A 41,313-nucleotide genomic window follows, 5' to 3' on the forward strand; every position below is an offset into this window, starting at 1 on the left:
GGGTGGAACGGGGCCGTACGGGTCAGGCGATCGAGAAGGTGACGACCGACTGGTAGCTGTCCGCGAACATGAACGGCGGGAGCTGGATCATTCCGGCTCCGCCGATCTCGAACTCGCCACCGGTCAGGTTGTCGCCGCCCGCGGCCGCCGAGGCGACCTTCAGCGGGACGTCGGAGATCGCACCGGGCGTACCCGTGGAGCAGGTGCTCGGGCTGGCCGGGTTGGTCACCTTGCAGGTCGGCTGGATGCCGATCTGCGCGGTGGCCATCGAGTGGCCGGTGACCGTGTTCAGGAACGGCGTCCGGGTCGCGGAGACGTCCCAGCCGAGGGTCCCGCCGCGGAAGTCCTGGACGGCCATCGCGGTGAACTGGCCGACGACCGACTGGGACTTGCCGTTGATGGTGACCGAACCGAAGCTGACGGCGGGGTTGCCCGCCTGCGGGCCGATGGCCAGCGGGCCGGGCAGGACCTCGACGTCGACCGGGTTCTGCACGCCGGGCTGCTCGACGATGAAGGCGAAGTCCTTGTACGGGAGGACCGCGCCGTCGATCCGGATCTTGTCGGCGGGCTGGTTGACGGTGATGTCGCAGGTCGCGACGCCGGCCGCGGTGGCCGTGCCGGTACCGGTGTCACCCGTGGCCGTACCGTTCTTGAGCGCGGAGCAGGTGACCGCGCCCGCCGGGAAGTTGGCGCCCGTGACGACGACGGGCGTGCCCGCCTTGCCGCTGTTGGGCGTCAGCTTGGTGGTGATCGGGTCCTTGGGCAGGGCCTCCACGGCCACGGAGCCGAGCGAGGCGCTCGGACGGGGGGTCGGGGTGCAGGTGGTGGTGAAGACCGAGCCCATGAGGCTCGCGTCGGTCACCGCCAGGTCCAGGGCCACGCCCACCGTGGTGCCCTCGGAACCGTCCGGGATCTTGACGGTGCCGGAGAATCCGGCCGGGTCGAGCGGCACGCCGGGCGTCACGTTGACGGTCTCGGGCGGGCTGACCACCGTCTGGAGGGTCGAACCGACCTTGAGGGTGATCTTGGAGACGTTGGTGGTCGTCACCGCGAAGCCGGGGATGACCGGACTCGGACCCGGGTCGATGGTGACCGGGACCACGTCGCCGGCCTTCGCGCCGTCGGGCAGCGTGATCGTGTAGTTCTGCGTGCCCGAACCACCCGGCTGGGGCGCGGGGGCGATGCAGTCCATCGGGACGGGCGTCGTCTTGGTCGCGGCCTGCGCGGTGCCCGACAGACCCACCACGGCGCCCGTCAGGGCCAGGGACAGAGCGCCAGCCCCGGCCAGAATTCTTCGGCGAAACGTTGTACTCACTGGGTCGCGACTCCTTCGTCATACGAACCCTCCCCCCACCCGCTGTGTGGGGGAGGTCGAGCCGGTGCGGTGGCCGACATTGACGCGTCGCGGTGATGAGAAGTCAATGACTTGCTTTCGCCCGAAGCACACAGAAATTGATGTGCCATCAGGCCGGGTGGGGCGGTGCCCCGTGCGGGTGGGGCGGATGGGATCTTCGGACGGTCCTCGGGGCGTTCTTCCGGGTGGGGTCCCGGGCGTTCCGCAGGGCGATCTTTGGGGTGCTCTTCAGGGCGGTCCTCCGGCCGGGGTCCGGGGTGGACGGGCCGGGGTCCGGGGGTGGACCGGTCGGGGTCCGCCGGGGCGGGGAGGCGCCGCCGGCGGAGGGTCCCGTACGGGCTACTTGTCGGTCGGGACGTGCAGCAACCGGTTCGGCGTCCCGGCCGGCAGGGCGGTGATCCGGTCGCGCACGGAGTCCCGTACGAGCACGTCGGCCACCTGGGCGGGCGTCTGGCGCGGGCCGCCGGCCGCCAGGCCCCGCGCGAGCACCAGCGCGGCGGCGCCCGCCACGTGCGGAGCCGCCATCGAGGTGCCGGAGGCGCGGGCGGTGGCCGTGGCGGAGCCCTTCCAGGCGGAGGTGACGGCCACGCCGGGGGCGGAAAGATCCACGCAGGCGCCGTAATTGGAGAAGGCGGGCCGCTGGTCCAGGGCGTCGGTCGCGCCCACCGTGAGCGCCTGCGGGACCCCGGCGGGGGAGCCGGTGCAGGCGTTCTCGCCGGAGTTGCCCGCCGCCACGGCGAAGGTGATCCCGGACGCGATCGCCCGCGTCACCGCCCGGTTGAGCGCGAAGCTGTAGCCGCCGCCCAGGCTCATGTTGGCCACGGCCGGGGTGGCGGGCGACTTGAGGGCGTCCTTCACCATCCAGTCGAGACCCCGCGTGATGGCCGACAGGGTGGCGTCCCCGCGGCAGTCCGCCACCTTCACGGCGACGAGCGAAACCCCCTTGGCCACCCCGTAGGTGGCTCCGCCGACGGTCCCCGCGACGTGCGTGCCGTGGCCGTTGCAGTCCGTGGCCCCCTCCATGAACACCGCGTTGGCCCCCCAGCGGGCCCGGCCGCCGAACTCCTGGTGCAGGGTGTTGATCCCGGTGTCCACGATGTACGCCGTGACCCCCTCGGCCTTACCCGGGTACGCGTACGACCCGTCGAGCGGCAACTCCCCCTGATCAAGCCGGTCCAGCGCCCAGGGCGCGGGGGCCTGGACGAGAGGGGCGCGGCCGGCGGGTGCGGCGGGGGCGGTCCCGGCAGGGGTGGCAGGGGTGGTGGGGGTGGTCCCCGGCGGGGTGGCCCCGGTTGGGGTTCCGCCGGGCGGGGTGGTCCCGGGCGGGGTGTTTCCGGTGGGGGTGTTGCCGACTGGAGTGCTTCCGGTCGGGGCACTTCCGGTGGGGTTGTCGCCGGTCGGAGCGCTCCCGACGGGGGTGCTTCCTGCGGGGTTGTCGCCGGTCGGAGCGCTTCCTGTAGGGGTGTTGCCGGCCGGAGTGGTCCCGGTCGGCGTGCTTCCTGCAGGGGTGTTGCCGACTGGGGTGCTTCCGGTCGGTGTGCTTCCTGCGGGGGTGTCACCGGGCGGGGTACTTCCGGTGGGGGTGTCGCCGGCCGGGGCGCTTCCGACGGGGGTGCTTCCTGCGGGGTTGTCGCCGGTCGGAGCGCTTCCTGTAGGGGTGTTGCCGGCCGGAGTGGTCCCGGGCGGGGTGCTTCCGGTGGGGGTGTCGCCGGGCAGGGCGTTTGCGGTCGGTGCGCTCCTGGTGGGGGTGCCGTCGATCCGGAAGACCGCATCGGGCTCCACGGAGGCGACCCGGGGATCGGCGGCGAGTTCGGCGGCGCGGGCTGCGGTGGTGCGGACGGCGAAACCGCTCAGGACGGTGTCGTAGACGGCCCCGACGGTGTCGCCGGAGGCCTCGGCTTCGGCAGCGAGGGCCCGGGTGGCGGCGGCCGCGGAGGCACGGGTGGCGCCGTCCTTGAGGACGACGACGTAGGGGGCGATGGGGGCGTCGGAGGAGGCGGCTGCGGCGTGTGCGGCGTGCGGCGGCAGGGCGGTGGCCGCCGCCAGCAGGGCGGCGGCCGGGAGGAGCGCGGTGAATGCGGTCATGCCGCCGATGCTCGGCGAGGCACGGGCCGCCCGCGCGGAGGGTGCGCCGACTGGCCCCACGACACGCCGCCCCAGGGGCGTCGGCCAGCGTCGACGCCCCATCGCCCCATCGCCCCATCGCCCCACCAGGGCCAGGGCCAGGGCCCGGGCTCGCGCTGGCCCGGGCTCGCGCTGGCACGGGCCGCTCCGGCTCGGGCTCGCCCTGGCACGGGCCGGCCTAGGCGCAGGCGCGGGCCAACGCCCGGCCCTGCTCCATGCTCCCTTGCCCGTGCTGCCCGGGCCCGTGCTGCCTGGGCGAGCCTTGGCGCGGGCCCGCCCAACGGCCAGCGCAGCCCAACCCCCGGTGCGGGCCGAGTTCCGGCCCGGGCCAAGCCCGGTGCTGCCCCCCGTGCTTTGCCGGCTCGGCATTGCTCAGTGCCGGTGCCGGTGCCGGTGCTGGGCCCGGGGCCGGGCTCGAGTCGGCAGGGCCGGGCTAGCGGGTGAAGGGCCAGCCGAGCATTTTGAAGACGCCCTCGTCGCGGGCGTTGGCCGAGCCGTATGTGGCCAGCGCGGCTTCGTTGTCGGTGTCGACGCCCACCCACATGCCGTAGCAGCCGCGCGATTCGGCCTCGGTGGCGAGCGCTTCGGTCAGGGCCCGGCCGAGGCCGCGCCGGCGGTGGGCCTCGTCCACGGAGAGCTCGTAGAGGCACATTTCGGTGCCCTTGTCGGGGTGGATCATCTCGATGCCGGAGACCATGCCGACGGGACGGCCGTCCACGTAGGCGATCAGCATCAGATGACCGGGAGCGGCGAGGAACCGCTCCGACCAGTCCGCACGGGCTGGCCCGTCGAAGAGGGGTTCCGCGGCCTGGAGTTCGGCGACGGTACGGGCGGGTCGGATGTCCATGGCGGTGACGATAATGGCCGGATGGCCAATGAGCAGCTCGGTTTCGACGTGGAGTGGCGCGCTGCGCCCGAACCCCTGCGCAGGGCGCTCGCCCTCGCCTACGAGGCCCTTGCCGCCGGAGGCCTGGCGGTCGGAGCGGTCCTGACGGACACCGACGGGAAGCCGGTCGCCGAAGGGCGCAACGAGGCGTACGAGGACGGCACCGGCACCGGGCCGCTGCGCGGCACACCCCTCGCCCACGCCGAGATGAACGCGCTGGGCGCTGCCCGCACGGGCTGGGACCTGGCCACGGCGACGCTGTGGAGCACCCAGGAACCGTGCTCGATGTGCGTGGCGGCGGCCGAGTTCACCGGCGTGGGGCAGGTCCGGTACCTCGCTCCGGACCCGTGGGCGCTGTCGAGCGGAACCGGCGCCGGATCCGCGGCCGACCCGGGCCGGCCGCACTGGCTGCTGGTGGCCAATGCGATGTTCCTGCGGAGCGTGGTCGTGGCCTCGGAGGGCTCCGGGCAATCCCGGATCCTGACCCACCACAGGGTCGTCGAACCGGAGACGACCGCCTTCCACGACAGCCTGCCGCCGGGCCTGCCCACGGCCGCCTCACCGGAGGACTGGCTGCGCCCCCACTGGGCCGCACTCGCGGACCTCGCGACGGCCCGCGAGCTGCGCACGCGCCGCTGAACCCACCGCCAAACCCGCCACCCAACCCGCCGCTGAACCCGCCGTGCGTCCCCGGCTCAGGGGGCCGTGGCCGACACCTGCCGGACCGTGCCGCCGTCCTGCGCTCCCGCTCCCGCCCCGGGGGACGGGGTGCCGTCGGTCCAGGCGTAGACCTCCTTGCCGCGCACCGTGACCTGGTACTGATGGGCACCACGGCACTCGGGCCGCTCCTCGGCGCTGGTGCCCGCCGGCCACCACTTGGCTTCCAGCGCCGTCCCCACGTGCTTGCTCGGCGTGCCCGCCGGGCACTGCGGGCCGTCCAGCGGGGTCGCGCCCAGCGTGAAGCGGATCAGCCGTGCCTTGCCGTCGGTGCGCGCCATTATTCGCACGTCGGTCGCGTCCTTCGGCACCCAGCGCGGCAGGACCCACGTCGCCTCCCCGCGCGCCGGCTTCCGCGGCCCCGGCTCGCCGCGCCCCTGCTCCCCGCGCGTCGCCTCCTCGCCCGTCGGAGCGTCGGCGGCCGTCGCGAAGCGCATGCCCTTCTCCTTGAACACCCGGTCGTTGATCGTGTCGGTCAGGGGGTTGGGCGGGAGGTTGGGCAGCGCGATGGCGGCGGTGGCGAGGACTCCCACGGTGGCGGCGGCGATGACGAGAGGGCGGCGGTTCATGTCTACGAGTATTCGGGGCGCCGGCCGTAGTCCGCGTCCCTCCCGAGGCTGAACCGAATCTCTGCCGGAAGGGTGACATCGACTCATACCTGAGTCCCGGTCGGGTCCCGGTGGGGTCCCGGTCGGGCCCGCCCGCAGCGGTCCGGATCCCCCGCAGGACGGATGCCGGGCGGATGCAGGACGGATGCCGGTCGCCCGCGCGGGCCACCCCGACACCCGTGACGGCACCCCTCGTTAGAGGACGCGTGCCCCACCACCCCAGCCCCGCCCCGGCCCCCGCCCCCGCCCGGACCGGAGCCCGCCTGTCCGTGCTCGTTTCCGGCGCCCTGGCCGCCGTACTGGCCCTCGTACCACCCGCGTTCGCGGCCCGGCAGGCCCCGGCGGTTCCGCAGGACAAGCCGCAGGTGCTGAGCGGCTGGACGCAGCCGGGCGAGGCCAGCCAGGGAGCCTGGGCCGCGGCGCGCGAGAACCGGGCCGAGTGGGAGCCGTACGCCTTCGACTGGTCCACGGACTACTGCACCACGTCCCCGGACAACCCCTTCGGCTTCCCCTTCCGGACGGCCTGCGCCCGGCACGACTTCGGCTACCGCAACTACAAGGCGGCGGGGGAGTTCCAGGCGGCCAAGCCGCGGCTGGACGAGATGTTCCACGCGGACCTGAAGCGGGTCTGCGCCCGCTACTCGGGCGCCCGCAGGGCCTCGTGCGAGGGCACCGCGTGGACCTACTACCAGGCCGTCAAGGCCTTCGAGTAGTCCTGCGGCCCCGTGCCGCCGATCCGGACTTACGCCACCGCTACGGAAGCCGGGTTAGGGTGCCGCTCACCTGCGGTTCCTGCGGAAAAGCCCTCCGCGGGGGAGGGCTTCGGGGTGGGACGGGCGGAGTGCCCCCGGCAGGACTCGAACCTGCGGCCAAGTGCTTAGAAGGCACCTGCTCTATCCACTGAGCTACGGGGGCCGGAAGGTGGCCGTGATGGCCTGGAGCCCCTGGACGGGGGTGGGGCTGTGGTCCGTGCCGGGTCAAGGATAGGGCTCCGGTTGCCTTGTCCCGGTTGCTTCACTCGCGTGCCACGATGTGGAGGTTCGGTGAAGCGGTCCCGATAATCGCAGGCAGGTGCGATTCTCGCACCGCTTTTGCGCCGTGGCGCCCTGGGTGTTGTGCACTCGTTATGCCTGCGCCCCACTCGTCCGCTGTGTCCGGGATGTGCCGGTGGAGTAGCGCTCGGCGCGCAGAGGACGTATAAGCTTCAAAAATGCTCCTAAATTGGGCATTCTTCGCATGTGGTGACCTTGGATGTTCGGCCTCAGCTGCTCGATGCCCTGTCCGCCCTGCGCGACCGGGTCGCGTCCGTGCGTCTGCCGCTGCCCCTGCCCGGCGCCCCCCGCGCCCGCCAGACCAGAGCGGAGCTGCTCGCGCAGCTCGACGACTATCTCGTACCCCGGCTGAAGGCGCCGGAGGCGCCGCTGCTCGCCGTCGTCGGCGGGTCCACCGGGGCCGGTAAGTCCACCCTCGTCAACTCCCTCGTGGGGCGCCAAGTGAGTGAAGCCGGGGTACTCCGGCCCACCACGCGCACCCCCGTCCTCGTCTGCCATCCGGATGACCACCACTGGTTCGCCGGGGTGCGGGTGCTGCCCGATCTGATGCGGGTCTGGGCGCCCCAGGACGACGAGGACACCCCCCAGTCCGCCCGCAAGACCCCCCACCGGCCGGGCGCCAAGCACGGGCACGGGCACCCGCCCACCACCCGCGAGGTGCGGATCGAGACCGTCTCGACCCTGCCCCGCGGCCTCGCCATCCTCGACGCCCCCGACATCGACTCCCTCGTGGTCGACAACCGCACGCTCGCCGCGCAGCTCATCTGCGCCGCGGACGTCTGGGTCATGGTCACCACCGCCTCGCGGTACGCCGACGCCGTCCCCTGGCACCTCCTGCGCACCGCCAAGCAGTACAAGGCCACCCTCGTCACCGTCCTCGACCGGGTCCCGCACCAGGTGCTCACCGAGGTCTCCCGGCAGTACGGGGCCCTGCTCACGCGGGCCGGGCTCGGCGACGTACCCCGCTTCACCGTCCCCGAGCTGCCCGAATCGGCCGGCGGCGGCGGGCTGCTGCCCGCCAGCGCCGTGGCCCCGCTGTTCGCCTGGCTCGCGCACCACGCGCAGGACCCGGCCGCCCGCCAGTACGCCGTCGGACGCACCGCGCTCGGCGCGCTCGACTCCCTCGGGCGCCGGATGCCGGAGCTCGCCTCGGCCGTCGCGGCCCAGCACGCCGCCGCCGTACGGCTGACGTTTGCCGTCGAGGACGCCTACAAGCGGGAGGGCAAGCGGGTCCGGGGCCGCCTGGACCGGGGCGCCGTACTCGCCGGGGACGCACTGACCCGCTGGCGCGGCTACCCGCTCGACACCAGCGCCGACGAACTGCTCGACTCCCTCGCGGAATCCCTCGCGGCGCTGCTCCAGTGCGCCGTCGCCGCCGCCGACGAACGCATCGCGGACGCCTGGCGGCGCGAGCCCGCCGCCGGCGCGGTGTCCCTGCCCGCCCCCGACCGGGAGGCGGCGGAACGCATCGGCATGGCCGTACGCCGCTGGCGGCGCGTGCTGGAGGAACTCGCCGAGGAAGAGGTCGCCCGGCTCGACAAGCAGCCCGCGCCCGACCCCGACGGAGTCGCCGCCCTGCTGGTCGCGGCCCTCCTCGGCGGCAAGCGGGCCCGGCCGGCCGGGGAGAAGCTCGCCGAGCGGATCGGCGTACAGGCCGCCGTACGCCTGCGCGACCGGGGCGGCGAACTCGTCGCCGAGCACCTCGACCAGGTACTGCGCGCCGAACGCGACCGCCGCCTCGCCCCGATCGAAGCGCTCGAAGTGAGTCCCGAACCCCAGGCCGAGCTGATCGCCGCGCTGTCCGTACTGCAGAAGGAGAGGTGACGCGGTGACCGCCCTGACCGACCGCACCGACGACCGCTGGGACGACGGACTGATCGCCCGCTCGCGCCCCCGGGCCGGCGAAGACGACTGGCCCGCGAGCGGAGACGAGGAGGGCGACGAAGCACTCGTACGGGCGGTTTCCGGCGCCGGAAGCGACGGCGGCAAGGCCCCCACGCCCCCGCTCAGCCCCGAGGCGCAGGCGCTGCGCGTCCGCCTCGACGCGCTGCGCCAGCTCATCGGGCTGTCCCGGACCAGGATCCTCGACGGAAAGACCCTCGCCGAAGCCGGACGGGTCCTGGACGAGGCGGCCGCGCGCCGCGGACTGTCGGCGCAGCACACCGTCGTCGCCATCGCCGGAGCCACCGGAAGCGGCAAGTCCACGCTCTTCAACTCACTCGCCGGAGTGCAGATCTCCGAGACCGGACTGCGCAGGCCGACGACCGCCGCACCCATCGCGTGCAGCTGGTCCGACGGCGCCGCGGGCCTGCTGGACCGACTCGAGATCCCCGGACGGCTGCGCCGCCGCCCCCGCGAGACCTCCGAGGCCGAGGTGCTGCGCGGCATGGTCCTCGTCGACCTGCCCGACCTGGACTCGGCCGTCGGCGCCCACCGCGACCACGTCGACCGGGTACTGGCACTGGTCGACGCGGTGGTGTGGGTGGTGGATCCGGAGAAGTACGCGGACGCCGTCCTGCACGAGCGGTACCTGCGCCCGCTGGCCGGGCACGCCGAGGTGACCTTCGTCGTGCTGAACCAGGTGGACCGGCTGCCGGGAGAATCCGCCGACCTCGTACTGGACGACCTGCGCAGGCTCCTCGACGACGACGGGATCGCACTCGGCGAACACGGCGAACCGGGCGCCACCGTCATCGGACTTTCCGCCCTTACGGGTGAAGGCGTCGGGGAACTGCGCGAAATGCTCGGACAGTTCACCCAGGAGAAGGGCGCCGCGACCCGCCGCATCTCCGCCGATGTAGACAAGGCCGCGGCCCGCCTGCGCCCGCTCTACGTGGCCGACGGCCACGCCGGCCCGGAAATCGGGGAGACCGCGCGCGCCGAGTTCGAGGACCGGCTCGCGGAGGCCGTCGGGGCGTACGCCGCCGGCCTCGCCGCCGAGCGGGCCTGGCGGCGCAACGCCGGAAAGGCCTGCGGCACCCCGTGGCTGCGCCTGTGGCGGTGGTACGAGAGCCGGCGTGCCCCGCGCTCGCTGGGCGGCCTCGCAGCCCTGGCGGCCATGGGGCGCTCCACGGCGGCCCCCGAACAGCCGGTCGAGGAAGAGGTGACGGCCCGCCAGCGGGTGGAACAGGCCGTACGGACCGTCGCCGACGAGGCGGTCCGCGGCCTCCCCGACCCCTGGGCGCAGGCCGTACGGGAGACCGCCGTCCGCGGCGCCGAAGGGCTGCCCCAGGCGCTGGACGAGATCGCGGTCACCCTCGGCCCGGCGGTCGTGATGCCCAGCGCCCGTCCGCCGCGGCCCTCGTGGTGGCCGGCCGCGGTCCTGGCGCAGGCGGCCATGACCCTGCTCCAGATCTACGGCGGGCTGTGGCTGGTCGGGCAGATCGCCGGGGTGCTGGAGCCGAGCCTGATGCCGCCGGTCCTGCTGATGGTGGCCGGCATCATCGGCGGACCGCTCGTCGAGTGGGCCTGTTCGATCGGGGCCAGGGGTCCGGCACGGCGCTACGGGCAGGACGCGGAGCGACGGCTGCGCGAGGCCGCGGCCGGCTGCGGACGGGCCCGGGTGCTGGAGCCGGTGGCGGCGGAGCTGCTGCGCTACCGGGAGGTGCGCGAGCAGTACGCGACGGTGGCGAAGTTGTCCACAAGCCGTCAGTAGTCCACAGCCTCCGGCAGGCTCCGGCAGCCCGGGCCAGCATGGTCGTACCCCGCGCGGATGGTCCGGGCGGGTACGGAATGCGGGTCGGGGCGGCGCGTGGTCGAGCGCGCCGCCGGACCCCGGGAAGGCGGCCGGGATGAACGACACCCAGGTGACGCTGGTGGGCTACGTGGCCACGCAGATCGACTACAAGGAGACGGCGGGCGGTCCGGCGGCCCGGTTCCGCTTCGCGGTCACCCCGAGGTACTACGACCGGAAGAAGGAGACCTGGGCGGACGCGCCCACCAGCTTCTACACGGTGTGGGCCCGGCGCGGCCTCGCCGTGAACCTCGCCGGATCCGTGTCCGTCGGCGAACCGCTCGTGGTCCACGGAAGGCTGCGGGTGCGGGAGGACCCGCCCGACGGGGAGGGCAACCGGTGGTTCTCGGCGAACATCGACGCGACCGCCATCGGCCACGACCTGAACCGCGGCACGGCGGCCTTCCGGCGGGTCGTCAGGACGGACGTACCGCTGATGCCCCCTCAGAAGGCGGCGGTGGTCTGAGTGTTCGAGGAGGCTAGGATTCCCCGGTACTCACGGGCACCTGGGCCTTCGGCCCGAAGGGGAAGACTGTGTCGATTGCCGTTCCCGCACCCTCCGCTCCTGCCGCCGCCATGGGCCCTGCTCCTCTCGGCGCTCCTGGCAGCACTCCGGTTCCCCCTGCCGCGCAGGCCTGCGACGCCCCGGCGCCGCGCACCACGTCCGCCGCGGCCATACGGGGCTCCGCACGGCGGCAGATCGCGGTGGCCCTGCTCGCCGCCGCGCTGGCCGGGGCCCCGGGCGCGGCGGCGGCCGCCGACGCCGGCCCGGCCGCACCCCGGACGCCGGAGGGAGCGAGCGCCGTCCTGGACGGGCTGAAGACGTACGGACAGGCCGTCCTGCACGGCAAGGACGGAACCGTGCGGCAGATCCCGGCCGGACTGTACGAGATGCGGGTCGACGGCGGTGGCATGCTCCAGACGTACGGAGTCGGCGTCGCGGGCGATGCGCAGCCCCAGGCCCGGTTCACGGAGACCGGATGGGGCGGCACGCCGCTCGCCGGGAACGGCGAGGCGGGCCGGATCCGCTGGGTGCTGGAGCACTCCTACCCCCAGCTGAACGATCTGGCCGGGCTCGCCAAGGCGGCCGGAGCCGCCGGGCTCACCGCGGAGAGCGCCGCGGCCGGGACCCAGGTGGCCATCTGGCGGCTGGCCGAGGGCGTCTGGGTGGAGGCCGTCGACCCACAGGCCGAGAAGCTGGCCGACTACCTCCAGCGCGAGGCACGCCGGCTGCCCGAACCGCCCGCGTCCCTCGCGGTGGATCCCGGCGAGGTGTCGGGGCCGCTGGGCACCCGGATCGGGCCGGTCACCGTGCGGACGGGGGCGCAGAGCGTGAGCGTGACCCCGGACGCGGCAGCCATGGCGATGGGGGTGCGGGTGGTCGACGCCCAGGGCCGGCCGGTCGTCTCCGCGGTCAACGGGGAGAAGCTCTTCTTCGAGGTGCCGGAAGGAACACCGGACGGCAGCGCCGAGATCACCCTGCGCGGGTCCACCCGCGTGCCGGTCGGCCGGGTCTTCACCAGCGGGATCCCGGCGCAGGTCCAGATCGTGGCCGGCTCCAGCGAGTCCGCCGCCGTGGCCACGGCGACGGCGACCTGGCCGCAGCTCCCCGACGTCCAGCCGGTGCAGGCCACGGCTCCGGGCGGGGAGATGGCGGCGCTCGGCGCACTGTCGGAGTCCGCCCCGGCCCTGGACCAGGACACCTCGCAGGAGCGGCTGGCCGCCAGCGGCAGCTCGGCGGCGACCCCGGTGATCGCCTCCCTGGCCGTGGGCCTGGTCGTGCTGGGCGGCCTGGTGGTCCTCCTGCTGCGCAAGCGCCCCCTGGAGGACGGGCCCGCCCCGGAACGCACGACACACCCGGAGTAGTCCCGGGCCGGGGCGGGATCCCGGATCCGGTCTCTGCCGGAGGGGCGGGATCAGGTCTCCGCCGGAGGGGTGGGATCCGGTCTCCGCCGGAGGGGTGGGATCCGGTCTCCGCCGGAGGGGTGGGATCCGGGGTGCCCGGGGCCGGGGCTGATTCGGATCCGGGGGTTCGGGTAGAGGGAGGAGATGGCTGATCAAGATCTGACCTGGCGGGGCGCGGTCGCACGAGGGGACCGCAGACTGTTCGACGCGGTGGCCCGGCGGCACTGGCCCGGGGCCGACCGGGTGCTGCCGCGCCTCGGCCGGGCCGCGAACCACGGGCTGCTCTGGGGCGGAGCCGCCGCCGGGATCGCCGTCCTCGGATCGGCCGGGGCCCGCAAGGCGGCCGTGCGCGGGGTCGCGTCGCTGGCACTGGCCTCCGCGACCATCAACACCGTCGGCAAATGGTCCGTGCGCAGGCCGCGCCCGGTGCTGGACGGGGTGCCCGCCAGGCGGCAGCTCGGCACGCAGCCGCGGACCACCTCCTTCCCCTCGGGGCACGCCGCGTCCGCGTTCGCCTTCACCGCCGGAGTGGCGCTGGAGTCCCCGCTCTGGGGCGCCGCAGTGGCCCCGCTCGCCGCCTCCGTGGCCTTCTCCCGCGTGTACACCGGGGTCCACTACCCCTCGGACGTGCTCGCGGGCGCCGCGCTCGGGGTGGCGGCCGGGCTCGTCGTGCGCCGCCTCACCCGGGACGCCAAGGAGGCCCGGATCGTGCCGGGCGACGAGCGGCCCGCCGCGGGGGCGCCCGCGCTGCCCGACGGGGCCGGGCTCACGGTGGTCGTGAACTCCGGGTCGGGCACGGCCGCCGCGACCGGGCTCGACGTACTGCTGCGCGAGCGGCTGCCGAAGGCCGAGCTCGTCGAGTGCGAGGGCCCGGAGCTCAGCGCCGAACTGGCCTCGGCCGCCGAGCGGGCCACCGTCCTCGGGGTGTGCGGCGGCGACGGCACGATCAACGCCGCCGCCACCGCCGCGCTGCGCGCCGGGATCCCCCTGGCGGTGTTCCCCGGCGGCACGCTCAACCACTTCGCCCTCGACCTCGGCCTCGCGGGGATCGAGGACACCTGCCGGGCCGTGGCGGACGGGCACGCCGTCCTCATCGGCGTCGGCCGCTTCACCCCGGGTCCCGGCCCGGACCCCGAGGACACCAGGGCCGGGTACTTCCTGAACAACTTCAGCATCGGCGCCTACCCGGAGCTGCTCGGCCACCGGCTCCGCTGGGGCCCCCGGATCGGCGGCGGCCCCGCCGCGCTCCTGGCGGCGTACCGGGTGCTGCGCGCGGAGCGCCCGGTACGGCTCAAGCTCGCCGGGAAGCCGCGCAGCGTCTGGCTGCTCTTCGCGGGCAACGGCACCTACCAGGGCACGGGCCCGGCGCCCCGCTACCGCAAGAGCCTCGGCGAGGGCCTGCTCGACGTACGCCTGGTCCTCGGCGGCGGCCGACCCGGCCCCCGCCTGCTGGCCGCCGCGTTCGCGGGCCCGCTGACCCGTTCCCCGGTGCACGTCGCCACCCGGCTGCGCAGCCTGCGCGTGAGCGACATCCCGGCCGGCACCCCGCTCGCGTATGACGGCGAGTACGCCCAGGCCCCCACCGCCCTGGTCCTGGACGACCTCCCGGACGCCCTCACGGTCTACCGCCCCCGCTGAGCCCCGCCGGGACCGGTCAGCCGGGATCCGTCAGCCGGGACCCGGCCGCCGGGATCCGTCCGCCGGGCCCGGCGCCCTTCCCGCTCACGCCATGCCGAGATCCGCCCGCATGGAGCCCCGCATCACGTCCGAGCGCTCCGAGAGGCTGAGCAGCTCGGCGTGGATCTCCTCGAAGGAGCACTCCGGGCCCGGAGTCCCCTCCGCGAGCCGCATCGTGCGGGCGTACGCCCCCGCCATGCCCCGGGTCATCGAGTCCAGCTCCGCGAGGACGGCGGCGGAGGCGATCATCTGCGCCTCCGCGAAGGCGGCGTGATGCCCTCCCCGGGCCTCCTCCAGCGCCGCCCGTGCGGGCGCGGACGGCGCCGGAGGGTCGGTCTGCGCGTTGTGGACGACCCAGAGGAAGGACATGAGCGCGATCCGGTAGCGCCGGTACGCGGCGTTCGTCGCCGCGTAGCACTCCCGCCTGCGGTCGCGTTCCGCCAGTTGCTGCTCCCGCGCCCACCCCACCTGCGCGACCCGCTGCTCCCGCTCGAACTGCGCCGCCTGCACCCGCGCCAGCATCCGCTGGGAAAGCACCGTCGCGAGCAATGTTCCGGCCACGCCGACCACGGCCGCGCCGAGAGCGATCAGTCCGCTGTCCATACGTCCCCCCACCTCGGACGCAGCCCCCCGGCCACGCCCCCGTGGGCTTCATCCTGCCGTGCGGCGCAAGGCCTCGGGACCGTTTGGCGGACCCCGTTCCGGTGGCTCCGGGGCCGAACGGGTTTCCCCCCGGGGATGGACGTCAGGCAAGATGGGGTGTATCTGCCCACCCATCGATCTGCCGGACGGTTTCTCTTGGCTGAGTTCATCTACACCATGCGCAAGACGCGCAAGGCGCACGGCGACAAGGTGATTCTTGATGACGTCACCCTGAACTTCCTGCCCGGCGCGAAGATCGGTGTGGTCGGCCCGAACGGCGCCGGTAAGTCCACCGTCCTCAAGATCATGGCGGGGCTGGAGCAGCCGTCCAACGGCGAGGCGTACCTGTCTCCCGGCTTCACCGTCGGCATCCTCATGCAGGAGCCCAAGCTCGACGAGTCCAAGACGGTCCTGGAGAACGTCCAGGACGGCGCCGCGGACATCATGGCGAAGCTGAAGCGCTTCAACGAGGTCGCCGAGGAAATGGCGACCGACTACACCGACGCGCTGCTGGACGAGATGGGCAAGCTCCAGGAAGTCCTGGACCACGCCAACGCCTGGGACCTCGACGCCCAGCTGGAGCAGGCCATGGACGCCCTGGGCTGCCCGCCCGGCGACTGGCCCGTCACCAACCTCTCCGGTGGCGAGAAGCGCCGTGTCGCGCTCTGCAAGCTGCTGATCGAGGCCCCGGACCTGCTCCTCCTCGACGAGCCCACCAACCACCTCGACGCCGAGTCGGTGAACTGGCTGGAGCAGCACCTTTCGCAGTACAAGGGTGCAGTCGTGGCCGTCACCCACGACCGTTACTTCCTGAACAACGTCGCCGAGTGGATCCTCGAGCTCGACCGCGGCCGCGCCCACCCGTACGAGGGCAACTACTCCACCTACCTGGAGAAGAAGGCCACCCGTCTCAAGGTCGAGGGCCGCAAGGACGAGAAGCGCCAGAAGCGCCTCAAGGAAGAGCTCGAGTGGGTGCGGTCGAACGCCAAGGGGCGCCAGACCAAGTCCAAGGCCCGCCTCGCCCGCTACGAGGAGATGGCCGCCGAGGCGGACAAGATGCGGAAGCTGGACTTCGAGGAGATCCAGATCCCGCCGGGCCCGCGTCTGGGCTCGATCGTGGTCGAGGTCAACAACCTCTCCAAGGCGTTCGGCGACAAGGTCCTGGTCGACGACCTGTCCTTCACGCTGCCGCGCAACGGCATCGTGGGCATCATCGGCCCGAACGGCGCCGGCAAGACCACGCTCTTCAAGATGCTCCTGGGTCTGGAGGCGCCGGACTCCGGCGACGTCAAGATCGGCGAGACCGTCAAGATCTCGTACGTCGACCAGAGCCGCGCCAACATCGACCCCAAGAAGTCCCTGTGGGCCGTCGTGTCGGACGAGCTGGACTACATCAACGTCGGCCAGGTCGAGATGCCGTCGCGCGCGTACGTCAGCGCCTTCGGCTTCAAGGGTCCGGACCAGCAGAAGGCCGCCGGCATCCTCTCCGGTGGTGAGCGCAACCGTCTGAACCTGGCGCTGACGCTCAAGGAGGGCGGCAACCTGCTGCTCCTCGACGAGCCCACCAACGACCTCGACGTCGAGACCCTGTCCTCGCTCGAGAACGCGCTCCTGGAGTTCCCGGGTGCGGCCGTGGTCATCTCCCACGACCGCTGGTTCCTGGACCGGGTCGCCACGCACATCCTGGCGTACGAGGGCGAGTCCAAGTGGTACTGGTTCGAGGGCAACTTCGAGTCGTACGAGAAGAACAAGGTCGAGCGGCTCGGCGCGGACGCCACCCGTCCGCACCGCGCCACGTACAAGAAGCTCACCCGAGGCTGAGGGCCGAGGACACGGGCCATGGCCAGACACCACTACCGATGCCCCCTCCGCTGGGCGGACATGGATGCCTTCGGGCACGTCAACAACGTCGTCTTCCTCCGCTATCTGGAGGAGGCGCGGATCGACTTCATGTTCCGCCTCGCGCCGGGGGAGGGCAGTGAGTCCTTCACGGGCGGTTCCGTCGTGGCCCGCCACGAGATCGACTACAAGCTGCCCCTCGTGCACCGGCACGAGCCGGTGCTCATCGAGTCCTGGGTGACCCGGATAGGCGCCGCGTCCCTGACCATCCGCTACGAGGTCAAGGACGAGGCGACCGAGGACGGGCCCGAGACGGTCTACGTGCGCGCCGAGACCGTGGTCGTGCCCTACAACCTCGCCGAGGGGCGGCCCCGCCGCATCACGGCCGAGGAGAAGCTCTTCCTCCAGGAGTACCTGGACGAGCCGAAGGCACAGCCGCAGCCCGGTGCTCCCGCCGGGGGCATCGCGGCATGAACGAGCAGCTGCACTTCGCCGACTCAGGGGAGGCGGCGGACCTCGCCGCCTTCCTGGGCCGGCTGGTGCACTACGACCGCGCCGCCGCCGTCCGCCTGCAGGCGCAGGCCGGCGGCGGCGCGCTCGCCGTTTTCGGGCGGCCGCCGTCCATCGACGTCCTGGCCGTCCGCACGGTGCGGCTCGCCGCGCCCGTCTCCGCCCCGCTCGACCTGACCGTCTCGGCCGGGGAGCTGCTGGAGTCCGTCGACGAGGGCGAGCGGGCCGGCGCCCTCGTCCCCGCGGCCGTCACCGGACCGCCCTGGGCGGGCGTGCTCCCGCCCCGCGGCGGCTGGGCCCCGGTGGCCGGGCTGCCCGGCCCCGAGGCGATGGCCAAGGCCCTGGCGGTGGCCGTCGCCGAGTTCCGGGCCCGCGACGAGGCCCTGCCCCCGCAGCACCGGACCCGCTCCGAGCGCGACCGCATCGGCCGCGAGATCTGGTCCCGCACGCTGGGGGACACCGAACTTCCGCTGCGCGCCGTGCACGCCGCGCAGTCCCTGGGCTTCCTGCGGCCCGTACGGTCCACCGTGCCCGCCGTGCCGGCCGCGCCCGGAGCCCCCGAGCCGGTGGCCCTGTTCGCCTCCGGCGGCTGGCTGCGGCTGCGCACCCCGTACGGGTCCGTGGCCATGCGCCGTCCCGGCGGCCTCGGCACCCTGCTCGTCCGCCCGGTCTAGCCGGCCGCCGCCGTACGGGCCCGCGCGCGGGCCCGTACGGGACCCCGTACCGGCTAGCCCGCGGTGTTGATCATCGAGGCGGCGGCGTACGTCAGGTACCGCCACAGCTGCGCCTCGTGCTCCGGCGCGAGGGCGAGCTCGTCCACCGCCACCCGCATGTGGGCCAGCCACGCGTCGTGCGCGGCGGCGTCCACCTGGAACGGGGCGTGCCGCATGCGCAGGCGCGGGTGGCCGCGGTTCTCGCTGTAGGTGTTCGGGCCGCCCCAGTACTGCATCAGGAACAGCGCGAACCGCTCCTCGGCGGGACCGAGGTCCCCCTCCGGGTACATCGGGCGCAGCAGCGGGTCCTCGGCGACCCCTTGGTAGAAGCGGTGGACCAGACGGCGGAAGGTGTCCTCGCCGCCCACCAGTTCGTAGAAGGTCTGCTCCTGGACCGTGCCCCGCGGAATCTCGTTCACCCGACCATCGTCTCAGACGCCCGGACGGAGGACCCCGGTCCTAGGACCACCCGTCCGGCCCCCGTCCCCGTGTCCGGCCCCCGCCCCCGCACCGCGGTCGGCCCCGCACCGCGGTCGCACGCGGGCGGTGTCCGCAGGACAGTGGAGGCATGGGCGCACACGCCGAGGTACGCGACGTGCGGGAGACCGCGCACGCCGCCCAGGTACGGGAGCTGACCGCAGCCGGGGCGCTGGAGGATCCGCGCTGGCGGGCGGCCTTCACCGCCGTGCCCCGGCACGTGTTCGTCCCGTACTACTACACCGGCCGCGGCGCCGGTCACGAGCGGCTCTGGGCCGAGGACCCCGACCCGGAACAGCGGGCCCGCTGGCTGCGCGGGGTCTACACCGACGGCCCGCTCGCCACCCGGCTGCGCGACGGCGAGCTGGTCTCCTCCAGCAGCCAGCCCTCCCTGATGGCGAGGATGCTGCAGGCCCTGGACGTGCGCGACGGGGACAACGTGCTGGAGATCGGCGCGGGCACCGGCTACAACGCGGCCCTGCTGTGCCACCGGCTCGGCGACGGGCTGGTCACCACCGTGGACCTGGACGAGGAGATCACCGAGTCGGCGCGCGCGCACCTGGACCGGCTCGGCTACCACCCGGCCGTGGTCACCGGCGACGGGGCGCGCGGCTGTCCGGCCCGGGCCCCCTTCGACCGGATCCTGGTGACCTGCACGATCCCGCTGATCCCGCCCGCCTGGCTGGGCCAGTGCCGGCCGGGTGCCCGGATCCTGGCCCCGCTGTCGACCGGGCTGATCGCGCTCACCGTGCGGGACGCCGCGTTCGCCGAGGGCCGCTTCCTGCACACCCCGGCCTACTTCGTGCCGCTGCGCGGGGCCACGGCCGCGCCGCCGGGCACGTACGGGATGCCGCAGGGGCTCCCGTACGAGCTGGTGGAGAACGAGCGCTTCCAGTTCATGCTCGTGCTCACCGCGGGCGCGCTGCACCCGAGGGAGGCGCTGGACCTGTGGCGGCGCGAGGACCGGCCGGCGCGCGAGCGCTTCGGGGTGACGGTCGGCGAGGCCGGGCAGTGGTCCTGGCTCGACGATCCCCAGGGCCCCTACGTGTGGCCCCTGGGGCAGGCCGCCGATCCATAGGTCGGCTATCGACATATGTCGGCTGCCGAGCTATGGTGCGGATGTGAATGATCAAGCTCTTCGCGAGCCGACCCTGCTGATCCTCACGGCGATCGCCGATGCCCCGCGGCACGGTTACGCGATCGCCCAGGAGGTCGAGAAGATTTCGGAAGGCCGCACCAAGATGCGCACCGGAACCCTCTACGGGGCCCTGGAACGGCTCCTGGAACAAGAACTCATCGCCGTCCACGAGGAAGAGGTGGTCGACGGACGCAGGCGGCGCAGCTACGCGCTCGCCCCGCGCGGGCGGGAGGTCCTGACCGCCGAGGCGGCCCGGCTCGCGCGCACCGCCCAGGAGGCGACCCGGCGGCTGGGGCTCGGCGGGGCGGCCGCCTCCCTCGGCACCGCACTGCGCGTCGGCCGCACGGCGGTGGGCAGGTGAGCGCGCTGCTGCGGCTGTATCCCGCCGCCTACCGCCGGGAGTTCGGTGACGAGATCGCCTACGCGTACCAGGAGGCCACGAGCGGGGCGGGGGTGCCGGCCCGGGTACGGGAAGGCGCCGACGTGGCCGGGCACGCCCTGCGCATGCGGCTCGGCCTGGGCTCCGCGGGACGCCCCGGCAGGCTGCTGGGGGCGCTGGCGCCGTTCGCCCTGGTCGCCGTCGGAGCGAGTGCGTCGGGCTGGATGGGAATGATGCGCTACGCCATGTTCGCCGGACAGATCGGCGCGGGTTTCCTGGTGCTGGTGGCGGGCTACCTCGTCATGCTGTTCGGCGTGTTCCTCGCACTGGCAGGGCGCTGGTCGGCAGGCAGTTGGACCGTGCTGGCGGGAGTGGTCGCGGAGCTCGTCGCCACCACGGCCCGGATGGGCATCGGTGGCACCGGGATCCAGGCGCTCTTCAGCACCCCGATGATCATCCTGGGCCCGGTCCTGGGCCTGGCCCTGGTGGCGGTGGCCTGCCCACCCGACCTGCGGCCGACCCCGCGGATCCGCACCCGGGCCGGGGTGGCCGCGGTGCTGGCGTGGACGCTGGTCCTGGCGGGTGCGGTGCTGACGGTCCCGCTGGTGTACCCGTTCACCCAGCTGCGCTTCGTCGCACCGGTGGCCGCCGGGCTGCTGCTGGCCGGACGCCCCGCGTTCGCCCGGCTGCGCACCGCACCGGCCGTCCTGCTCGCGGGACTGCCGTTCGTGTACTTCGGCGCCGCGCCCGGGACGCTGCCCCCGCTGCTCCTCGCCGGACTGCTCGTCCTGCTGCTGGCCGCCGCCGCGGCGGTGAGCGTGCGGCGCCGGCGGAACGCGCGGGACCCGCTGGTCGGCGGCTGAGTACTCCTGAACGCGACGAAGCCCTCCGGTCAACCGGAGGGCTTCACCGCGTTCAGGAGGCCGCGCGGGGTCAGCCGCGTCGGACGGTGATCGTGGTCCAGGCGCCGACGTGGACGCGGTCCCCGTCGGCGAGCGGAACCGGCACGTAGGGCTGGATCGACTCCTCGCCGCCGTTGATCGTGGTGCCGTTGGTGGAGTTCTGGTCCACCACGGCCCAGCTGCCGTCCGGCTGCTGGACGAGCACCGCGTGCTGGTGCGAGACGCCCGGGTCCTCCGGCGGCACCGACAGGTCGATGTCGGGAGCCTCGCCCGTCGAGGCACGGCGGCGGCCGATGGTGATCTGGCCGCCGGCCAGCGGGAGGTGCTGCTCCGGGGAGTACGCGGGCAGGTCGAGCCCGGCCGCCTCGGGGCCGCTGCGCTGCATCATCGCCATGAAGTACGTGCGGTCCGGACCGATGGTCGCGGTCCAGGCCCCGCCGCCCTGGGGCTGGTACGGCTGCTGCGGCGGCTGGTAGGGCGCGTGGGTCTGCGGCGCCTGATGCTGCTGGTGGTGCGGGGGCGGCTGGGGCGGCTGGTACTGCCCGGTCCGGGAAGGCGGCTGCTGCTGCTGGTACGGCGGCGGCGGAGCCTGCTGCGCCTGCGGCTGCTGCTGATGTGCCTGCGGCTGCTGGTGCTGCTGCGGCTGGTGAGGCTGCTGGTGCTGCGGCGGCTGCTGCTGGTGCTGAGGGGGCGGCGGCTGCTGCTGGTACGGGGGCTGCTGGAAGTCCTGGCGCGCCGGAGGCGGCAGCATCCAGTCGTCCTCGCGCTGCAGCGGCTCGGCCGGGCGGTTGACCCGCGAGGGCCGCGAGCCCTGGTAGTCGAAGTGGTCCTGGGAGTACGCCGGCGGGGCCGCGGGCGCGCCCGGGGAGGGCGGCTGCGGCGGCGGGGGCATCTCCGGGGAGAGCGGCGCGTACGAGGTCGCCGTACGGGTCAGGAAGTTGTACCGGCACTCCTCGCAGAACGGGGCCATGGCCTCGCGCGGGGTCCGGCACTGCGGGCAGAGCTCGGCCTGTGCCGTCGGCTCGCCGGTCGGAGGGTAGCCGTAGCCGTAGGAGGGCGCCCCGGGGGTGCCCGTAGGGGCAGCCATGCGGTGGCCGCAGACCTCGCACCAGTCGTCGGAGGCGGACTGGTGCCCGTTCGGGCAGGTCGGCATCGCGGCGCTTCCTCCTTCTTCCTGCGTCAACGAGGCAGGGTCTTCTTCCGCAGCTTGCTTCTGCGGCTTCTTCTTCGCGTCCGGCTCGCTTCTGATCAGGTCACGATCAGAGCGTCAGGCGTCACGTCAAGATTTTCGCACTCGAACGGTTTGAGTGGAACGCGTTTCTAGTGTCATCTCGTCCGCGTCGGCGACCTTTGCCTTCAGGCGCACAGTACCCGCCGCCGCATCGACGACATCCACCACCTTCGCGAGCAGCTTGGCGGTGTCGGCGTTGCCCGAGGAACTCGCCAGCTGCACGGCCCGGCCGAGCTTGGCCGTGGCCCCGCCGACGTCCCCCAGCTTGCGGGCCTCCAGGCCCTGCTGGATGGCCTGGGCGAGCTCCGCCTGTCCGGTGTAGTGGGCCACCTGGGGGTTGATGGCGGTGGACGCGGAGAGGTCGTCCGTCCAGACGGCGCGGACCAAACCCTGGGCCAGAACGGCCGGTTCCCCGCCGGGAGCCCCCGGCATGACGAGGGCGGCGCGGGCGGCGAGCATCTCCTGGCCCACGGAGGCACCCGGGACCCGGACGCACACGTGGTACTCGCGGGATTCGTCGCCCCAGGAGCCCGTCGGGTAGTCCCCGGCCCGCGGGGACGCCTCCGTGCGGCGGCCGGTCAGGTCCTGCACGGCGGGGGCGACCTGCTTGACGTACAGGATCTCCGCGCCCACCGGCGTCCACAGGCGCAGTGAGACGTCCGCCACTTCCTTGCCCATGACGTTCTCCATCATGTGCGTGAAGTCGGCGGTCAGCCGGGCCGGATCGGCCACGATGTCGGCCGTGCCGAGCAGCGCGCTCGCGATGCCGGTGACCTCCTTGACCTCCCAGTCCGTTCCCACGCCGCGGGCGTCACAGGTGAAACGGCCCGCGCAGGCGTCGAGCGTGGCACGGAGCACGGCCGGGTCCTCGTGCTCGTTGCGGCCGTCGGTGAGCAGGATCCCGTGCCGGATCGCCGCGGTGGACCCGTGCAGCAGGCCGTCGGCGAGGCGCAGCCAGGTACCGATGGCGGTGCCGCCGCCGGAGGAGAGGCCGCGCAGGGCCTCCTTGGCCTGGGCGCGGGTGGTGGCGTCGGCGATGGCCAGGTGCCCCCGGCGGGGGAACACCTCCTTGGCCACGTGGGTACCGGCGATCACGGCGAAGGCGGTGCCGTCGCGGAGGGTGTCCACGGCGGCGGCGGTCGCCTCGCGGGCGCCGCGCATCTTGTCGGGCGGGTACTCCATCGAGCCGGAACAGTCGACCATGATCACCACGGCGGCGCCGCCCGGGGCGACGGCCGTCCGGGTGGCAGCGGCTCCGCCGGTGGAGGTGACCGTGACGATGGCGTGGACGTCGCGGGCGCCCTCGGCGAGGAACTCGTTCTGGTACACCTCCACGCTGAAGCGCGGGGCGCTCGGCTTGGCGAAGTTCGCCATCGGTCGCTCCTCCTCGGGGACGGGGATCAGGCCTGGGCCTGCGGGCCCGCAGTGCTTGCGGTGCCCGTGGTGCCCGCGGTGCTCGCGGTGCTTGCGGGCGGGGTCTGTGGGGCCGGCGGGGTCGCCGCGAAGGGGACGACGGCCACGGTGACGTTGTCGTGCCCGCCGCCGTCGAGGGCGTGCCCCACCAGCACCTGCGCACTGTGCAGGGGCCGGACGGCGGCGTCGGCCGGGAGCACCCGGGCCAGGTCCCCGGCGGACTCGGCGTAGTTCCACAGCCCGTCGGTGCAGACCACGACCACGCCGTCGTGGTCGGGCTTGAAGGTGGCGGTGTGCGGTTCCAGGTCGTACGCGTCCGCCCCGAGCCAGCCGGTGATGGCGTGCGCGCGGACGTCTGCGTAGGCCTCGGCCTCGCCCATCAGGCCCGCCGCGACCATCTGGGCGGCCCAGGAGTCGTCCTCGGTGAGTCTGCGGGGCAGGGCGGCCCGGTCGTCGGGGACCCAGTACGCACGGCTGTCGCCGACCCAGCCGATGGTCAGCAGACCGCGGCTGACCACGGCGCCGACCAGGGTGCAGGCGGGGGCGTTCTGAGCGCCGGGCACCTCGGGGGCGAGGGCGTTCACGGCCGCGGCGGCGGCCAGGATCGCCTCGTGCATGGCCTCCTGGGGGTGGGCGCCGCGGGGGAGGGCGTCGAGCAGCGCCTCGTTGGCGGCTCCGGCGGCCGCCGCGGAGGCCTCGTCGGGGCGGCTGGCGGAGGAGACGCCGTCGCAGACGATGGCCACGGTGGCGGCGGAGCCGTCGGGCAGCGCGGTGGCCGCCACGGCGAAGGAGTCCTCGTTGCGGTGGTGGCGCAGCCCGCGGTCACTGACGGCGGCGACGCTCCCGAGCTCCTCTTCGAGGTGGTCCCGCTCCCGGGGCTGCGCGTGCCCGCAGTGCTCGCAGTACCCGTCGGTGTCCACCCGCCCGGCCCGGCAGGCCACACAGGTCTTCCCCCCGGCCTCCCCTTGCGGGGCGGGCTCGCCGTACGGGGCTTCGCCTTCGGGAGAACCCCCCTGCGGGGTGGAGCCGCCGTACGGGGCTTCGCCCTCGGGGTGGTGGCCCTGCGGGGTGGAGCTGCCGTACGGGGCCTCGCCGCCGGGGGCGTACCCCTGCGAGGGGTCGCCGTACGGGGCTTCGTGCCCCTGGCCGGGTCCCTGGTGGCCGGTGCCGTACGGGGCTTCGCCGCCGGGGTGCTGCCCCTGCTGGGCGGGGTGGTCGTAGCGGGAGGCGGGCTCTCCCGGGCCCGGGGTGCCGTAGGCATCGCGACCGTCGTAGCCGTCGTAGCCGTCGTGACCGTCGTGGCTGCCGTACGGGGCTCCGCCGCCCGCGGGACCCGTGCCCTGCTGGCTGGCGCCGTAGGGGGTGGTGTCCGCCGGGTGCCCGCCCTGAGGGGGACCGGCGTACGGGCTCTCGGGGCCCGGGGGCGTGCCGTGGGGGCCGCCGCCCTGGGCCCCGGGGTCGGACCAGCCGGCGGGGCCGGACACCAGGGTGGGGGCCGCGGTGGAGACGCTGCCCCAGCCGGGCGCGGCCTCGCCCGCGTACCCGGGGGCCGCCGGTTCGGGGTAGCCGCCGGAGCGCCCGGGCGCGAACTCCTCGTCGGACGACGGGAGCCCGCGCGCGGCCGGGACCCCGGCGGCCGGAGCGGCCCGGCCGGCGGTGCCCGCGTGGGCAGCCGCAGGGGCGACCGGCGCAGCCGGATCCGCCCCGGCCGGAGCAGGAACGGACGGGACGGCGTACGCCGGGCCCACCGGGGAGTCGGGCACGCCGGGGCCGGCCGCAGGCGGGTAGTCCGGGGCCGCGGGGGTCGGGTGGGCCGGGCCCGGTGGGAAGTCAGGCGGAGCCGGGGCCGGGCCCGCCGGGGCGGACGGGGGCGAGGGGGGCGCCGTGGGGGACGGCGCCGTGAGGGCGTAGCCGCAGAGGCCGCAGAAGCGGTCACCCTCCTCCAGCGGTTCCGCGCAGCTGGGGCAGCCCGACAGCCGATGCATCGACATCAATCACACCCACGTCCGGGGACGGAAACGGTTTGCCCGTTCCACCAGTTCGATCCTCTCCTCGCCCCGCTGCGCCAGCCGTGCCAGCACGCGGAACGAGCGCTCCAGGCCGAAGCGCAGCCCCCGCTCGTCCAGTTGGCAGCCGAGGAGCGAGGTAGGGCCGGGATCGGAACCCCGGCTACCCGACAGTACCCAGTCCAGCGCCGAGCCCAGAACTTCCGCCCTGAGCCGCTCGTGCCGCACCGAGTCCAGTCCGAACCGTCCCAGGGCCTCCACCTGCGCCGCGGCCGCCGACAGGTCGGGCAGCAGCGCCTCCTGGGGAGACCGGTCGCGCAGGCGTGCCCGTACGGCCGCCACCCGCGCGGCGGTGTGGTGGATCGACGCCTCCGGTACGGATTCCAGTGTGCGCACGGCTCCGGCCCGGTCCCCGGTGGCCAGTTGCACCCGGGCCAGCCCGAAGGCCGCCCCGACGAACCCCGGATCCGTGGCCCACACCAGCCGGTAGTACTCGGCGGCGTTGTCCAACTGCCCCAGCACCTCCGCGCACAGCCCCAGCGCCAGCTTCGGCGCCGGTTCGCCGGGGAAGGCGTCGTAGACGGCGTCGAAGGACAGGGCCGCCGTCTCGTCCTCCCCGACGGCCAGCGAGGAGACGCCCCGGGCCCACACCACGCGCCAGTCGTCGGGGTGCCGCGCCTCCAGCCGGGCCAGCGCGTCGGCCACGAGCGGCGCGTCGGCGCCGCCCAGTTCGAGCCGGGCCCGCAGCTCCCGCAGCCGCAGCTCCGCGGACTCGACGGGCGCCGAGCCGAGCGCGGCCAGCAGGTCGGCCGGCGCGGAGGCCAGCAGGCCCGCCAGGAAACCGGCGTTGGGGTCCCCGGAGTCGACCAGCGGCACGGGCAGCGCCAGCGCGGCCTCGCGGGTGTCCAGCGTGGACAGTTCGGGCCGCCGGGCGGCGGTGATCCCGACGGGCGGCGGCGGTGCGGCCGCCGGTGCCCGGCGCGGGGCCGGCACGCCGGGGCCCGCGGTCCGGTGCGTCGAGGTGGTGACCAGCCCGGTCGTGCCGTACCCGGTGATCGGCGAAGCCGACGGAGCGGCCGGCGCCCCCACGGGCAGGGCCGCGCCAGAAGGCGGGGCGGGAAGCGGTGCGGGAGCCGGCGCCGCCGCGAGGGCGGCGGCCGGAGCCGGAGTCCGCCCAGCCCGCCGCTGCTTCACGGGACGCTCGCCCAGCCGGGACACGTGGCCGCCCGACCTGTCATCGGTGAACAGCCGGTCGTCCGGCACCCGCAGCTCGGGACCGAAGAGGGTGGAGACCTGCGGCCTCGGGCGGCCCGTCTGGAGCGCGACGACCTCGCGCAGCACCCCCGTCAGCTGGTCCGCCATCTCCTGTGCGGACGCGAACCGCCGCCCCGGATCCGGGTCGGTGGCCCGTACCAGCAACCGGTAGAAGGACTCGTACCGCCCGAACACCTCGATGTGCTGCGGGTCCGGCAGGGAGTCCACGAACACGTTCGTGTAGCCCTGGAAGTCGAAGGTCAGCACGGCCAGCGTGCGCGCCACCGTGTACAGGTCGGAGGCGACCGAAGGGCCGACCTCCGCCACCTCCGGCGCCTGGTAGCCGACGGTGCCGTAGATGGCCGACTCCTCGTCGTCCATCCGCCGGACCGCGCCCATGTCGATCAGCTTCAGCTGGTCGGCCTGCTGGATGGCGTTGTCGACCTTGAAGTCGCAGTAGAGGAGGTTCCTGCTGTGCAGGTGGCCCAGCGCCTCCAGGGCCTCGATGCCGTACGCGCACGCCTGCTCGACCGGCAGCGGATCGCGGCGGCCGTCCGTGCGGCGCCGCTCGTTGGCGATCTCCTTGAGCGATTTGCCGCCGACGTACTCCATGACGATGTACCCGTCCAGCGAACCGGTCCGCTGGTCCAGGTGCTCCACGAAGTTGTAGATCCGCACGATGTTGGAGTGCTCGATCTCCGCGAGGAAGCGCCGCTCCGAGATCGCGGCCGCCATCGCGTCCTGGTCACCGGTGTCCAGCAGGCCCTTGAGCACCACCCACCGGTCCGACACGGCCCGGTCCACCGCGAGGTAGACCCAGCCCAGCCCGCCGTGCGCGAGGCAGCCCGCGACCTCGTACTGGCCGTGGACGAGGTCGCCCGCGCGCAGCTTGGGCACGAAGGAGTACGGGTGCCCGCACTTGGTACAGAAACCTTCCGTCCGTCCCGGCCGCTCCCCGCGGGCCCGCCCCACCGGCGCCCCGCAGTCCGAACGCGAGCAGAACCGCTTGCGCTCGGGGACCTCAGGGTTCTCCAGCACCGCCGCCGAAGGATCCGGACGAGGCACCTCCGGTACGTTGACCAGCCCGGCGCCCAGCCGGCCGCGGCCCGAGCCCGAGGGAGCCGAGCCCGAACTGCGCACCGACACCGACCGGGTGGACGCGGCCCCCGAGAGCGCGCGCGAGAGCCGGCCCGACACGGAGCGCCGCGACGAGGAGGAGCGCGACGAGCGCGAAGCCCGCGAGGAGGAGGACGAGGAGGACCGCCCGGACCCGTGCGAGCCCTGGGATCCGTGCGAGCCCTGCGAGTCCCCGTGGCGGGCCGCGCTCGTCATCGCGGTCGGCACCGACACCAGTTCCTCGGCGCCCGCCGCGACGGCGCCGGCCGGCGCCAGGCCGCAGGTGCCGCAGTAGACCTCGCCGCCGCCCATGTCCTCGTACGTCCCCGGGCAGCCGGGGCGCATGCACGCCGTTCCGATCAGACTCACGCGTCCCCCTCCCTCGGCCCGTCGGGCCACTCGTGCACCGGTCGGTGCCCTTGCTGATCCTGCTGATCCCGCTGATTCTGCTGGTCCCGCTGGTCCTGCTGCGGCGCCGGCAGCGCCTCGGCCGTCGCCCACTGGTAGCGCAGCACCGCCTGCTCGGCGGCCCGCAGATCGCAGGGAGCGCTCCACAGCATCCGCCGGGCGGTGTCGTACCGCTCCATCAGCAGCGGATCCTCCGCCATGCCGAGCCGGGCCACCTTCGCCCGGTAGGCGTCGAGCCGCCCGCGCAGCTCCGCCCGCACGGCCAGCGGAGCCGTCACCGCGGTCAACGACTCGCGGGCCCGGCGCAGTTCCTCCCCGGCCCGCTCCTCCAGGGACTCCAGCAGCGGCGACAGCCGGTGCCACTGGGCCCGGCGCCGGTACTCGGCCGCCGCCGACAGCTGCTCCTGCAGGGCCGTCGGCGGGCCGCTCACCGCGGGCACCTCCGACGCCGCGATCTTCGCCAGCACCTCGCCGCGGGCCACCCGGGCCTCCGCCAGGGTCCGGTCGGCCCGCGAGAGCACGTCCCGCAGCCCGATCAGCCGCTGCTCGGCGTCCTGCCGGACGGCCAGTACCGCCTCGACCTCCCGGCGTACGTCCTCCAGCGCGAGCGCCGCCCGGTCGTAGCGCCCGGTGTCCGGACGGCCGCCGCCGGGCGCGGAGCTCCCGGCCATCGCGAACCAGAACGCCAGCGGGTCCTCGATCACCCGGGCCCGCAGGTCCGCCAGCTCGGCCGTGATGGCCTCCAGGTCGTCCCCCGAAGGGTGTTCCCCGGGCCGGACCCCCACCGAGTGGGCGAGGGCGCGCGTGCGGTGCAGTTCGGCGGAGAGGAGGTCGATCCGGGCGGGCAGCGCCGACCACACGGAGTCCGCGGCGACCACCACGTCCAGGGAGCTCGCGTACAGCTCGTTCATGCGGGACACCAGCTCGGCGAGGGAGAACCGCTCCGCGAGCGGAGCCCCCTCCACCGCGGCGCCGGAGATCAGCACCCCGGGCCCGCGCAGCCGGTCCGTCAGCTCGACCAGGTCCTCGCGGTTCGGCCAGCGGCGCCGCTCGCGGATCTCCCGGGCGGCGCCCAGCGCCCCGCTGTAGGCGTCGAAGTACCGCCACAGCCGGGTGATGGCCGCGTCGGCCCCGGCCCACCGCTCCTTGGTGACCCCGGTCAGCCCGGCGCCCTCCAGGAGCCGCCGGCCGGAGTGGTCCTGGAGCGCGAGCAGCGAGGTCTCGACGGCCTCGTGCTCCGCGCCCAGCCGGGCCAGCGCACGGTCCACAGCATCCCGGTCCATCACCGCCGGCTGGGCTCCCGAAGGCTGAGCCCCCGAAGGCTGGGCCCCCAAAGGATGCGTCCCCAAAGGATGTGCCTCCACCGATCCCGCCTCCGGTCTTGTGACATCGGGCTCAGAATCCGACACCGGCCTCAGTCCCGGTACTTGGGAACGGGCGGGCCGCCCACGCCGGGCAGCACGGGCTCCAGGTGGTCCCGGTAGGCCTTCATCCAGGGGCTGTCGCCACCGCCCGCGCGGTAGTCCTCCAGCACCTTGTTGACCCGGCGCACCAGGTCACCGGCGTCCTTGTTCATGGCCACCCCGTAGAACTCCTTGGTGAACGGGGAGCCGACCAGCCTGACCGACGGGTCCTGCGCGGCCTGCCCGGCGGCGAGGGCGTTGTCGGTGATGATCCCGTCGACCTCGCCCAACTGCAGCCGGACCAGGCAGTCGAGCTGGTTGGGCACGCTCACCGGGACGGCGCCGTAGGACTGGGCGGCCAGCGCCGCCTCCGCCGTGGAGCCGGCCGCCGTGCAGATCCGGCGGCCCTTCAGCGAGCCGTCGTAGCCGGTGATCGTCGACCCCTTGGGAGCCAGCACCTGCTGACCGGCCTCGAAGTACGCCGTCGAGAAGGCGACTTCCTCCAGCCGCTTGCAGTTGACGGTCATCGTGCGCACGACGATGTCGACGGTGCCGTCCTTGAGCGCGGGGATGCGCTGGCTGGTGGGGATGGCCCGGTAGATGACCTTGCCGTCCTCGCCGAATATGTCCTTCGCTATGGCCTTGACCAGGGCGATGTCGAAGCCGTCGAGCTCCCCGGCCGGATTGCGGTAACCCCACTTGAAACTGTTCTGGTCCACGCCCGCGACGAGGTGCCCCGCGGCGCGGATCCGCTGGATGGCGGAGCCGTCCAGCCCGTTGGGGCGCAGGCTCGCCTCCGGGTTCTCACAGGTGTCCGCGGGGGCCAGCGGAGCGACGGCCATCCTGGCCGGCTCGCGCACCGGCGAGGAGGCGCCCGGGCCGCCCGGCGCCGCCTGGGCCAGGGGCAGCAGCACGGCCGCCGCGGTCAGCGCGCAGGCCGCGGCCATCGCACCGACCCCGCCCCAGCCGCGCAGCCGGCCCGTCAGCCGCCGCAGGCCCCGTACGTCCTGGACCTCGGCAGTCTGCTCCGCGGTGTCCCCGGAGCCCTCGTCCGCGCGCTTCAACCGTCCCGGCATCGCTCTCACCTGTACTCCGAAAGCCTGCGCCCGATGCCGAGCAGGGCGCCCACCGCGCCGACGACCGCCAGGGCCGCCGTACCTGTCACCAAACCGTCGAGCGCCCCGAGCCCGTCCTGCGCCGCCCGGGTGAACTCGCGCTGCTCGTGGACCACGGCCTCTTCCAGCGAGGCGTCCACCGTGTCGAAGGCGCCGCCCGTGGGCTTGGGGTGGTCCTTGTCGCCGATGACCTGCCCGACGGCGCCCTGGTAGTCACCCGTCAAGTCGGTCTGCCGGGCCGCCGCGTGCAGGCCCTTCCACTGCCGCACGCCCTCCGCGGCGCGGGCCACCGGGTCCCGGCCGGCCGTGTCGTCGGCCAGCTTCGCCGCCGTCGCCAGGCCCGCGTCCAGGTCCTTCATGTCGTTCGAGAAGTCCACGTCGTACTTGTCGGACTTCTTGTCCTCGGCCAGTACGGCGCCGCGCGACACCAGGGTGAGGTTCTCGTTGGCCCGCGCCTGGAGCGAGGCGATCCGCGCGTCGTTGAGCACCTTGAGCGACTCCTGCCCGTCCGTGCGGGCCTCGCTCAGCCCCGACCGGGCGACCGTGTGCCCCGCGGCCAGCCACAGCAGGAGCACCAGCGAGGCGGCGGTCGCCGCGACGAGCCCGTGGTTGAAGACGCGGTTCGTACGGCGGTAGTTGCGCCGCTGGGCCCAGAGCAGGGCGGCGAGCGCCAGCAGACCGGCCCCGAAGGAGGCCAGGGGCAGCGCCCGGGCCTCGTCGTAGTCCGTGTAGAGCCGGCCGGTCTCCGCCTCGTAGAGCCGCTGCGCGGCGGGCAGCAGCTGGGTGCTCATCTGCTCGTTCGCGTACCGGAGGTAGGCGCCGCCGAGCGGCAGGCCCTGCTTGTTCGTGGCCCGGGCCTGCTCGATCAGACCGGTGTAGCGGGGGAGCTGCTCGCTCAGCAGGGTGATCTGCTTGCGGGAGTCCTCGCCGGCCGTGGTGCTGGCGGCCGCGTTCACCAGCAGCCGGGACGCGTTGGCTATGTCCTTCTCGTACCGGCTGCGGACCTCGCGGGGCTCGTTGCCGCCCGCGAGGAAACCGCTGGAGGAGGCCGTGTCGGCGTCCGCGAGGGAACGGTAGATGCTCGCCGCGTCCGCGCTCAGCGGCTGGCTGCGGCCCACGACGTCGTCGGCCGCGGTGACCCGGCCGGAGATCTCCCAGACGGCCACCGCGCCGAACAGCAGCACCAGCGCGGCCAGGGCCGCACCGACGATCCGCAGCCGGCCGGGCTCGGTGGTGGCGGCCGCGCGCAGCCGCTCCACGCCCTCCGCCCAGGCGGTGCCCCGCCCGGGCAGCGCGTCGGGCGGCGGCGCCGGCGGCCCGGAGGGCGCCTGGACGCCGCCGGGCGCGGGCGCGCGTGATGTGATGGCCACCCCTGACCTCCCCCTCGGTCCTTCGTGCTTCGCAGCAGTATGGCCTTAGTGGCGGTCCTCCACAGCACCCGGTCCGGGATCAGGCACGATCCGCCCCGATCCGTCCCCGGTCCTGCCCGGCCGGTCCCCCCGTCCGCTCCACCCCTTCACCGTCAGTACGCCCCGGGGGCCGCGATGGTTCCGGTGCGGGCGGGGTTCATCCGAAATGGGCACGCAGCTTCTCGTGGGCCCCGGGGCCCGCCCCCAGCGCGTCCAGACCCAGCAGGCCGGCGCCCAGCACCGGCGGGGCCGTCACCACTGAGACCCGTGCGTACGGGGCCCGTTCGGCCAGCAGGGCCTCCACCCGGCCGTTGAGCTGCGGGTGCCGGGCGGCCAGTACGCTGCCGCCCAGCAGGACGGGTGCCTCCTCGGCCAGCAGCCCGAGCCGCTCCAGCGCCACCGCGGCCAGGGCCACGACCTCCTCGGCCTGCCGCTCGACGAGGGCCGCCGCGACCGGATCACCGGCCGCGGCCACCGCGAACAGCACCGGCACCAGCTCGTGCATCCGTACGGGCTCGATGGTGCCCAGGTGCAGCGCCTCGATCAGCGCGTACACGGACTCCAGCCCGAAGTGCCCCGGCAGGGCCGCCGCGAGCCCGGTGGGACCCCCGCGCCCGTCCGCGGCGCGCGCCGCCCACCACATGGCCTCGGCGGCGAGCCCGCCGCCGCCGCCCCAGTCGCCGGAGATCTGTCCCAGCGCCGGGAACCGGGCGGTGCGGCCGTCGGGCAGCATGCCCACGCAGTTGATGCCCGCCCCGCACACCACCGCGACCCCGCGCGGGCCCCCGGCGTCCTCGCCGAGTCCGGCCCGCAGGATCGCGAAGGTGTCGTTGCGGACCTCGGTGGCCGCGCCCCAGCCGCGCGCGCCGATGGCCTGCGCGAGCTGGAGCTCCTCCACCGGCAGGTCCGCGTTGGCCAGACAGGCCGAAACCCGGACGGCGTACGGGGCTCCGGCCGCGGGCTCGGGCAGCCCGGCGGCCGCGGCCGCCTCGGCCACGGCCTGCCCGAGGACGTCCACCGCCGCTTCGACCCCGACGCGCGGGGGCTGGAAGCCGCCCGCGCGTCCGGTGCCGAGGACGCGGCCGTCCGCGGCGATCAGCGCCACGTCCGTCTTGCTGTTGCCCGCGTCGACGGCGAGGACCGCCGCGGCCGCCGGCGGGGGAACGGGCCGGCTCACGCCCATGCCAGGTGCTCCTTGTTGTGCGCGAGGAGCCGGTCCGTCAGCCCCTCGGCGAGGTCGAACTGGCCCACCAGCGGGTGCGCCAGCAGCGCCTTGAAGACCCGCTCGCGGCCGCCCCGCAGCGCTGCGTCCAGCGCGAGGTCCTCGTACGCCGTGACGTGCGAGATCAGCCCCGCGTACAGCGGGTCCAGCCGCGGTACGGCCAGCGGCGACGGCCCGGTGCGGTCCACCCGCGCCTGCACCTCGATGACGGCGTCGTCCGGCAGGAACGGCAGGGTTCCGTTGTTCAGGGTGTTCACCACCTGAACGGCGCTCCCGCCGTCGCCCAGCAGGGCCGCGGCCAGGTCCACCGCGGCCTCCGAGTAGAAGGCGCCGCCCCGCTTGGCGAGCAGTTCGGGCTTCTCGTCCAGCGCGGGATCCCCGTACAGGCCGAGCAGTTCCTTCTCCATCGCGGCGACCTCGGCGGCGCGCGAGGGCTTGGTGCCGAGCTCCCGGACCACCTCGTCGTGCGCGTAGAAGTAGCGCAGGTAGTACGAGGGGACGACGCCGAGCCGGTCCAGCACCGCGCGCGGCAGGTGCAGGTCCGCGGCGATGGCCTCGCCGTGCCGGGCGAGGAGCTGCGGCAGCAGGTTCTCGCCCTCCGGGCCGCCCTTGCGCACCCCCAGCTCCCAGGTGAGGTGGTTGAGGCCCACGTGGTCGAGGTGGATGTCGGCCGGCGTCAGCTCCAGCAGCGCGGCGAACTTGCGCTGGAAGCCGATGGCCACGTTGCACAGCCCGACCGCCTTGTGCCCGGCCTGCAGCAGCGCGCGGGTGACGATCCCGACCGGGTTGGTGAAGTCGATGATCCACGCGTCCGGGTTGGAGCGCCGGACCCGCTCGGCGATGTCGAGGACCACCGGGACCGTGCGCAGCGCCTTGGCGAGCCCGCCGGCGCCGGTGGTCTCCTGGCCCACGCAGCCGCACTCCAGCGGCCAGGTCTCGTCCTGGAGCCGGGCGGCCTGCCCGCCGATGCGCAGCTGCAGCAGGACCGCGTCCGCGTCGGCGACGCCCGCGTCGAGGTCGGAGGTGGTGGTGATCAGCCCCGGGTGCCCCTGCTTGGCGAAGATCCGCCGGGCCAGCCCGCCGATCAGCTCCAGCCGCTCGGCGGCCGGGTCGATCAGCACCAGCTCGCTGATGGGCAGGGTGTCGCGCAGCCGGGCGAACCCGTCGATCAGCTCGGGGGTATAGGTGGAACCGCCGCCCACCACTGCGAGTTTCATGATGACTAGCCTTTCACTCCGGTCAGGGTGACGCCTTCGACGAACGCCTTCTGGGCGAAGAAGAAGAGGACGATCACCGGGGCCATGACCAGCACGGTTGCCGCCATGGTGAGGTTCCAGTTGGTGTGGTGCGCGCCCTTGAAGGACTCCAGTCCGTAACTGAGGGTCCAGGCGGCGGGGTTGTCGGAGGCGTAGATCTGCGGGCCGAAGTAGTCGTTCCAGGCGGCGAAGAACTGGAACAGCGCCACGGCCGCGATCCCGGGCTTGGCCATCGGCAGGACCACCCGCAGCAGGGTGCGCAGTTCGCCGCAGCCGTCGACCTTCGCCGCGTCCAGGTACTCGTCGGGGATCGTCAGCAGGAACTGGCGCAGCAGGAAGATGGAGAAGGCGTCGCCGAAGGCCATCGGGATGATCAGCGGCCACAGGGTGCCGGAGAGGTCCAGCTGCTTGGCCCAGAAGAGGTACATCGGGATGACGACGACCTGGGGCGGCAGCATCATCATGGCGATCACGAGCAGCAGCGACAGCCGCTTGCCGCGGAAGCGGAACTTGGCGAGCGCGTAGGCGACGGGCACCGAGGAGACCACGGTCAGCAGGGTGCCGAGGCCCGCGTACAGCAGGGTGTTGCGCCACCAGGTCAGGAAGCCGGGGGTGTCCCACACCTTCGCGTAGTTGCCCCACTCCCAGCTGTGCGGCCACAGGTCGCGGGTCAGCGCCTGCTGGTCGCTCATCATCGAGGTCAGGAAGAGGAACACGAAGGGCAGGACGAAGAACAGCGCCGCCGCGACGCCGAGGGAGTGCACGGCCACCCAGTGCAGGGCGGCCCGGCGGCGTGCGGTGCGTACGGCCCGCGCCGAGTCCGGGGTGCCGGGCGCGGCGGGACGCGGGGTCCGCGGCGCGCCGCGGGTGAGGGTCTGGCTCATTCCTCAGTCACCTGCCTCGATCAGGCCGCCGCGCCGCCGCATGAGCAGCGCGGTGAAGGCCATGGAGAGGGCGAACAGCACCAGGGCGACCACGCAGGCGGCGCCGTAGTCGAAGCGCTGGAAGCCGACGTTGTAGATGACCTGGGGCAGGGTCAGGGTGGACTTGTCGGGGTAACCGGGCTCGAACTGCTGGCCCGAGCCGCCCATCACCCCGGATGCCACCTTCCCCGCCACCAGGGGCTGTGTGTAGAACTGCATCGCCTGGATGACGCCGGTGACCACCGCGAACAGGATGATCGGCGAGATGTTCGGCAGGGTGATGTGGCGGAAGCGCGCCAGCGCCCCGGCGCCGTCCAGCTCGGCTGCCTCGTACTGCTCGCGCGGTACGTCGAGCAGCGCGGCCATGAAGATGACCATCAGGTCGCCGACCCCCCACACCGCGAGCGCGGTCAGGGCCGGCTTGGACCAGGCGGGGTCGGTGAACCAGCCGGGCGTGGGCAGGCCGACCGCGTCCAGCAGGGTGTTCACCGGGCCGGTGCCCGGGTTGAGCAGGAAGACGAAGGCGAGGGTCGCCGCCACCGGAGGGGCCAGGTAGGGCAGGTAGAACAGGGTGCGGAAGACGCCCGTACCCAGCTTGATCTTGGTGATGAGCAGGCCGATGCCGAGCCCGAAGGCGACCCGGCAGGCGACCATGACCAGGACCAGCCACAGGGTGTTGCGCATGGCCGGCCAGAACATCGGCAGGTCGGAGAAGACGTAGGTCCAGTTGTCCAGCCCGTTGAAGACGGGCGGGCGGAAGCCGTCGTACTTGGTGAAGGAGAAGTAGACGGTGGAGACGAGCGGGTAGGCGAAGAAGACGCCGAACCCGATCAGCCAGGGCGACATGAAGGCCGCCGTGCGCAGTGCGGCCCTGCGGCGCCTGGTGCGCAGCGCGGGGGAGAGGGTGCCGGCCATCGGGCTACTTGGCCTTCGCGATGTCCGTGTCGACCTGCTGGTCGGTCTTGGCGAGACCGGCCGCGATGTCCGTGACCTCGCCCTTCTCGACCGCGTACGCGAAGTCGGTGAAGGTCAGCTGGTAGGTGCCGCCGTCCGCCTGCGCGGGGGTGGTGGTCGACTTCGGGTGCTTGGCGATGTCGATGAAGGTCTTGAACTCCGGGGTCACCTGGAGCTTCGGCGAATCCAGGGCGGCCAGCGTGGAGGGCACGTTGTGGATGGCGTTGGCGAACTCCACGACCGCCTCGGTGTCGGTCGTCATGTACTTCGTCAGCTCCCAGGCGGCGTTCTGCTTCTTGCTGCCCGAGGAGATGCCCATGATCGTGCCGGCGAGGTAGCCCTTGCCGTAGTCGGCGATCCGGTCGTCGGGGACGGGCATCGGAGCGGTCCCGATCTCGAACTTCACCCCGGCCTCCTTCGCCATGGGGGCCCGCCACTCGCCGTCGATCTGCATCGCCACCAGGCCCAGGTGGAAGGGGTGCTCGGCGCTCCACTCGTCGCCGAAGGTGGTGCGGAACTTCTCCAGCTTCTCGTACCCGCCGAGCTTGGACACCAGGTCCTTCTGCGCCGTCAGCATCTGTGTGAAGCCGGGGTCCTTGGCCAGGTTGGACTTGCCGGCGGCGTCGAAGTACGACGGGCTCCACAGCGCGGCCAGCCGCTGGGGGGCGGTCTCGTAGCCGTGGTAGGTGGGCATGATGCCGAGCTGCTCGTACGAATCCCCCTTGGGGATCGTCAGCTTCTGCGCGGCGGCCTCGAACTGGCTCCAGGTCTTGGGCGGTTCGGTGATCCCGGCGGCCGCGAAGGCGGTCTTGTTGTAGACGAGGCCGTACGCGTCGTTCAGCAGCGGCAGCGTGCACTGGTTGCCGTTGAACTGGGTGTACTCCAGGAGGGTCTTGGGGAAGACCTTCTCCTTGTCGACCCCGGACTTCTTCAGGAAGGGGTTCAGGTCGGCGAAGGCGCCGGAGTTGCAGAACTTGCCGACGCTGTCGGTGGTGAAGGAGGAGACCACGTCGGGGGCCTTGTCCCCGCCGGCGCGCAGGGCCTGGTTGATCTTGTCGTCCGTCATGTTGCCCGTGACGTTGACCTTGATGTTCGGGTGCGCCTTCTGGAACCGGGCGATGTTGTCCTCGATGGCCTTGATCTCGCTGGGGGCGGACCAGCCGTGCCAGAAGTTGAGGGTGACGTCCTTGGTCGGGTCGTCGGCGGCCGTGTTGGCGGCGGAGCCCGTACACGCGGTGGCGAGTACGGATATCGCGGCGAGGGAGGTCGCGGCGAGGGTCAGGCGGCGGATTCCGGGCATGGCGGAGTCACTCTCTGCGCGGGGGGACTTCCTGGAGGGGTGGGGAGGAGCCGTGTTGCGGGGAGGCGTGCCGTGTTGCGGGGAGGTGCGGACTCGTGCGGGTGGTGCGGTTCAGCGGCGTGAGGTGTCGAAGACCTCGTCGCGGGTGGCGGCGAGGGCGCTCTCCAGCGCCCCGCGCAGGACGGGCCGTTCCCGTACCTCGCCGGTCACCAGCAGGGGCCGGGACGGGGCGAGGTCGGCGAGCTCGGCTTCGAGGAGCTCGCGCAGCGGCTCCCCGCCGGCGATGGTCAGCGCGCCGGAGAGGATCACGATCTCCGGGTCCAGTACGGCGACCAGCGAGGCGAGTCCGGTGGCGAGGGCGGTGGCGTACTCCCGCAGGAGGTCCAGGTGGGCCCCCTCGGGTGCGGCGGCGGCCTGGGCCAGCAGCGCGGCCGCCGCTTCGACCATGGCCCCGGCCTCGGCCCCGTACACGGCGCCGTGCACCGAGCCGGCCCCGGCCGCGGCGGCCGGCGGGGCTTCGACGCCGAGCCGCTCCGCCATCGCGGGCAGCACCTGTACGCCGGCCAGTTCCTGGTAGCCGCCGGAGTTGACCCGGGTGACCTGGCGGACCAGCGGGTGCCCGGCGACCGGCAGGAAGCCGATCTCCCCGGCGCCGCCGGTCCAGCCGCGGTGCAGCCGGCCGCCGAGCACGAGGGCGGCCCCGAGGCCCTCCTCGTTCCACAGCAGGACGAAGTCCTCGTGGCCGCGGGCGGCGCCGAGCCGCTGTTCGGCGACGGCGGCGAGGTTCACGTCGTTCTCGTACTCCACCGGCATCGGCAGGGCCGCGGCGAGCTCGTCGAGGAGCGTGGGGGACTGCCAGCCCGCCAGGTGGTCGGCGTAGCGCAGCACCCCGGTGCGCGGGTCGAAGGAGCCGGGGGTCGCGATGACCACCCGGTGGATGTCGGCGAGGTGCAGCCCGGCGTCCTTGACGGCCTCGCCGAGGGCGCGGGTGACCTGATCGACCGGCCCGGTGCCCTCCGCGTACGGGAGCTCGTGGCTGCCGATCACCCCGCCGGCCAGGTCGGCCACGGAGGCGAGGATCCGGCCCGGGGTGACGTCGAGTCCGGCGACGAAGGCGGCCCGCGCGTTGACGGCGTAGAGCTGCGCGTTGGGGCCGGGGCGGCCGGTGGCGGTGCCGGTGGCGACGACGAGCCCGGCGGCCTCCAGACGGGCCAGCAGCTGGGAGGCGGTGGGCTTCGAGAGTCCGGTGAGGTGCCCGATCCGGGTCCGGGACAGGGGACCGTGCGTCAGCAGGAGCTCGAGCGCGGCCCGGTCGTTCAGGGCGCGCAACAGGCTGGGCGTACCGGGGGTGGCGGGCATGGGGTGGCTTCTCTCTCACCGAGGTGAACTGTTAGGTAAGTTTCCTATTCGTGGGTCGCTCGTGTCAATGGCGGCGCGTGCACCCACGAAGCACCCGCGCGGACCCACGTACGCCCGCGCGGACCCGCGAACATCCGCGCGGACGCACGTACACCCGCATACACACCACTGCCCCCGCAGGTCGGACCTGCGGGGGCAGCGGCGTACGGATGCCGGTTCGTGCGGGGCGGGCGGACGGGCGCTACTTCGTGATGCGCGGACCGGAGGCCGAGCCGCCCGCGGCCGGGTGCGGGATCTCCGCGGTGGCCAGGGACTGCGGGGAGGTCGGGTTCGCCAGCGCCGACGGCGCGGCGACGGACGCCGAGGGGTCGGCCGGGGCCGCGTCCTCCTCGGGCGCCGGCAGGCCCCCGACGATCCCGATGCCCGCGGCGTCGAAGGCGTCCTTGATCCGCCAGCGCAGCTCGCGCTCCACCGCGAACTGCTGGCCCGGCATCGTCTTCGCGGACACCGATACCGACATCGAGGCCAGCAGCACCTCGTCCAGGCCCAGCACCTCCACCGGACCCCACAGCCGCTCGTCCCACGGGGACTCCTTGGCCATGGTGTCGGCTATCTCCTTGATCACCTCGCGGATGCGGCCGAGGCTCTCGTTGGGCTTGACCTGCACCGCGACGCTCGCCGTGGCCCAGCCCTGGCTGAGGTTGCCGATCCGCTTGATCTCGCCGTTGCGGACGTACCAGATCTCGCCGCTGTCACCGCGCAGCTTGGTGACGCGCAGACCCACCTCGACGACCTCGCCCGAGGCCACCCCGGCGTCGATCTTGTCGCCGACGCCGTACTGGTCCTCAAGGATCATGAACACGCCGGAGAGGAAGTCCGTGACCAGGTTCCGGGCACCGAAACCGATCGCCACACCGGCCACACCGGCGCTCGCCAGCAGCGGGCCCAGATTGATGTCCAGCGCGCCCAGCACCATCAGGGCCGCCGTGCCGAGGATCAGGAACGAGGCCACCGAGCGCAGGACCGAACCGATGGCCTCGGACCGCTGGCGGCGCCGCTCGGCATTGACCAGCAGACCGCTCAGGGCCGTGCCCTCGACGGCGTCGGCGCCGCGGTTCATCCGGGTGATCAGCTTGGTCAGCGACTTGCGGACCACCGAACGCAGGGCGAAGGCGATGACCAGGATGAGCAGGATCCGCAGACCCAGGTAAAGCCATCCGGCCCAGTTCTCCTCGATGAAACTGGCCGCGTTCGTGACGCTCTCGTGGGTATCTCTGATCGTTTGGGACGCGTCCGGGTTGTCGGCTGCGAGCAGGAGCAGGGCGGCAGGCCTGGGCACGGCGGGAACCTCCAGATGTAGCGTCCTGCCCGCGGTAGGGGTGGGGCGGGCAGACCATCCACCCTAACGGGGCACTCGGCCTGACTTGTTGCCGTGTTCGAGGGAGAGACCAGACTCACGCGGGGATGAAGCGGTTGTGGTCGAAAACACCTCGGACCCGTTACGGGCGCGTGGTGGCGCTTCGACCAGCCGTAAGGGGAGACTGGAAAGCAGATCGTCCCGGCGCGAGCCACGCGCCGCCGGCGTTATAGGAGGCAGTCCGTGCCGCACGTCCTGGTCCTCAACGCGTCGTACGAGCCCCTCGGCGTCGTACCGCTCCGTCGCGCGCTCGTCCTCGTCCTGGAGAACAAAGCCGTCTCCCTGGAAGAATCCGGCGCCTTTCTGCACAGCGCGACAAGGGCCGTCCCCGCGCCCAGCGTGGTTCGGCTCAAGCGCTTCGTGCGGGTCCCCTACCGGGGGCCCGTTCCACTCACCCGCCGCGCGCTGTTCGCCCGGGACGGCGGTCGCTGCATGTACTGCGGGGCCGTCGCCACCAGTGTCGACCACGTCATCCCGCGCAGCCGGGGCGGCCAGCATGCCTGGGACAACGTCGTCGCCGCGTGCCGCCGCTGCAACCACGTCAAGGCCGACCGGCACCTCGTCGACCTCGGCTGGCGGCTGCGGCACCAGCCGGCTCCGCCGTCGGGGCTGGCCTGGCGGATCATCGGGACGGGGCACCGGGATCCGTGCTGGATGCCGTACCTCCAGCCGTACGGGGCGGAGGATGCGCTGGATCGCATCGGGCTCCCCCTGGCCGCCGCGGCGGTCGCGTCATAGCCCCCTGAGCCGGGGCCCGGGACCCCCTGGGGCTCCGCCCCAGACCCCGCTCCTCAAACGCCGGAGGGGCTGGATTTCGGGAGCTGGGGTCCGGGGGCCGGCCCCCGGGGAACGGTGGAAGGGCGGGTAGGGG

The 41,313-nt window shown here is 73.7% G+C and carries 34 protein-coding genes and 1 tRNA gene; 14 read left to right on the forward strand and 21 right to left on the reverse strand.

Annotated features, from left to right (window positions below; translation table 11 throughout):
• Positions 1–22: 22 nt before the first annotated feature.
• From ACFWNV_RS24075 to ACFWNV_RS24085, 3 genes are all read right to left on the reverse strand, one after another.
• Positions 23–1,315, reverse strand: a complete 1,293-nt coding sequence (locus ACFWNV_RS24075) for a hypothetical protein (protein ID WP_383950649.1) — start codon at positions 1,313–1,315, stop codon at positions 23–25.
• A gap of 378 nt (positions 1,316–1,693) precedes the next feature.
• The gene (locus ACFWNV_RS24080) at positions 1,694–3,439 is read right to left on the reverse strand and encodes a S8 family serine peptidase (protein WP_383950651.1); all 1,746 of its coding nucleotides are present in this window, start codon (positions 3,437–3,439) and stop codon (positions 1,694–1,696) included.
• A gap of 472 nt (positions 3,440–3,911) precedes the next feature.
• Positions 3,912–4,325, reverse strand: a complete 414-nt coding sequence (locus tag ACFWNV_RS24085; RefSeq protein ID WP_383950654.1) for a GNAT family N-acetyltransferase — start codon at positions 4,323–4,325, stop codon at positions 3,912–3,914.
• 21 nt (positions 4,326–4,346) lie between these two features.
• Here ACFWNV_RS24085 and ACFWNV_RS24090 point away from each other — a divergent pair, with 21 nt between their 5' ends.
• Positions 4,347–5,003: a nucleoside deaminase gene (locus tag ACFWNV_RS24090; protein ID WP_383950657.1), complete on the forward strand. Its 657-nt coding sequence runs from the start codon at positions 4,347–4,349 to the stop codon at positions 5,001–5,003.
• Positions 5,004–5,059: 56 nt separating this feature from the next.
• Here ACFWNV_RS24090 and ACFWNV_RS24095 read toward each other — a convergent pair whose 3' ends face one another.
• Positions 5,060–5,650 (reverse strand): hypothetical protein, encoded by a 591-nt coding sequence (locus ACFWNV_RS24095; RefSeq protein ID WP_383950660.1) that lies wholly within the window; start codon positions 5,648–5,650, stop codon positions 5,060–5,062.
• Between the two features lie 302 nt (positions 5,651–5,952).
• On the opposite strand from ACFWNV_RS24095, the gene ACFWNV_RS24100 reads away from it, so the two are divergent.
• A complete protein-coding gene (locus ACFWNV_RS24100) occupies positions 5,953–6,402 on the forward strand; it encodes a phospholipase (RefSeq protein ID WP_383950732.1) in 450 nt (149 codons plus the stop codon).
• A gap of 129 nt (positions 6,403–6,531) precedes the next feature.
• On the opposite strand, the gene ACFWNV_RS24105 is transcribed toward ACFWNV_RS24100, so the two are convergent.
• Positions 6,532–6,604 (reverse strand) — tRNA-Arg (locus ACFWNV_RS24105).
• Positions 6,605–6,936: 332 nt separating this feature from the next.
• Here ACFWNV_RS24105 and ACFWNV_RS24110 point away from each other — a divergent pair.
• From ACFWNV_RS24110 to ACFWNV_RS24130, 5 genes are all read left to right on the forward strand, one after another.
• Positions 6,937–8,565 (forward strand): dynamin family protein, encoded by a 1,629-nt coding sequence (locus ACFWNV_RS24110; protein ID WP_383950663.1) that lies wholly within the window; start codon positions 6,937–6,939, stop codon positions 8,563–8,565.
• A 4-nt stretch (positions 8,566–8,569) separates the two neighbouring features.
• The gene (locus ACFWNV_RS24115; RefSeq protein WP_383950665.1) at positions 8,570–10,396 is read left to right on the forward strand and encodes a GTPase; all 1,827 of its coding nucleotides are present in this window, start codon (positions 8,570–8,572) and stop codon (positions 10,394–10,396) included.
• Positions 10,397–10,532: 136 nt separating this feature from the next.
• Positions 10,533–10,940, forward strand: coding sequence for a single-stranded DNA-binding protein (locus ACFWNV_RS24120; RefSeq protein WP_383950668.1), 408 nt, complete (start codon positions 10,533–10,535; stop codon positions 10,938–10,940).
• A 68-nt stretch (positions 10,941–11,008) separates the two neighbouring features.
• Positions 11,009–12,340, forward strand: coding sequence for a thioester domain-containing protein (locus tag ACFWNV_RS24125; RefSeq protein ID WP_383950671.1), 1,332 nt, complete (start codon positions 11,009–11,011; stop codon positions 12,338–12,340).
• Between the two features lie 183 nt (positions 12,341–12,523).
• A complete protein-coding gene (locus ACFWNV_RS24130) occupies positions 12,524–14,017 on the forward strand; it encodes a bifunctional phosphatase PAP2/diacylglycerol kinase family protein (protein WP_383950674.1) in 1,494 nt (497 codons plus the stop codon).
• Positions 14,018–14,101: 84 nt separating this feature from the next.
• Here the strand turns inward: ACFWNV_RS24130 and ACFWNV_RS24135 are convergent, their stop codons facing one another.
• Positions 14,102–14,659, reverse strand: a complete 558-nt coding sequence (locus ACFWNV_RS24135) for a hypothetical protein (protein ID WP_383950677.1) — start codon at positions 14,657–14,659, stop codon at positions 14,102–14,104.
• A gap of 195 nt (positions 14,660–14,854) precedes the next feature.
• Here ACFWNV_RS24135 and ettA point away from each other — a divergent pair, with 195 nt between their 5' ends.
• From ettA to ACFWNV_RS24150, 3 genes are read left to right on the forward strand one after another with little or no spacing between them, the layout of a single operon-like run.
• Positions 14,855–16,519 (forward strand): energy-dependent translational throttle protein EttA, encoded by a 1,665-nt coding sequence (ettA, locus tag ACFWNV_RS24140; protein ID WP_383950680.1) that lies wholly within the window; start codon positions 14,855–14,857, stop codon positions 16,517–16,519.
• 18 nt (positions 16,520–16,537) lie between these two features.
• Positions 16,538–17,011, forward strand: coding sequence for an acyl-CoA thioesterase (locus tag ACFWNV_RS24145; protein ID WP_383950683.1), 474 nt, complete (start codon positions 16,538–16,540; stop codon positions 17,009–17,011).
• Positions 17,008–17,721, forward strand: a complete 714-nt coding sequence (locus ACFWNV_RS24150; RefSeq protein ID WP_383950686.1) for a hypothetical protein — start codon at positions 17,008–17,010, stop codon at positions 17,719–17,721. The genes ACFWNV_RS24145 and ACFWNV_RS24150 overlap by 4 nt, the downstream gene beginning before the upstream one ends.
• 53 nt (positions 17,722–17,774) lie before the next feature.
• Here the strand turns inward: ACFWNV_RS24150 and ACFWNV_RS24155 are convergent, their stop codons facing one another.
• Positions 17,775–18,179: a globin gene (locus ACFWNV_RS24155; RefSeq protein ID WP_243334938.1), complete on the reverse strand. Its 405-nt coding sequence runs from the start codon at positions 18,177–18,179 to the stop codon at positions 17,775–17,777.
• Between the two features lie 149 nt (positions 18,180–18,328).
• Between ACFWNV_RS24155 and ACFWNV_RS24160 the strand changes: the two genes are divergently transcribed.
• The 3 genes from ACFWNV_RS24160 to ACFWNV_RS24170 are packed head-to-tail and all read left to right on the forward strand — an operon-like array spanning position 18,329 to position 20,617.
• Positions 18,329–19,315 carry a methyltransferase domain-containing protein gene (locus ACFWNV_RS24160; protein ID WP_383950689.1) on the forward strand — a complete coding sequence of 329 codons (987 nt, stop codon included), beginning with the start codon at positions 18,329–18,331 and terminating at the stop codon, positions 19,313–19,315.
• A 43-nt stretch (positions 19,316–19,358) separates the two neighbouring features.
• A complete protein-coding gene (locus ACFWNV_RS24165) occupies positions 19,359–19,736 on the forward strand; it encodes a PadR family transcriptional regulator (RefSeq protein WP_383950691.1) in 378 nt (125 codons plus the stop codon).
• Positions 19,733–20,617 (forward strand): hypothetical protein, encoded by an 885-nt coding sequence (locus ACFWNV_RS24170; RefSeq protein WP_383950694.1) that lies wholly within the window; start codon positions 19,733–19,735, stop codon positions 20,615–20,617. Before ACFWNV_RS24165 ends, ACFWNV_RS24170 begins: the two co-directional genes overlap by 4 nt.
• Positions 20,618–20,687: 70 nt before the next feature.
• Here ACFWNV_RS24170 and ACFWNV_RS24175 read toward each other — a convergent pair whose 3' ends face one another.
• The 14 genes from ACFWNV_RS24175 to ACFWNV_RS24240 all read right to left on the reverse strand — a co-directional run bounded on the left by ACFWNV_RS24175 (position 20,688) and on the right by ACFWNV_RS24240 (position 40,364).
• Entirely contained in the window at positions 20,688–21,809 is a 1,122-nt protein-coding gene (locus ACFWNV_RS24175) for an FHA domain-containing protein (RefSeq protein WP_383950697.1), read from the reverse strand.
• Positions 21,810–21,935: 126 nt separating this feature from the next.
• A complete protein-coding gene (locus ACFWNV_RS24180) occupies positions 21,936–23,261 on the reverse strand; it encodes a VWA domain-containing protein (protein WP_383950700.1) in 1,326 nt (441 codons plus the stop codon).
• 26 nt (positions 23,262–23,287) lie between these two features.
• A complete protein-coding gene (locus tag ACFWNV_RS24185) occupies positions 23,288–25,291 on the reverse strand; it encodes a protein phosphatase 2C domain-containing protein (RefSeq protein ID WP_383950703.1) in 2,004 nt (667 codons plus the stop codon).
• Positions 25,292–25,294: 3 nt separating this feature from the next.
• A complete protein-coding gene (locus ACFWNV_RS24190; protein WP_383950734.1) occupies positions 25,295–28,036 on the reverse strand; it encodes a tetratricopeptide repeat protein in 2,742 nt (913 codons plus the stop codon).
• A 5-nt stretch (positions 28,037–28,041) separates the two neighbouring features.
• On the reverse strand, positions 28,042–29,367 hold the full coding sequence (locus ACFWNV_RS24195) for a hypothetical protein (protein WP_383950706.1): 1,326 nt from the start codon (positions 29,365–29,367) through the stop codon (positions 28,042–28,044).
• Between the two features lie 131 nt (positions 29,368–29,498).
• On the reverse strand, positions 29,499–30,434 hold the full coding sequence (locus ACFWNV_RS24200; protein WP_383950736.1) for a glutamate ABC transporter substrate-binding protein: 936 nt from the start codon (positions 30,432–30,434) through the stop codon (positions 29,499–29,501).
• Positions 30,435–30,568: 134 nt separating this feature from the next.
• Complete coding sequence (locus ACFWNV_RS24205) at positions 30,569–31,972, reverse strand: hypothetical protein (RefSeq protein WP_383950708.1); 1,404 nt, start codon at positions 31,970–31,972, stop codon at positions 30,569–30,571.
• A 196-nt stretch (positions 31,973–32,168) separates the two neighbouring features.
• Positions 32,169–33,194 carry an N-acetylglucosamine kinase gene (locus ACFWNV_RS24210; protein ID WP_383950711.1) on the reverse strand — a complete coding sequence of 342 codons (1,026 nt, stop codon included), beginning with the start codon at positions 33,192–33,194 and terminating at the stop codon, positions 32,169–32,171.
• Positions 33,185–34,450: a 6-phospho-beta-glucosidase gene (locus ACFWNV_RS24215; protein WP_383950713.1), complete on the reverse strand. Its 1,266-nt coding sequence runs from the start codon at positions 34,448–34,450 to the stop codon at positions 33,185–33,187. Before ACFWNV_RS24215 ends, ACFWNV_RS24210 begins: the two co-directional genes overlap by 10 nt.
• A gap of 5 nt (positions 34,451–34,455) precedes the next feature.
• Positions 34,456–35,373 (reverse strand): carbohydrate ABC transporter permease, encoded by a 918-nt coding sequence (locus ACFWNV_RS24220; protein WP_383950716.1) that lies wholly within the window; start codon positions 35,371–35,373, stop codon positions 34,456–34,458.
• 3 nt (positions 35,374–35,376) lie between these two features.
• Positions 35,377–36,327 carry a carbohydrate ABC transporter permease gene (locus tag ACFWNV_RS24225; protein WP_383950719.1) on the reverse strand — a complete coding sequence of 317 codons (951 nt, stop codon included), beginning with the start codon at positions 36,325–36,327 and terminating at the stop codon, positions 35,377–35,379.
• A gap of 4 nt (positions 36,328–36,331) precedes the next feature.
• Positions 36,332–37,666, reverse strand: coding sequence for an ABC transporter substrate-binding protein (locus ACFWNV_RS24230; RefSeq protein WP_383950721.1), 1,335 nt, complete (start codon positions 37,664–37,666; stop codon positions 36,332–36,334).
• Positions 37,667–37,777: 111 nt separating this feature from the next.
• Positions 37,778–39,025 carry an ROK family transcriptional regulator gene (locus tag ACFWNV_RS24235; RefSeq protein ID WP_383950723.1) on the reverse strand — a complete coding sequence of 416 codons (1,248 nt, stop codon included), beginning with the start codon at positions 39,023–39,025 and terminating at the stop codon, positions 37,778–37,780.
• A gap of 241 nt (positions 39,026–39,266) precedes the next feature.
• Positions 39,267–40,364 (reverse strand): mechanosensitive ion channel domain-containing protein, encoded by a 1,098-nt coding sequence (locus tag ACFWNV_RS24240; RefSeq protein ID WP_383950726.1) that lies wholly within the window; start codon positions 40,362–40,364, stop codon positions 39,267–39,269.
• A 261-nt stretch (positions 40,365–40,625) separates the two neighbouring features.
• Here ACFWNV_RS24240 and ACFWNV_RS24245 point away from each other — a divergent pair, with 261 nt between their 5' ends.
• Entirely contained in the window at positions 40,626–41,180 is a 555-nt protein-coding gene (locus tag ACFWNV_RS24245; protein ID WP_383950729.1) for an HNH endonuclease, read from the forward strand.
• The last annotated feature ends 133 nt before the right edge of the window (positions 41,181–41,313 follow it).

Source organism: Streptomyces sp. NPDC058401, from assembly GCF_042722885.1.
Taxonomy (GTDB): Bacteria; Actinomycetota; Actinomycetes; order Streptomycetales; family Streptomycetaceae; genus Streptomyces.

What these genes read in the sequence shown, in the direction of transcription:
- ACFWNV_RS24080 (WP_383950651.1), bottom strand. Translation starts at nt 3,439, where the DNA reads ATGACCGCATTCACCGCGCTCCTCCCGGCCGCCGCCCTGCTGGCGGCG.
- ACFWNV_RS24085 (WP_383950654.1), bottom strand. Translation starts at nt 4,325, where the DNA reads ATGGACATCCGACCCGCCCGTACCGTCGCCGAACTCCAGGCCGCGGAA.
- ACFWNV_RS24090 (WP_383950657.1), top strand. Translation starts at nt 4,347, where the DNA reads ATGGCCAATGAGCAGCTCGGTTTCGACGTGGAGTGGCGCGCTGCGCCC.
- ACFWNV_RS24095 (WP_383950660.1), bottom strand. Translation starts at nt 5,650, where the DNA reads ATGAACCGCCGCCCTCTCGTCATCGCCGCCGCCACCGTGGGAGTCCTC.
- ACFWNV_RS24120 (WP_383950668.1), top strand. Translation starts at nt 10,533, where the DNA reads ATGAACGACACCCAGGTGACGCTGGTGGGCTACGTGGCCACGCAGATC.
- ACFWNV_RS24130 (WP_383950674.1), top strand. Translation starts at nt 12,524, where the DNA reads ATGGCTGATCAAGATCTGACCTGGCGGGGCGCGGTCGCACGAGGGGAC.
- ACFWNV_RS24135 (WP_383950677.1), bottom strand. Translation starts at nt 14,659, where the DNA reads ATGGACAGCGGACTGATCGCTCTCGGCGCGGCCGTGGTCGGCGTGGCC.
- ACFWNV_RS24145 (WP_383950683.1), top strand. Translation starts at nt 16,538, where the DNA reads ATGGCCAGACACCACTACCGATGCCCCCTCCGCTGGGCGGACATGGAT.
- ACFWNV_RS24150 (WP_383950686.1), top strand. Translation starts at nt 17,008, where the DNA reads ATGAACGAGCAGCTGCACTTCGCCGACTCAGGGGAGGCGGCGGACCTC.
- ACFWNV_RS24160 (WP_383950689.1), top strand. Translation starts at nt 18,329, where the DNA reads ATGGGCGCACACGCCGAGGTACGCGACGTGCGGGAGACCGCGCACGCC.
- ACFWNV_RS24175 (WP_383950697.1), bottom strand. Translation starts at nt 21,809, where the DNA reads ATGCCGACCTGCCCGAACGGGCACCAGTCCGCCTCCGACGACTGGTGC.
- ACFWNV_RS24180 (WP_383950700.1), bottom strand. Translation starts at nt 23,261, where the DNA reads ATGGCGAACTTCGCCAAGCCGAGCGCCCCGCGCTTCAGCGTGGAGGTG.
- ACFWNV_RS24185 (WP_383950703.1), bottom strand. Translation starts at nt 25,291, where the DNA reads ATGTCGATGCATCGGCTGTCGGGCTGCCCCAGCTGCGCGGAACCGCTG.
- ACFWNV_RS24195 (WP_383950706.1), bottom strand. Translation starts at nt 29,367, where the DNA reads ATGGACCGGGATGCTGTGGACCGTGCGCTGGCCCGGCTGGGCGCGGAG.
- ACFWNV_RS24200 (WP_383950736.1), bottom strand. Translation starts at nt 30,434, where the DNA reads ATGGCCGCGGCCTGCGCGCTGACCGCGGCGGCCGTGCTGCTGCCCCTG.
- ACFWNV_RS24210 (WP_383950711.1), bottom strand. Translation starts at nt 33,194, where the DNA reads ATGGGCGTGAGCCGGCCCGTTCCCCCGCCGGCGGCCGCGGCGGTCCTC.
- ACFWNV_RS24215 (WP_383950713.1), bottom strand. Translation starts at nt 34,450, where the DNA reads ATGAAACTCGCAGTGGTGGGCGGCGGTTCCACCTATACCCCCGAGCTG.
- ACFWNV_RS24220 (WP_383950716.1), bottom strand. Translation starts at nt 35,373, where the DNA reads ATGAGCCAGACCCTCACCCGCGGCGCGCCGCGGACCCCGCGTCCCGCC.
- ACFWNV_RS24225 (WP_383950719.1), bottom strand. Translation starts at nt 36,327, where the DNA reads ATGGCCGGCACCCTCTCCCCCGCGCTGCGCACCAGGCGCCGCAGGGCC.
- ACFWNV_RS24230 (WP_383950721.1), bottom strand. Translation starts at nt 37,666, where the DNA reads ATGCCCGGAATCCGCCGCCTGACCCTCGCCGCGACCTCCCTCGCCGCG.
- ACFWNV_RS24235 (WP_383950723.1), bottom strand. Translation starts at nt 39,025, where the DNA reads ATGCCCGCCACCCCCGGTACGCCCAGCCTGTTGCGCGCCCTGAACGAC.